This window comes from Hyphomicrobium sp. (genome assembly GCF_019744875.1).
Lineage (GTDB): Bacteria > Pseudomonadota > Alphaproteobacteria > Rhizobiales > Hyphomicrobiaceae > Hyphomicrobium_C.
Genome location: NZ_JAIETU010000002.1, coordinates 1,185,787 through 1,242,162, shown reverse-complemented (window position 1 = coordinate 1,242,162; position 56,376 = coordinate 1,185,787). Strand labels below are relative to the sequence as shown.

At 65.3% G+C, this 56,376-nt stretch carries 50 protein-coding genes (2 of these 50 cut by a window edge); 19 read left to right on the top strand and 31 right to left on the bottom strand.

What is annotated here, in order from left to right:
- The 4 genes from dnaE to K2Y42_RS05850 form a co-directional block, all read left to right on the top strand.
- Positions 1-3,345: the 3' portion of a DNA polymerase III subunit alpha gene (dnaE, locus tag K2Y42_RS05865; RefSeq protein WP_291149649.1), read on the top strand. The gene continues 183 nt to the left of window position 1, outside the view; the window shows 3,345 of its 3,528 coding nt (coding positions 184-3,528); its start codon lies beyond the left edge, outside the window; the stop codon is at positions 3,343-3,345.
- A gap of 61 nt (positions 3,346-3,406) precedes the next feature.
- Entirely contained in the window at positions 3,407-4,138 is a 732-nt protein-coding gene (locus tag K2Y42_RS05860; RefSeq protein ID WP_291149646.1) for a hypothetical protein, read from the top strand.
- Positions 4,139-4,435: 297 nt separating this feature from the next.
- On the top strand, positions 4,436-5,092 hold the full coding sequence (locus K2Y42_RS05855; RefSeq protein WP_291149643.1) for a rhomboid family intramembrane serine protease: 657 nt from the start codon (positions 4,436-4,438) through the stop codon (positions 5,090-5,092).
- A 174-nt stretch (positions 5,093-5,266) separates the two neighbouring features.
- On the top strand, positions 5,267-5,674 hold the full coding sequence (locus K2Y42_RS05850) for a hypothetical protein (protein WP_291149640.1): 408 nt from the start codon (positions 5,267-5,269) through the stop codon (positions 5,672-5,674).
- Positions 5,675-5,785: 111 nt separating this feature from the next.
- Here K2Y42_RS05850 and K2Y42_RS05845 read toward each other — a convergent pair whose 3' ends face one another.
- From K2Y42_RS05845 to rplU, 5 genes are all read right to left on the bottom strand, one after another.
- Positions 5,786-7,645: a L,D-transpeptidase family protein gene (locus K2Y42_RS05845; protein ID WP_291149638.1), complete on the bottom strand. Its 1,860-nt coding sequence runs from the start codon at positions 7,643-7,645 to the stop codon at positions 5,786-5,788.
- A gap of 358 nt (positions 7,646-8,003) precedes the next feature.
- On the bottom strand, positions 8,004-9,047 hold the full coding sequence (gene obgE, locus K2Y42_RS05840) for a GTPase ObgE (RefSeq protein WP_291149635.1): 1,044 nt from the start codon (positions 9,045-9,047) through the stop codon (positions 8,004-8,006).
- Positions 9,044-9,577 (bottom strand): GNAT family N-acetyltransferase, encoded by a 534-nt coding sequence (locus K2Y42_RS05835; RefSeq protein WP_291149632.1) that lies wholly within the window; start codon positions 9,575-9,577, stop codon positions 9,044-9,046. Before K2Y42_RS05835 ends, obgE begins: the two co-directional genes overlap by 4 nt.
- Before the next feature lie 102 nt (positions 9,578-9,679).
- Positions 9,680-9,952 (bottom strand): 50S ribosomal protein L27, encoded by a 273-nt coding sequence (rpmA, locus tag K2Y42_RS05830; RefSeq protein WP_291149629.1) that lies wholly within the window; start codon positions 9,950-9,952, stop codon positions 9,680-9,682.
- Positions 9,953-10,003: 51 nt separating this feature from the next.
- On the bottom strand, positions 10,004-10,315 hold the full coding sequence (rplU, locus tag K2Y42_RS05825; protein ID WP_291149626.1) for a 50S ribosomal protein L21: 312 nt from the start codon (positions 10,313-10,315) through the stop codon (positions 10,004-10,006).
- 302 nt (positions 10,316-10,617) lie between these two features.
- Between rplU and K2Y42_RS05820 the strand changes: the two genes are divergently transcribed.
- From K2Y42_RS05820 to K2Y42_RS05810, 3 genes are all read left to right on the top strand, one after another.
- A complete protein-coding gene (locus tag K2Y42_RS05820) occupies positions 10,618-10,869 on the top strand; it encodes a type II toxin-antitoxin system ParD family antitoxin (protein WP_291149623.1) in 252 nt (83 codons plus the stop codon).
- Complete coding sequence (locus K2Y42_RS05815; RefSeq protein ID WP_291149620.1) at positions 10,853-11,155, top strand: type II toxin-antitoxin system RelE/ParE family toxin; 303 nt, start codon at positions 10,853-10,855, stop codon at positions 11,153-11,155. Before K2Y42_RS05820 ends, K2Y42_RS05815 begins: the two co-directional genes overlap by 17 nt.
- A 122-nt stretch (positions 11,156-11,277) precedes the next feature.
- Positions 11,278-13,008, top strand: a complete 1,731-nt coding sequence (locus tag K2Y42_RS05810; protein WP_291149618.1) for a right-handed parallel beta-helix repeat-containing protein — start codon at positions 11,278-11,280, stop codon at positions 13,006-13,008.
- Between the two features lie 90 nt (positions 13,009-13,098).
- Here K2Y42_RS05810 and K2Y42_RS05805 read toward each other — a convergent pair whose 3' ends face one another.
- From K2Y42_RS05805 to K2Y42_RS05790, 4 genes are all read right to left on the bottom strand, one after another.
- Complete coding sequence (locus K2Y42_RS05805) at positions 13,099-13,326, bottom strand: hypothetical protein (RefSeq protein WP_291149616.1); 228 nt, start codon at positions 13,324-13,326, stop codon at positions 13,099-13,101.
- A 139-nt stretch (positions 13,327-13,465) separates the two neighbouring features.
- Positions 13,466-15,088, bottom strand: a complete 1,623-nt coding sequence (locus K2Y42_RS05800) for an ABC-F family ATP-binding cassette domain-containing protein (RefSeq protein WP_291149613.1) — start codon at positions 15,086-15,088, stop codon at positions 13,466-13,468.
- An 88-nt stretch (positions 15,089-15,176) separates the two neighbouring features.
- A complete protein-coding gene (locus K2Y42_RS05795; RefSeq protein WP_291149610.1) occupies positions 15,177-17,102 on the bottom strand; it encodes a hypothetical protein in 1,926 nt (641 codons plus the stop codon).
- Between the two features lie 342 nt (positions 17,103-17,444).
- Entirely contained in the window at positions 17,445-17,942 is a 498-nt protein-coding gene (locus K2Y42_RS05790; RefSeq protein ID WP_291149607.1) for a septal ring lytic transglycosylase RlpA family protein, read from the bottom strand.
- 318 nt (positions 17,943-18,260) lie between these two features.
- Between K2Y42_RS05790 and K2Y42_RS05785 the strand changes: the two genes are divergently transcribed.
- The gene (locus tag K2Y42_RS05785) at positions 18,261-19,997 is read left to right on the top strand and encodes a sulfatase-like hydrolase/transferase (protein ID WP_291149604.1); all 1,737 of its coding nucleotides are present in this window, start codon (positions 18,261-18,263) and stop codon (positions 19,995-19,997) included.
- Here the strand turns inward: K2Y42_RS05785 and K2Y42_RS05780 are convergent.
- A complete protein-coding gene (locus tag K2Y42_RS05780) occupies positions 19,994-20,893 on the bottom strand; it encodes a diacylglycerol kinase family protein (RefSeq protein WP_291149600.1) in 900 nt (299 codons plus the stop codon). The two genes, K2Y42_RS05785 and K2Y42_RS05780, sit on opposite strands and share 4 nt — an antisense overlap.
- A gap of 165 nt (positions 20,894-21,058) precedes the next feature.
- Here K2Y42_RS05780 and K2Y42_RS05775 point away from each other — a divergent pair, with 165 nt between their 5' ends.
- The gene (locus K2Y42_RS05775; RefSeq protein ID WP_291149597.1) at positions 21,059-21,253 is read left to right on the top strand and encodes a PspC domain-containing protein; all 195 of its coding nucleotides are present in this window, start codon (positions 21,059-21,061) and stop codon (positions 21,251-21,253) included.
- Positions 21,254-21,279: 26 nt separating this feature from the next.
- On the opposite strand, the gene K2Y42_RS05770 is transcribed toward K2Y42_RS05775, so the two are convergent.
- The gene (locus tag K2Y42_RS05770) at positions 21,280-23,127 is read right to left on the bottom strand and encodes a PQQ-binding-like beta-propeller repeat protein (protein WP_291149595.1); all 1,848 of its coding nucleotides are present in this window, start codon (positions 23,125-23,127) and stop codon (positions 21,280-21,282) included.
- A 251-nt stretch (positions 23,128-23,378) separates the two neighbouring features.
- Here K2Y42_RS05770 and K2Y42_RS05765 point away from each other — a divergent pair, with 251 nt between their 5' ends.
- Together K2Y42_RS05765 and K2Y42_RS05760 are read left to right on the top strand one after the other, a co-directional pair.
- Positions 23,379-24,383, top strand: a complete 1,005-nt coding sequence (locus K2Y42_RS05765; RefSeq protein WP_291149592.1) for a hypothetical protein — start codon at positions 23,379-23,381, stop codon at positions 24,381-24,383.
- Positions 24,384-24,475: 92 nt separating this feature from the next.
- Positions 24,476-24,838, top strand: coding sequence for a 2TM domain-containing protein (locus K2Y42_RS05760; protein WP_291149589.1), 363 nt, complete (start codon positions 24,476-24,478; stop codon positions 24,836-24,838).
- 100 nt (positions 24,839-24,938) lie between these two features.
- Here the strand turns inward: K2Y42_RS05760 and K2Y42_RS05755 are convergent, their stop codons facing one another.
- Entirely contained in the window at positions 24,939-26,615 is a 1,677-nt protein-coding gene (locus tag K2Y42_RS05755; protein ID WP_291149588.1) for a formate--tetrahydrofolate ligase, read from the bottom strand.
- A gap of 312 nt (positions 26,616-26,927) precedes the next feature.
- Between K2Y42_RS05755 and prmB the strand changes: the two genes are divergently transcribed.
- Genes prmB through K2Y42_RS05740 form a run of 3 tightly spaced genes read left to right on the top strand, consistent with a single transcriptional unit; the run spans position 26,928 to position 29,148 of the window.
- Complete coding sequence (gene prmB / locus K2Y42_RS05750; protein WP_291149585.1) at positions 26,928-27,863, top strand: 50S ribosomal protein L3 N(5)-glutamine methyltransferase; 936 nt, start codon at positions 26,928-26,930, stop codon at positions 27,861-27,863.
- Positions 27,860-28,099, top strand: coding sequence for a hypothetical protein (locus tag K2Y42_RS05745; RefSeq protein ID WP_291149583.1), 240 nt, complete (start codon positions 27,860-27,862; stop codon positions 28,097-28,099). The genes prmB and K2Y42_RS05745 overlap by 4 nt, the downstream gene beginning before the upstream one ends.
- 32 nt (positions 28,100-28,131) lie before the next feature.
- Complete coding sequence (locus K2Y42_RS05740; protein ID WP_291149580.1) at positions 28,132-29,148, top strand: TRAP transporter substrate-binding protein; 1,017 nt, start codon at positions 28,132-28,134, stop codon at positions 29,146-29,148.
- A gap of 25 nt (positions 29,149-29,173) precedes the next feature.
- Here K2Y42_RS05740 and K2Y42_RS05735 read toward each other — a convergent pair whose 3' ends face one another.
- Positions 29,174-29,530: a DUF1428 domain-containing protein gene (locus tag K2Y42_RS05735; RefSeq protein ID WP_291149576.1), complete on the bottom strand. Its 357-nt coding sequence runs from the start codon at positions 29,528-29,530 to the stop codon at positions 29,174-29,176.
- 150 nt (positions 29,531-29,680) lie between these two features.
- Here K2Y42_RS05735 and K2Y42_RS05730 point away from each other — a divergent pair, with 150 nt between their 5' ends.
- Complete coding sequence (locus K2Y42_RS05730) at positions 29,681-30,325, top strand: TRAP transporter small permease (protein ID WP_291149567.1); 645 nt, start codon at positions 29,681-29,683, stop codon at positions 30,323-30,325.
- Complete coding sequence (locus tag K2Y42_RS05725) at positions 30,322-31,647, top strand: TRAP transporter large permease subunit (RefSeq protein ID WP_291149565.1); 1,326 nt, start codon at positions 30,322-30,324, stop codon at positions 31,645-31,647. The genes K2Y42_RS05730 and K2Y42_RS05725 overlap by 4 nt, the downstream gene beginning before the upstream one ends.
- 172 nt (positions 31,648-31,819) lie before the next feature.
- Here the strand turns inward: K2Y42_RS05725 and K2Y42_RS05720 are convergent, their stop codons facing one another.
- From K2Y42_RS05720 to K2Y42_RS05680, 9 genes are all read right to left on the bottom strand, one after another.
- The gene (locus K2Y42_RS05720) at positions 31,820-34,675 is read right to left on the bottom strand and encodes a phosphoenolpyruvate carboxylase (RefSeq protein ID WP_291149562.1); all 2,856 of its coding nucleotides are present in this window, start codon (positions 34,673-34,675) and stop codon (positions 31,820-31,822) included.
- Between the two features lie 203 nt (positions 34,676-34,878).
- Positions 34,879-35,775 (bottom strand): succinate--CoA ligase subunit alpha, encoded by an 897-nt coding sequence (gene sucD, locus K2Y42_RS05715; protein WP_291149560.1) that lies wholly within the window; start codon positions 35,773-35,775, stop codon positions 34,879-34,881.
- Positions 35,776-35,787: 12 nt separating this feature from the next.
- Positions 35,788-36,957: a malate--CoA ligase subunit beta gene (locus K2Y42_RS05710; protein ID WP_291149557.1), complete on the bottom strand. Its 1,170-nt coding sequence runs from the start codon at positions 36,955-36,957 to the stop codon at positions 35,788-35,790.
- A 36-nt stretch (positions 36,958-36,993) separates the two neighbouring features.
- Positions 36,994-37,950 carry a CoA ester lyase gene (locus tag K2Y42_RS05705; RefSeq protein WP_291149555.1) on the bottom strand — a complete coding sequence of 319 codons (957 nt, stop codon included), beginning with the start codon at positions 37,948-37,950 and terminating at the stop codon, positions 36,994-36,996.
- A 131-nt stretch (positions 37,951-38,081) separates the two neighbouring features.
- Positions 38,082-39,287: an aminotransferase class V-fold PLP-dependent enzyme gene (locus K2Y42_RS05700; RefSeq protein WP_291149551.1), complete on the bottom strand. Its 1,206-nt coding sequence runs from the start codon at positions 39,285-39,287 to the stop codon at positions 38,082-38,084.
- A gap of 393 nt (positions 39,288-39,680) precedes the next feature.
- Positions 39,681-40,313 carry a response regulator transcription factor gene (locus K2Y42_RS05695; RefSeq protein WP_291149548.1) on the bottom strand — a complete coding sequence of 211 codons (633 nt, stop codon included), beginning with the start codon at positions 40,311-40,313 and terminating at the stop codon, positions 39,681-39,683.
- Between the two features lie 109 nt (positions 40,314-40,422).
- Positions 40,423-41,460 carry a prolyl aminopeptidase gene (gene pip / locus K2Y42_RS05690; protein WP_291149546.1) on the bottom strand — a complete coding sequence of 346 codons (1,038 nt, stop codon included), beginning with the start codon at positions 41,458-41,460 and terminating at the stop codon, positions 40,423-40,425.
- Positions 41,457-43,289, bottom strand: a complete 1,833-nt coding sequence (locus K2Y42_RS05685) for a sodium:solute symporter (protein ID WP_291149543.1) — start codon at positions 43,287-43,289, stop codon at positions 41,457-41,459. The genes pip and K2Y42_RS05685 overlap by 4 nt, the downstream gene beginning before the upstream one ends.
- A gap of 73 nt (positions 43,290-43,362) precedes the next feature.
- Positions 43,363-43,623, bottom strand: a complete 261-nt coding sequence (locus K2Y42_RS05680) for a DUF4212 domain-containing protein (protein WP_291149540.1) — start codon at positions 43,621-43,623, stop codon at positions 43,363-43,365.
- A 190-nt stretch (positions 43,624-43,813) separates the two neighbouring features.
- Between K2Y42_RS05680 and mscL the strand changes: the two genes are divergently transcribed.
- Positions 43,814-44,203, top strand: a complete 390-nt coding sequence (gene mscL / locus K2Y42_RS05675; protein ID WP_291149537.1) for a large-conductance mechanosensitive channel protein MscL — start codon at positions 43,814-43,816, stop codon at positions 44,201-44,203.
- 70 nt (positions 44,204-44,273) lie between these two features.
- Here mscL and K2Y42_RS05670 read toward each other — a convergent pair whose 3' ends face one another.
- Entirely contained in the window at positions 44,274-45,374 is a 1,101-nt protein-coding gene (locus tag K2Y42_RS05670; RefSeq protein WP_291149535.1) for a hypothetical protein, read from the bottom strand.
- A gap of 213 nt (positions 45,375-45,587) precedes the next feature.
- On the opposite strand from K2Y42_RS05670, the gene K2Y42_RS05665 reads away from it, so the two are divergent.
- Both K2Y42_RS05665 and K2Y42_RS05660 read left to right on the top strand, forming a co-directional pair.
- Complete coding sequence (locus tag K2Y42_RS05665) at positions 45,588-46,430, top strand: HAMP domain-containing sensor histidine kinase (RefSeq protein WP_291149533.1); 843 nt, start codon at positions 45,588-45,590, stop codon at positions 46,428-46,430.
- A gap of 14 nt (positions 46,431-46,444) precedes the next feature.
- Positions 46,445-48,547 carry a DUF87 domain-containing protein gene (locus K2Y42_RS05660; protein ID WP_291149530.1) on the top strand — a complete coding sequence of 701 codons (2,103 nt, stop codon included), beginning with the start codon at positions 46,445-46,447 and terminating at the stop codon, positions 48,545-48,547.
- Between the two features lie 17 nt (positions 48,548-48,564).
- Here the strand turns inward: K2Y42_RS05660 and K2Y42_RS05655 are convergent, their stop codons facing one another.
- The 8 genes from K2Y42_RS05655 to hflK all read right to left on the bottom strand — a co-directional run.
- Positions 48,565-50,373 carry a hypothetical protein gene (locus K2Y42_RS05655; protein WP_291149527.1) on the bottom strand — a complete coding sequence of 603 codons (1,809 nt, stop codon included), beginning with the start codon at positions 50,371-50,373 and terminating at the stop codon, positions 48,565-48,567.
- 167 nt (positions 50,374-50,540) lie between these two features.
- Positions 50,541-51,515 carry a phosphatidylcholine/phosphatidylserine synthase gene (locus K2Y42_RS05650; protein ID WP_291149523.1) on the bottom strand — a complete coding sequence of 325 codons (975 nt, stop codon included), beginning with the start codon at positions 51,513-51,515 and terminating at the stop codon, positions 50,541-50,543.
- Between the two features lie 26 nt (positions 51,516-51,541).
- Positions 51,542-52,252, bottom strand: a complete 711-nt coding sequence (locus K2Y42_RS05645) for a phosphatidylserine decarboxylase (RefSeq protein WP_291149520.1) — start codon at positions 52,250-52,252, stop codon at positions 51,542-51,544.
- Between the two features lie 35 nt (positions 52,253-52,287).
- On the bottom strand, positions 52,288-52,548 hold the full coding sequence (locus K2Y42_RS05640) for a hypothetical protein (protein WP_291149517.1): 261 nt from the start codon (positions 52,546-52,548) through the stop codon (positions 52,288-52,290).
- A gap of 11 nt (positions 52,549-52,559) precedes the next feature.
- On the bottom strand, positions 52,560-54,017 hold the full coding sequence (locus K2Y42_RS05635) for a Do family serine endopeptidase (protein ID WP_291150196.1): 1,458 nt from the start codon (positions 54,015-54,017) through the stop codon (positions 52,560-52,562).
- 235 nt (positions 54,018-54,252) lie between these two features.
- Entirely contained in the window at positions 54,253-54,438 is a 186-nt protein-coding gene (locus K2Y42_RS05630; RefSeq protein WP_291149514.1) for a DUF2065 family protein, read from the bottom strand.
- Positions 54,435-55,340: a protease modulator HflC gene (gene hflC, locus K2Y42_RS05625; protein ID WP_291149511.1), complete on the bottom strand. Its 906-nt coding sequence runs from the start codon at positions 55,338-55,340 to the stop codon at positions 54,435-54,437. The genes K2Y42_RS05630 and hflC overlap by 4 nt, the downstream gene beginning before the upstream one ends.
- A gap of 2 nt (positions 55,341-55,342) precedes the next feature.
- Positions 55,343-56,376 carry the 3' portion of an FtsH protease activity modulator HflK gene (gene hflK, locus K2Y42_RS05620; protein ID WP_291149508.1) on the bottom strand. Its footprint extends 94 nt past the window's final position, so only the last 1,034 of its 1,128 coding nucleotides appear in the window; the start codon falls outside the window, past its right edge; its stop codon occupies positions 55,343-55,345.

The following is a 56,376-nucleotide window of genomic DNA, read 5'->3' as shown; positions in this document are numbered from 1 at the left end:
GGCATTCAGCCCATCTGCGGGGCCACCTACGAGATCGACTTCCGCGACGCCGTCGCGCCCGCCAACGCCCTCATGCGGCCGGGGCAGAACGAGCCGGCCGTGCGCCTTGCCGGGCCAGTCGCGCTGTTGGCAGCCAATCCGGACGGCTACGCCAATCTGATCAAGCTCGCGAGCCAGGCCTTCCTGCTGCCGGACCCGGCCGAGCCGCCGCACATCAAGATCGAAGCCCTCGAAGCGCACCGCGAGGGTCTGATCTTGCTCACGGGCGGCCCGCTCGGCCCCATTGGCCGCGCACTGACCGACGGCCAGCTCGCGCTCGCCCGCGAACGCCTGACGCGTCTTGCCCGCATTTTCGACGGCCAGCTTTACGTCGAGCTGCAACGCCACGGCCTCAAGTTCGAAGAGGAGATCGAGCCGCAGCTCATCTCGCTCGCCTATGAGCTGGGCATCCCGCTCGTCGCCACCAACGAGGTCTACTTCGCGAGCCCCGACGACTACGAGGCCCACGACGCGCTGCTCTGTATCTCCGACGGCCGCATGGTGACGGAGGACGAACGCCGCCGCGTTTCGCGCGAGCACTACTTCAAGAGCGCCGAAGACATGGCCGCTCTCTTCGCCGATCTCCCGGAAGCTCTCGAAAGCACCATCGAGATCGCGCAGCGATGCGCTTACCGCCCGCTGCCGCGCAAGCCTATTCTGCCGCGCTTCGTCTCCGCCGAGGATGCGCCGAACGGCGACCAGTCGGCCGCCGAAGAGCAGGAGCTCACGCGCCAGGCCGAGGAGGGGCTGCGCCAGCGCCTTGCCGTCCAGGGCCTGGCGGAGGGCTTCACCGCCGACGACTACGCCAAGCGACTGGAGTTCGAGCTGGGCGTCATCGCGCGCATGAAGTTTCCGGGCTACTTCCTGATCGTTGCCGACTTCATCAAATGGGCCAAGGCGCATGGAATCCCGGTGGGTCCCGGTCGCGGCTCGGGTGCGGGCTCGGTCGTCGCCTGGGCGCTTACCATCACGGACTTGGATCCGCTGCAGTTCGGCTTGCTGTTCGAGCGCTTCCTCAATCCCGAACGCGTCTCGATGCCGGACTTCGACATCGACTTCTGCCAGGACCGGCGCGACGAGGTGATCCGCTACGTCCAGCAGAAGTACGGCGTCGACCGCGTGGCGCAGATCATCACGCACGGCAAGCTGCAGGCGCGCGCCGTGCTGCGCGACGTGGGCCGCGTGCTGCAAATGCCCTATGGGCAGGTCGACCGCCTCTGCAAGCTCGTGCCGAACAACCCGGCCAATCCGGTGACGTTGCCGGAGGCGATCGAAGGCGAGCCCAAGCTGCAGGAGGAACGCGACGCCGATCCGATGGTCGCGCGCCTGCTCGAAGTCGCCCAGAAGCTCGAAGGCCTCTATCGCCACGCGTCCACGCACGCCGCCGGCATGGTGATCGGCGACCGCCCGCTCGACGAACTCGTGCCGCTCTACCGCGATCCGAAGTCGAACATGCCCGTCACCCAGTTCAACTGGAAGATGGTCGAAGCGGCCGGCCTCGTGAAGTTCGACTTCCTCGGCCTGAAGACGCTCACCGTGCTCACGAAAGCGGTTGAGCTCGTCAAGCGCGGCCGGGGCATCGACATCGATCTGCTCGCCCTCCCGCTCGACGACAAGAAATCCTACGAGCTGCTGGCGAAGGCCGACACGGCCGGCGTGTTCCAGCTCGAAAGCACGGGCATGCGCGAAAGCTTGAAGCGTCTCAAGCCCGACCGCTTCGAAGACATCATCGCAATGGTGGCGCTCTATCGCCCCGGCCCCATGGACAACATCCCGACCTACATCAACCGCAAACACGGCGAGGAGCCGGTCGATTGCCTCCATGCCACGCTGGAAGGCATCCTGAGCGAGACATATGGCGTCATCATCTACCAGGAGCAGGTGATGCAGATCGCCCAGGTGATGGCGGGCTATTCGCTCGGCCAAGCCGATCTCTTGCGTCGCGCCATGGGCAAAAAAGACAAGAACGAGATGGCCAAGCAGCAGGCGCTGTTCGTCGAGGGCGCCATGAAGAACGGCGTCAAAAAGGACGATGCCGCCTACATCTTCGAGCTGGTCGACAAGTTCGCGGGCTACGGCTTCAACAAATCCCACGCCGCCGCGTACGCGCTCGTCAGCTACCACACGGCCTACATGAAGGCGAACTTCCGCGAGGAATTTCTCGCCGCCTCCATGACGCTCGACACCGGCAACACCGACAAGCTGGCCATGTTCGCGGCGGAAGCAAAAAAGAGCGGCATCCGCGTGCTGCCGCCCTGCGTCAACGCCTCCGCCGTCGAGTTCCTGGCCGAGGCTCCCACGAAGACCGAGCCACACGGCGCCATCCGCTACGCGCTCGCCGCCCTGAAGAACATCGGCGCCAGCGCCGTCGAGACCATCGTCGAGAGCCGCAACAAGAAGGGCGCCTATACCTCGCTCGCCGACTTTGCATCTCGCCTCGACACCAAGGCGCTCAACAAGCGTGCGCTCGAAACGCTCTCCGCCGCCGGCGCATTCGACATTTTCGAAAAGAACCGCGCCCTCGTGCACGGCAACGTCGAGCAGGTCATGGCGGAGGCCGGCAAAAAGGCCGACGAGGAGCACACGGGGCAGGGAAGCTTGCTCGGCGGCATGGAGACGAACGCCGCGCCCGTCGTGCTCAAGCTCAAGCCCGTCGAAGCCTGGACGCCGATGGAAAAGCTCCAGAAGGAGTTCGAGGCCGTCGGCTTCTTCCTGTCCGGCCATCCGCTCGATCAGTATGAGCGCGCGCTTGCCAAGCTCGGCGTCCATCGCTACATCGACTTCGAGGCCGCGGCCGCCCGCGGCGGCGCGACGGCCGGACGCCTCGCCGGCATCGTCATTTCCGCACGCGAACGGCGCTCGCAGAAGGGCAACAAGTTCGCCTTCGCGATGTTTTCCGACACGAGCGGCCAGTTCGAGGCCGTCATTTTCTCCGAGACGCTCGCCAACTCGCGTCAGCTCCTCGAATCCGGCAAGGCGGTGCTGCTCTCCGTCGAAGGCGAGCGCGACGGCGAAGCGTTGAAAATGCGCGTTCAGGATGTGTCGTCGCTCGATGACGCGATGGAGCAGCTTCCGCGCACCGTGAAGGCCGTAATCGACGGCAACGTCATGGTCAAAAATCCCGCCATCATCGAACAGCTCAAGGGTCTGCTGCGTCCCGGCAAGGCGGAATTGAAATTTGAGCTGCAATTAGAAGGGTATCAGGAGCCCGTGCCGATTTCCCCTAGGGGAAAATACGACCTCTCTGCAAGGACGATCGGCCGCATGACGACTGTGCCCGGCGTCATATCTGTGCTCGAAATCTGATTGATAAGTCCCCCTCCCCGGACACCGGAACTATTGCGGTGCGTAATGCGTTGTGAGGGCCATGCTGCATTTAGTGAGCGACGGCGAGTTGAGGGAACGTTCGGCCGGCGACGCGTGCACGGCGTTCCAGCGTATCGAAGGCGATCCGGGCGCGACCACGATCGTCTTTTTGCCGTGGTGCATGCCCTATCGGCTCGCAATGGCGCGTCGTATCGTCCCTGAAAACTATCTCGCCTGCTATGAGATGCCCCGCGCAATCGTGAGCTCCGAGCCCGAGATGTGCATCCGCGCGCTTCATGCGGTGGTGGACGACGCCACGCGCAGCTTCGAGCGCTCGCACCTCACGTCCGATCAGCTTCAGGTGGTGGGTCTCAGCATCGGCAATGCCGCCGCGACCATGTTCGCCAACCGCATCGGCGCTAGGCTGTGCTCCGTGGCCTCGGCAGACCGCGGCGATCTCACGTTGTGGGAAAGCCCGGCCTCGCGCCACGTCAGGGCGCACGCCGAGGAAAAGGGCTACCGCGTCTCCGATTTCACGCGTGCGCTCGAGGGCCATCACACGATCGATCACCTCGACAATCTCGCCCCCGGCAGCCGGTTCGTGATCGGCCTTCAGGACGAGTTGCTGCCCGAGGCGCGCCGCGAAGGGCTTATCGCGGCCGTGACCAAACGCGTTCCGGACGCGGAGGTCATTCGCATCGACGCGACACACTTCGGTACCATGCGCGAAACCATCCGCCGCGGTCTCTGCGAGCCGGCACGCCTCCCCCGTGCGCGCGCCTGCCGGGCCTAGATACCCACACCCTCGACGCTGCCCGAAGTTGCCGCATGTCGATTTGCTGCACGAAGATCGTGCAGGAAAATAATTGTGGCCTAAAAACAACGGCCTATGCGCCTTCTTTCCGCATGCTGGAATTCAGCCTGCAACGGTTTTGCGCGCGGAATGTGCCGCGCGGGCCGCACCGGGCCTCATAACGTCCGAACGTCCCTTATTTCTCGTCGTGAATCGTGATTCATTTGCGCGCTGGCCGGGAAACTTCTCCCGGATGCACGCTGCCGCAGCCATCGACCAGATTTGCGAGGAGCGCCCATGTTTCCGATTGGTGACGACAACAGCGCGCGACGCGGTACGCCCGTCGTCACCTTTGCGTTGATCGCGATCAACGTCGCTGTGTTCCTGATCGAGCTGCAGCGAGGCGACGCGTTCGTCACCAAGTGGGCCTTCATACCGGCGCGCTTCTCGAACGATCCTGGAGCCGATGTCTCGACCCTCATCACCGCCATGTTCATGCACGGCGGATGGATGCACCTCGGCGGCAATATGCTCTATCTCTGGATTTTCGGAGACAACGTCGAAGACAGGTTCGGCTCCGTCCGCTTCCTGCTGTTTTACCTCGTGGCTGGCCTCGCTGCGACATTCGCCCAGTTCGCCGTAAACCCCGAGTCCGCCATTCCGAACGTCGGGGCCTCCGGCGCCATCGCGGGCGTGCTGGGCGCCTACCTCCTGATGTTCCCCAAGGCGCGCGTCAACGTCCTGCTTGGCAGGCAGGTGGTCGCCATGCCGGCATTCATCGTGCTCGGCCTTTGGGTCGCGCTGCAGCTCGTCAGTGGCGTGGGATCCATCGCCGACACGGCGCAAACGGAGCAAGGCGGGGTGGCTTACATGGCCCACGTCGGCGGCTTCATCGCCGGTCTGTTTCTCGCCGTCGCCATGGGCGGTCTACGCAAGTCGAACGATATTGCCTGACGACGCATTGCCAATAGTGCCCGGGTAAATCCCAGATAAATGTCTTGTGACATTGCAACTCTTCACTTAGCCTATCGGGAAAAATAAGAACACGCGGACTTAAGGGACGGATTCGTTCGGTTGGGCACACGCGGCGACGCGCGCGCCGTCCGTCTCGAACCCTTGGAGGTCCTCATGCCCGAAGGCGACGGTTCTGTTGGTTTCTCTCTGAAGAAGGTGGCGCTTGCGGCGGTCATCGTCGCGCTGGGCGCGGCTCATGGCGCGTCTGCCGCCAGCGATCAGGCCGAGACGGTTCGCGGATACTTCTGCGATGCCAAGGCCGATCAGATTGCATTTCTGAACTTCAAGGCGCGCGGCGAGAACGAAATCATGGCTGCGAACGCCGTGAACAAGCAGATCGCCAAGGCGTCCTGCGCACCCTATCTGCCGGTGCAAGCGATCCCGGGAAGTGAGCAGACCGTGATGAAGGACGGGCTGGTCTACAAGCTCCAGAGCTTCGTGTTCCTGCCCGAGAAGGTCGAGCGCTGGAGCGGCACGGTGCTCGGGTCGCTGCAGACGACGGCGCAAGACCAGGACATCTGAAGCCCTCGCGTCGCCGGCGAAGCCAAGGCCTTCAAACCAAATCGAAAGCCCGGCCACGCAGTGCGTGGCCGGGCTTTTTGTTTAGTGCCAGAGAGCGTCCTGAGTGATGTCCTACCAGACGGTCGACTTGGACGAGTTGCCCCGCTGCTTGGCCCGCTTCGCGGCCTTGCTCGACGACGAGGACGAAGACGACGAGCCGCAGAAGAAGAAGCAGCCGCCGCTGCTGCTGTCATCCTCGACCACCTGCACAGGCGGCCGCGGCGTCGGCTTCGAAATCTTGGCGACGACCTCAGGCATCTGAACCACGAAGTCGGTGCCGGCGTAACGCGTTTCGCTGCGCGCCATGTCGTAGCTCGAAACGATCAGCGTCGAGCCGGGCTTCACGACTTCCGCGATGAGGTCGCTGACCTCCTTCGGGAACTTGATGCGGTCCAGCGTGCGCTTGGCCTTCTCGGCGTCGGAAGCGGGCGGCGCGGCAACTTCCTGCGGCGCAGCCTTGCGCTTCTTGCGGCCCGGCTCATCGCCCGCATCGAGGCTGCTCATGCGCGTCGAGTACTCGTTGACTTCCGTTGCGGCCCACTTGAGGCCGGTCTTGCTCGGATCCTGCCAGTCGAGCGCAGTGTAAACAAACGTGTCCAGCGGCACGCTCGGATTGTCGATCGTGACCTGCGCGTCGATGATGCGCTCGAAGCCCTGGCGGATGTGCACCATGCCGGTCGCCGAGCTGACGAACACCGAGACAGGATACGAACGGGTGGCTTCACGGCGATCGAAAGCTGCGACGGCCTTCTTGGCAGCCGCTTCCGCATTGGCGGTGGTCTTGACCTCGGCCTTCGCGGTTTTGAGGGCGTCCTGCGCGGCGTCGGCGGCAGCGTCGGCGACCTTCGCGGCGTTGGCGGCAGCGTCGGCGGCTTCTGCTGCGCGATTGGCCTCTTCGGTCTGCGGGGCGATACGCGCGCGCTCTGTGGCTTCCTCGGCCTGCAGCTCTGCGAGCCTGTCGGCGCGCATCTTGGAGGAGTTCTTCGAAAGGCTGGCCACGATCCGCTTCAGCTTGCGTTCCTGAGCCTCGAGCGCGCCCTTTGCCTTGCTGGCTTCGCGCGCGGTCTTGTTGGCGACGCCGCGCGCGTCCTTGGCAGCGGTGCGCGCATCGGCGAGCGCGACCTTGGCCGACTTCTCAGCATCGATCGCGGCCGTGTAGGTGCCGGCAGCGAGCGGGATCGCGTCGACGAGGGCCTGCCGCTCCACGCGGCGGGCTTCAGCGGCGGATTCGATCGTCCGGTCGGCCGGTCCGGTCGCCGCATGAGCGGACGTGGACCCGAGCAGCACGTCGGCAACCTTGAGCGCGGTTGCGCCCGCGCCGTCTGCACGACGTTCGGGAGCCGCGGTCTGGGCAGCGGACGGAAGCGCGGAGAAGAGCGCAGCATGCTCGAACGAGATGGGAGCCTGCACATCCGGCGCGATCACGACGCGCTGGTTGAGGTCCGTGACGTTGAAGAAGCGGCGCGCGAAATCGAAAGGCAGGCGCACGCAGCCGCCGGACGCGGCATAACCCGGAATGACGCCGCCGTGCAGCGCAATGCCGGTCATCGTCAGGCGCTGCATGTGAGGCATCTTCGCGCCGAGATAGATGTTCGACTCGTGGAATTCTTTCTTCTCGATGATGCTGTAGATGCCCTTCGGCGTCTCGTGCCCAGGCTTGCCCGTCGACACGCGCGTCTGCACCACCATGCCGTTCGCGTCATAGACGAACATGCGCTGCTGATTGAGCGACACGAGCAGCGTCAGCGGACCCTGCGTCGTGATCGCAGCGGGTTTCGCGGTCTTTTCGGCAGCGCGCTGCTTGGACTTCGTGCGCTCCTGAGCGGCGGCCTCGGGCGCGGAAAACTGTGTGACGGCGACAATCGCCAGTGATGCGCACGCAAGGCGCAGAATGGATTTTCCAATGCGATTGGAAGGAAGTTGGAAAAGCACGAAAAGTCCCCCTGAAGGCCCGAAAACCGTACGCGGGGCAACGCCTAAGTGCCCTCTGCAACAGTTAATTAGTGGATCATGACGAGTTCGACTTCAATAGGTTACAGTGCAGGAGTTATCGAATTATCTCCACTTGTGCCGGAATTTTCGCTCGAGTGCGGGTTGCCTCATCAAGCCTCTCCGCGAGTACAACAATGAGGTGCCGCACCCGCAGGCAACGGCGCCCAGGCACGCTCCTATCGTGCGCGCGATGAGCAGCAAAAATGGGATCGAACGCGCTGTGCCGCAAATCCGGGTCCCCTCGTAAGGGCGAACCCTTACTCGGCGTGCACGCACAAGGATTTCGACGTTGTGAGGCCTAGGGCCGCCAGGGCTTCCGCTCGTCGCTGTCGGCCGCATCCAGCTCGGCCGCCGTTGCGCGATTGATTTCGCGCGTCAGCGCAAACAGCGCATCCTTGACGCCGGCGCCCGACACGGCCGAAAGCGCGATGGGCTTTTTGCGCGCGGCCTTCTGCAGCTCTGCCAGGCGCTCGGCCAGTGTCTCGGCGTCGAGCGAGTCGATCTTCGACAGCGCCACGATCTCTTTCTTCTTGGCGAGGTCCAGATCGTACGCCTTGAGCTCGCGGCGAACGGTGCGATAGGCCTCGCCCACGTCCTCCTGCGTGGCATCGACGAGATGCAGCAGAACCTGCGTGCGCTCTACGTGCCCGAGAAAACGCGTGCCAAGGCCTGCACCCTCATGCGCGCCTTCGATGAGGCCAGGGATGTCGGCCAGCACGAAATCCTTGTCGCCGGCCCGCACGACGCCGAGGTTCGGATGCAGCGTTGTGAAGGGGTAGTCGGCAATCTTCGGCTTGGCGGCCGAGACCGTCGCGAGGAACGTGGATTTGCCCGCATTGGGAAGCCCCACGAGACCGGCGTCGGCAATCAGCTTCAGGCGCAGCCAGATCGTCAACTCTTCGCCCGGCCGGCCGGGGTTGGCATGGCGCGGCGCCTGGTTGGTCGCGCTCTTGAAGTGCGCGTTGCCGAAGCCGCCGTTGCCGCCGTGCGCGGCCACGTAGCTTTGCCCCACCTCGGTCATCTCGGCGAGAACGGTCTCCTGGTCCTCGGCGAGCACCACCGTGCCCGGCGGAACCTTGACGATGAAGTCCTCGCCGTTGGCGCCGGCCCTGTTCTTGCCTGCGCCGTCGATGCCGCGCTCTGCCTTGAAGTGCTGCTGATAGCGGTAGTCGATCAGCGTGTTGAGGTTCTCCACGCACTGGATGATCACGTCGCCGCCGTTGCCGCCGTCGCCGCCGTCGGGACCGCCGAACTCGATGAACTTCTCGCGGCGGAAGCCGATGCAGCCGTTACCGCCGTCTCCGGCTTTGATGTAGATCTTGGCGAGATCGAGAAACTTCATGCCGAACGCCTCCAGAAGACGGCCGTCATTGGTCGGCTGAGCTGATAAGTCAGGGCGGAAAATTCAGCGCGGCGCGCATCGCACCAAGCCGTGGTCGTCCCGGCCGCCGTGAACCCGAGCTTGCGGATCACGCGCGCCGAGGCGGGATTGTCGTCGAAATGGCAGCAGGTGAGCCGCTTGAAGCCCGCACGCGTAAAGCAGTGGCGCACGAGAGCCGACGCGGCCTCCGTGGCGAAGCCCTGGCCCCACCAGGGCTTGCCTATCCAATAGCCGATCTCGGCCGACCTGTCCGGGCCCGCGACGTAGCCGACGGCGCCGATCAGCGCGCCTTGAAACTCCACCACGCGCACGAACTCGTCTTCGCCGAGCGAGTCCATCCACTCGCGCGCGAGCGCGACCGAATACGGATACGGAATCCGGGCCGTCATGCGCGCGACGTCCCAGTCGCCCGCGAGCCGCGCAAGCTCCGGCGCATCGCTGTCGCGCAGCGCGCGCAGCGTGAGACGTCGGGTTGTGATCGGCTTGGTCATCGAGCCCCGTGTTAGCGCAAGGGTCAGCTTACGTTGGTCGCGAGAAAGAAAAAGGGGGGATGGTGCCCATCCCCCCTCGTCTCATGGAAGAATCCGGTGAGCCTATTCGGCTGCCGTGAGCTTCTCGGGCAGTACCGAGATATAGATGCGGCCGTTGCGCTTGGCCTCGAACTTCACCTTGCCCTCTTCGACGGCAAAAATGGTGTGATCGGTGCCGATGCCGACGCCCGTGCCGGGGTGCCACTGCGTGCCGCGCTGACGGCAGAGGATGTTGCCCGGGATGACGTGCTCGCCGCCGTAGCGCTTGATGCCGAGGCGCTTCGAATGTGAGTCGCGGCCGTTCTTGGTTGAACCGCCAGCTTTCTTTTGTGCCATGACGTTAAGTTCCTTCTCGTTGGAGCAGCGATTGACGCGCTCACAAATGCCTTAGCCCGTGATGCCGACGATGCGGATCTTGGAGAGATCCTGGCGATGACCGCGCTTGCGGCGCGAGTTCTTGCGGCGGCGCTTCTTGAAGGCGATGAGCTTCGGCCCGCGGGTCTGCTCGACCAGCTCAGCCGTCACTTTCGCGCCCGAACCAAGGGCCGAACCGACCTTGATGTCGGCGCCGCTGCCAACAAGCAGCACTTCGGTGAATTCGATCTTCTTTCCGTCTTCGACGGTGAGCCGCTCGACAGTGATGACGTCGTCTTTGGCGACGCGATACTGTTTGCCGCCCGTCTTGATGACAGCGTACATGGATGCCTCTTTCCGCGCGCTTTGGCGCTTTGGGTCTCTCCGCGCCCTGTGGCGGTGCGAATTTAATCGCACACTTTCAAGGGGTTGCTTGAAATTGCAACCTGAGCCTCGGGCAGCGCTCTTAACGCCGCGAACCCTTCGGCCCGCCGCGCTGGTGGTCTTATGCTGGAGATCTCCTTCGAAGTCAATCTGTTGGCCCAAAGCGCCGCGGCCAGCTCCGCGTCTAAGGTTCGACGAGCTAAGCCGTTTGATTACTACCAATATATACGATATATTGGTACATACCGGGAGGAGCTGCGAAGATGAGCAAGACGACGTCCATCGCCCTTGGCGAGCATTTCAATCAGTTCATCGCCGCGCAGGTTTCGCGCGGACGCTATGGCTCGGCCAGCGAAGTCGTGCGGGCAGGCCTTCGGCTGCTGGAGGAGCGGGAGATCCAACTCAAGTCGCTGCGGGACGCCCTGATCGAAGGCGAAGAGAGCGGGCGCGCGGAGCCGTTCGACAACAAAGCGTTCCTCGCCGACATGCACGCTCGCCATGCCGAAAAGGGGTAGGGAATTCAGGCTCAGGCCAAAGGCACGCGCCGACCTTGAAGGTATCTGGCTTTACACCGCCGAGCACTGGTCACCGGCGCAGGCTGACATCTACCATTCCAAGATCGTCGATGTGATGGCGGCGCTGGCGAGCGGCAGTTTGAGGGGGCGCTCCGCCGGGCATGTCCGTGCCGGCTATCTCAAATATGCCGCCGGATCGCATCTCGTGTTTTTCAAGGAAACCGACTTCGGCATCGACGTCATCCGAATCCTGCACCAGCGGATGGATGTCGAAACGCATCTGTAAGACGGCTTTGGGACCAGCGGCGCAGGACCTAACCCATCGGAACGGTCGTCAGCCAGCGAACGTTGTTCGATCGGGCCATTCCCGGTAAAACGTCGAGCGTGCGCCGAACCGATAGGATGAACATGAGCCGCCTTGCTGCCACGGGCCTCGCTGTCGCCGTCTCGCTCCTGGCGCCGCCGCTTCTGGGCGTGCCCGCTCTTGGGACGGAGGCACTCGCCCAGCAAACCGAGGTTCCCGCCAAGGAGGCCTTCGACGCCGCCAAGGAGCTCGGCACCATCGAGGGCTGGAATGCGTTTCTAGAAAGCTATCCCGAGGGCTTCCTGTCCAATCTGGCGCGCGCCTATGTGAAGAAGCTCGAGGAAGGTGGGCCCGAGCCCACGCCAGCGCCCACGGCCGCACAGCCGAAGGCAAAAAAAGAAACACCCGCAACGCCCGCGAATTCGGAAGACGAAGCAGTCGGCGCGCCCGCCGTCGTCCCGGGCAAGCCTGCCGTCGCGCGCGGGGCCAAGTTCATGGGCTTCACCGAGCAGTTCAATCGCTACTATACCGACCCCTCGTGGAAACCCGCAAAGACGGTCTTCGTGAGCCCGGACGGACGGGGCGACGGCGCGAGCCGCGAAACGCCGTCGGCCGCGAAAGACGCCGTACTGGCCGCCGCGCCCGGCACCAAGATCCACTTTCTGCGCGGCAAGTACGATGCGTGCTTCAACTTCACCAAGGAAACCGGCGGCACCTACGATGAGCCCGTCGTGCTCTATGCGGAGCGCAACGACGACAAATCCATCGGCGTCTCGATGACGTGCTGCAAGAGCGGACGTGCGAGCTGCTTCAACCTCGAAGCCGCCGACTACGTCGCCATCGATGGATTCCACATGACGGGCGGAAAGTACGGCGTCCGCATTGTCGGCGAAGGCTACGACGCCAGCCAGCACTCACGCGGCATCGCGGTTCTCCGCTCCACCGGCAACGACCAGGATCGCGACCCGTTCTTCTCCGGCCAGTCGGACTGGAACGTCTGGGAAGCCAATCTCGGGTTCGGCGCCAAAAAGGACGACGGTCACGGGATCTACATCTCCAACGGCAGCGACTGGAACATCGTCCGCTTCAACGAGACGTACGGCAACGTGTCGAGCGATTTTCAGATCAACGCCGATCCGGCCTCCACATGCGCCGACGAAGGCATCCCCTACGACGACGCCCGCTGTGACGCGTATGCGGGCGAAGGCGAGGGAGGGCGCGGCGCGAGCGACTACTTCCTGGTCGAAGGCAACTACTTCCACGATGGTGCGTCGGCCGGTCCGAACTTCACCAGCGTTCGCCGCAGCGTCGTGCGCAACAACGTGTTCGGTCCGCAAGCGCGCCACAACGTGAGCTTCTGGCAGGAGACGGACAATCCCAAGCTCGGATCGAGCGACAACAAGGTGCTGCACAATCTGTTCATCACCACGGGCAAGCATGGCGTGCAGTTTTCCGTGCATTCCACCCGCAATCTGTTCGCCAACAACGTGCTGGTGGGCGTCACGATCGACGGCGGCACTGTCGCGGCCAATCCCGAGGCGTTGTTGATGGAGGTCGATGAGACCGCCGGCGACAATGTCTATCGCGGCAATCTCTATGTCTCGGGCAAGATTGAAGGGCGCGAGCCGGGGAGCGAGGAGGCGGCGCGCGACGATTTCAGCGCCGGCTGGTTCGCCAAGTTTCCGTCCGCAGTCGGCGGCAGCCCGAACGACTTCACGCCGACCGGAGACTCGCCCACTGTCGGAGCCGGCAAGATCCTCGCGGACGCGCCTGCCGACCGCAACGGCGTCGCACGCGCCGGCGACGTCGATCTCGGCCCGATCGAAGTCAAGTAACCCGCCCCCGCATGCACGCAGACGAACCTTTCCGGAGATCCGGAAAGGCCCATCGGGACGTTGCGAAGTCTCGTGGAGACGGCGTCGGCACTACTTGCTGGATTCGCCCTTGTGCCAGTTCGCCGGACCCTCGACCACCGGCTTGCCCTGGAACGTTCCATTCGCGCCCGGCTCGCGGTTCTGGCCCTTGGAATTGATCATATCGCTCTGCTCCTTCGTGAGAGAGCTCTTCATATGCGCGGCGTCCTTCGCCATCGCCGGCGCGGTGATGAGCGCGGCGGAAAGGATGAGACCCATTGCGAATGCGTGCTTGGTCATGACGTGATGCTCCGTGTTCGGTGTCGCGCCTCATGCGCGTGCGCCGAAAAAACGGCGACCGGCACACGGAGTTCCGGCCCGCTGGTTTACTTCGCTGTAAGCTAAATCGCGGCGCGGCCGGCCAGGATCAAAAGCCGGATCAGCTTCTGAGTCCCGGGGCTTCATAGCCCGTGCGCTCGACATACTCGGTGTAACCACCGCCGTAGGTGTGCACGCCGTCCGGGGTCAGCTCGAGCACGCGGTTGGACAGTTTCGCGAGGAAGTGCCGGTCGTGCGACACGAACAGCATGGAGCCCTCGTACTCCGAGAGCGCCGTGATGAGCATTTCCTTCGTCGCCATGTCGAGATGGTTCGTCGGCTCGTCGAGAACCAGGAAGTTCGGCGGATCGTAGAGCATCTTGGCCATCACGAGGCGCGCCTTCTCGCCGCCCGAGAGCACGCGACACTTCTTCTCGACGTCATCTCCCGAGAATCCGAAGCAGCCCGCGAGCGATTTGAGCGAACCGTGCCCCGCCTGCGGATGCGCGTCTTCGAGCGTTTCGAACACGGTGCGGTCGCCGTCCAGAAGATCCATCGCGTGCTGGGCGAAGTAGCCCATCTTCACGCTGCCGCCGACGTTGACCGTGCCGGCATCGGGCGTCGTCGATCCCGCGATCAGCTTGAGCAGCGTGGACTTGCCCGCGCCGTTCACGCCCATCACGCACCACCGCTCCTTGCGTCGCACGTGGAAATCGAGCCCGTCGTAGATGCGCTTGCTTCCGTAGCCCTTGTGCACCTGCTTGATGCTCACGACGTCTTCGCCCGAGCGCGGCGGCACGGGGAAATCGAACATGATCGTCTGGCGGCGCTTCGGCGGCTCCACCCGATCGATCTTGGCGAGCTGCTTGACGCGGCTCTGCACCTGCGCGGCGTGGGAGGCGCGTGCCTTGAAGCGCTCGATGAAGCGGATTTCCTTCGCCAGCATCGCCTGCTGGCGATCGAACTGGGCCTGCTGCTGCTTCTCGGCGAGCGCGCGCTGCTGCTCGTAGAAATCGTGGTTTCCCGAATACGTGGTGAGCGCGCCGCCGTCGATCTCGACGATCTTGCCCACGATGCGGTTCATGAACTCGCGATCGTGCGAGGTCATCAGCAGCAGCCCTTCGTAGCTCTTCAGGAAGTGCTCGAGCCAGATGAGGCTTTCGAGATCGAGATGGTTACTCGGCTCGTCGAGCAGCATCGCGTCGGGGCGCATCAGCAGCACGCGGGCGAGCGCGACGCGCATCTTCCAGCCGCCCGAAAGCGCGCCGACATCGCCGTCCATCATCTCCTGGCTGAACGAGAGCCCCGCCAGCACCTCACGCGCGCGCCCGTCGAGCGCATAGCCGTCCAACTCCTCGAAGCGCGCCTGCACTTCTCCATAGCGCGCGACGATCTCGTCCATCTCGTCGGCCCGGTCCGGATCGGCCATGGCCGCTTCCAGGTCTTTGAGTTCGGCAGCCACTTCGCTGACGGGCCCCGCGCCATCCATCACTTCGGCAACCGCGCTGCGCCCCGACATTTCGCCGACGTCCTGGCTGAAATAGCCGATCGTCACGCCGCGGTCGGTGGAGACCTGGCCTTCGTCCGGCTGCTCGCGCCCGATGATCATGCGAAAGAGCGTGGTCTTGCCCGCGCCGTTCGGCCCGACGAGGCCCACCTTTTCGCCCCGGTGAAGGGCGGCGGAGGCTTCGATGAAGACGATCTGATGGCCGTTCTGTTTGCCGATATTGTCGAGACGGATCATAGGCGCGCTGGTCCTGAAGAAAATTCAGGCGCCCTTATGCCATACGTCGGAGCCGGAGGAAGGGGCGTTTGCGCCTCGAGCGCCGGACTTATCCGCGCGGTGGCCGGCGGCGCTCGGTAAACCAGGCGCGATATTCGGTCATCTTGGTCCGCTGCGTGCCGGAGGCGCGCCGCTTGCAGGTGAGCACCTCCTCGCTGGTATCGGGAGCCCCCCACCGCGCCTCGACGCAGTCGTTGACGTTGTAGGCCATTTCGAGCGCGCCGGTCCGGTCGAGCACATCCTTGAGGGTCAGCGGCCAGGGCGTTCCGTCGGTACGGGTATACGAGAACTTGCGCTGGGCAAGTTCCGTCGCGAGCACGGTGTCCAGCTCCACCTTGACGTCGGCGGCGGTTTTTCCCACCGGCATCGCATACCGCTCCGGACGGCGCGAGACGCGTTCGGGGAAGCCGCGCACCACGTCGATGGCGATCAGGAGGCGCAGGTCGCGGGAGGGCGTCGCGAAATCCTCCCAGGCGCCCGTGGTCTCGAAAATCGAGGCGCCGTCCGGCATCGCCACTTCCGCGCCGCCGCCGGTCTGGTACTTGCGCCCGTTCTCGACCGACGTGACACGCGCATTCACCTGCTCTTCGAGCGCCGTGATCGCCTCCTTCATGGCGCGCATGGGGTCGAGCGGCGCGGGCGACATGACGTCTTCCATGCGGTCGTAGAAGTCTTCGACCGCAAGCTGCGTCTGGTCGAGCGAGAAGTCGCCGTAGTCGGCGTTCTTGGTGATTTCCGCGTTGGTCAGGCGGCGCTGGGCGCCCTTCTCGCGCACGACGGGGCGGAACCGTTTGAAGCCGGGATTGCCGAGCGCCGGATCCTGCGCGAACAGGAAGTTTCCGCGCCAGAAGCGCTTGCGCGCAACCGTGCCGTCGGGCTGGCCGTCGACGGCGAGAAACACGCCCGCCCCATCGCCCGTTTGCGCCACGCGCTTGGTCAGCACGAGAATATGGCCGTATGGGTCGGCGTAGATCGCGCCCGGCCGAAGCGTCTCCTGCTTCAGGGAAACGGGATAGTAGTCGGTGCTGTTGTCGGCCGCGAGCGTGCGTCCCGAGCCCGAATGAACGCCATTGGCGACCGTCGTGCGGAGATAGTAGCCGAAGCCCGGCACGAGCCCTTGCGGCTTCGGCGGCAGCTTGAGGGTGGATGCGGGCTCGGGCGCCGCGCCGAACATGCCGAAGAAATCGCCGCCATCCGAAGCGACCTTCTGGCCGGGGGGCGGCGCGGGCGGCGGCTCTTCCTTCTCGATGTTCCACCATTGCGCGCACCTGGGCGGCTGTCCGGCCCCGCCGCGGGTGCATTTCGCGTAGCCGAAAGGCAGGCCCATCTTGAACGCGAAATAGGCGCGCAGGAAATAGGGAAGGTCGGCGCAATCCGGACGGATGATCTGCCCCTTCTCGTCCTCTCCAAGGCCGAGGTGATTGAACAGCACGTTGCGCGAGCGGTCGCGCAGCACCTCATGCAGGGCAGGCCACGAGGGCGCTTCGTCGAGCGGCGCGTCAAACAGCTTTTCGATCCACGCCGAATAGAGATTTTCCGTGCCGCGGTTCCACGTGTCGCGAACGGGCCAGATGCTCTTCTCGCTGCCGCGCGGCCGCGCCGGGGCTTTGGCCTGCACGCCGATCTCTCGCGTCACGACACTGCACTCGGGCGTCGCGCCTTCGCGCTTCAGGATGGCTTTCCAGGCGCCGGCCGCGGGCTTTTGCACTTCGGCAAACCAGAAGTAGGGTGGCCCGCCGTGACGGTCGCGGGAGGTGACGGCAACGCTGCCGTCCGGTGCCACGAGCGAGAGTTCACCCGCGAGCGCCTGTTCGGATGTGAGCACGACGCGCAGCGGCGCGCCTTTCCAGGGCGCAATCGGCGAAGACAGCACGGCGAGGTTGCCCGCTTCCTTGCACGCGGCGGCGGCGCTCTTGTCTTGAGATTGTGTCTCTTGAGATTTTGTCTGCGCCGCACCCGCATGTGCACCGCCCATAAGACACGCGCTCGCGATCAGCGCGGCGACTGCTGTGGGCCGGACACGTGGGCGTACATGAAACAATCGAGCCCCCAGGTCGCTATTTGTATCGACCGGAAAAACAGTAATTCAAAAGTGTCGGCCGCAAAAATGGCAAAATTTATCGCGCGCGCCGGAAGCAACTCCCGAGGGGGCGGAGTTAATCCCGGTCGGCGGCTTTCCAAAACGGCGCCCATTCGCCTTTTGCTGGTGTCTTTCGGGAGCTTCGAGTTTTTGGGGAGGGGGCTTCGAGCCGTGTCTGGTCCGGGCCGGCCGTTGGAGGCTTGCCGCTGCGTGCCCGGGACGGGTCGTGCCGCGTGTTTAGCTTAACGGCCCGCTGATCACGGTCACCTTGAGCTTGGCGATGCCGAACTTCGCAAATCCGAGCTGTTCGGCCGCCGCGCGAGACACGTCCAGCAGCCGCCCTTTTTTGTAGGGCCCCGAGTTGTTGACCCGCACCAGCACGGACGCGTTCGTCTTGGGGTTCAGCAAAATCAGAATGGTGCCGTTGGGGTAGACCGGGCTCGCGGCATTGTCCGGCAGGTCCGGTCGGAAGTCCTCGCCGGACGACAGCGTGGTGCACGGGTTGTTCTTGTCGACCTTGCAGTCATCATAGAACGAGGCTGTCACGATCTCTTCGAAACCGACGAGTTTGTCCATTTCGGCGAGCGTCTTAACCCTATGACAGATGGTGTTGTAGCAATAGGTCTTGCCGGGCGACTTGGCCGATGCCGAGGAGGGAAAAGCGCCCGATCCGGCAGCGCCGGCGATGGCAACAAGCAGAAGCGAGCCGAGAAAACGGCAGACGGCAGACGTCATTGCGTGTCCATGAGAGGCTTCGGATTTGTGCCAGATCGTAATTGATTCTGAGCTTTAGTATGGCCGCCGCTGCCTTTGTTCGGCACCGGTGCGCAACCGCAACGCAACCTGCCCGCCGCCGCGGACCTCGGGGAACAAAATAGCCGGGGATGAAGGGGCGGATGCCCGCCCCGAGCGCCGCAATAAAGTCCACGAAAGCGGGGAACGTCGCCCCGCGTGCAGGTGTTGCCGTACTGTCGTATATCTGAAGTTTGACTTCGTGACGGTCTTCCACAAAGACTGCGCGATCCTCCGTCCCAAAAGGTCCAAAAACACAACATGACGACGGACCTGCTTGATCCCAAGCGCCACGGGTTCATGAGTTTGGTTCGCGCCGTCGCTCGCGACCGCCTGGCGAATAGGCATGCCGCCGCCTGGATCCTCTCGGCCGTGCTGGCCGCCGCGATGTGGGCCTACTTCGTGGGCCACGAGTGGCCCTGGCTGAACATCGCATTCACCGCCGGCGTAACGGTGACGCTCGTGTCATCGGCGCTGCTCGTCTCGCGCCGCGTGCTCTTCTCGACGGCCGCCGTGGCCAGCCTCGTCGCCCTCATCGTCGCCGTCTCGGAGGTCAAGCGCCACTATCTCGGCATGACGCTCCACGCCTACGACATCGTTTTCTATTTGATGTCGTTCGACACGCTGTCGTTTCTCTGGAGCGGCTTCCGCACCGAGGTGATCGGCCTGTTCGCCGCCATGGCTGCGCTGGCCGCACTCGGCTGGGCCGTGTACCGCTTCGATCCCACGCGCGTCTCCCGCCCGGCCGCCGCAGGCGTGCTCGTACTCGCCCTCGCCACGACCGCCTACACGGTGGCGAACAAGGGCGGGCGCCATCACACGCTCTACTATTGGGACCACCACTACGTTTCGTCGTTCTACCTCTCCTGGGCAGAGACGATCGAGACCTTGTGGCAAGGGCAGCTCATCGAGGCCGCGCCGCAGAACGGCGGCGCGAGCATGCTCGCCGCGCCCGCATCCTGCCGTCCGCAGGAGCGGCCGCCGAACATCATTCTCATCCACCAGGAAAGCGTCTTCCCGCCGAGCCTCTTCCCGGGCATCCGCTACCACAGCGGCCTCGACCCGTTCTTCCGCTCCGCTGACGGCGGCCTGCACAAGCTGCGCGTGGAGACCTACGGCGGCGCGTCCTGGCTGACGGAGTTCTCCGTCCTCGCCGGCGTATCGACGCTGTCGTTCGGCGGCATGCGCCCGTTCGTGCAGTCGCTGATGCAGGGCAAGGTGCACGACACCATCCCTGAGACGCTGGCCCGCTGCGGCTATCGCAACATTCTCTACTATCCGATGCAGAAGGACTTCGTTTCGAGCGGCAAGTTTTACAGCGCTATCGGCTTTTCAGAGATCCTGGACCGCAAGGCGCAAGGCGCCACCAAGTACAACGAGCGCGACCGCTTCTATTACGACAACGCGCTGCGCAACATGCAGGACCACTTCCGCCATTCGCAGGCGCCGATGTTCAACTTCATCATCACGGCCGCGACGCACCTGCCGTACGAGCCGGCGTTCATGCCGGAAATCGAAGTTCCCGGCGGCGGCCCCTCGCCGAAAATGCATGAATACCTGCGCCGCGTCGGCATCGCGAAGATGGACTACGACTACTTCCGCGCCGAGCTGGTCCGCCGCTTTCCGAACGAGCGCTTCCTGATCGTCCAGTACGGCGACCACCAGCCCGTCGTGACGCGCCCGTTCCTCGGCTTCAACGCCACCACCGCCACCGAGGACATGACGATGGGGCCGGAGTCACCCGGCTACCTGACCTACTACACGGTCGACGGCATCAATTTCGATCCGGGTCCGCTGCCGGACGTCGAGGTGCTGGACGTGCCGTATCTCGGAGCGCTGCTGCTCAACGCGGCCCGCCTGCCGCTGTCGGATGCACAACACGAACGGCTGCGTCTGCTCAATGCCTGCCACGGCCGCTACTTCACCTGCGCCAAGCGCGATGAAATTCTGACCTTCCATCGCCGGCTCATCGATTCCGGATTGCTGCTCGCGCGCTAGTTGCGGGGCGTAGCGAGCGGAGAGCCCTGCGGAACGATCAGCATCAGGCGATCCGGACCGACGGAAATCTCGCGCGGAACTTCAAAAAGACGCTCGCCGTCGATCTGCGCCGCGATCTCGCCACTCGTCCGCACGCCAAGCCGCGAGCAGGGAAGCACCGCGACGTCGGTCCGCCCTTCGAGACGCCCCCGGGCGATGGCGATCAACAGCCCCGCGAGTGCGCGCCGTGTGGTCGCGTTCGCGATCACCGCATGGAAGCCCTCGCCAACCAGGCTTTGGGTCTCGGCGATCACGAACGACCCGCCATAGCGCGCCGCGCGCGTCACAATCAGCCACGTCGCGGGATAAGTGCGCTCCTCCACGACGACCTCGAAAGGCCGCGGCTTGTGCACGAGCGCGCGCACGATGGGCCAGGCATAGGCCGCGCGCCCCACCGTGCGCTTCCACGGCATGTTGAGCCGGAGCAGCACGTCCGCGTCGAACCCCACGCCCGCCATCGCCAGAAACGGCGTGCCGTCGGCGAGCCCGCAGCGGATCGGCACGCCCGGGCCGTGCAGCAGCGTTTGCGCCAGCACATTGGCCCGGCAGCGAACGCCGATCTCGCGCGCGAGCACGTTGCCGGTGCCGATCGGAATAATGCCGAGCGGAACGCCGCTGCCGAGAAGCCCCGAAGCCACGCCGCGGATCGTGCTGTCGCCGCCCGCTGCGATGATGGCGTCGAAGTGCCCGGCCGCGACCGCGGACCGCGCGATGTCCTCGTCTGCGGCCAGCGTGTCGGCATGCTCGATGCTGAGCTCGGCGCCGCCCGCTTCGAGCGCGCCGCACACCGCGCGCAGGTAGTGCCGGCCGCGCGTTCCGGCATGGGCGTTGTGGATGATCAGGAGGCGGCGGCGCATCGAGGTCTCGGCAATGACACGGGCGTTCGATCGCCGCGGAGGGGCTGGCCTGAGCCCGGCGGAGCGGCCAGCGTGGAACGAAGCGCCCCTAAAGACCGTTACGCAGATTGATTGTCAACAAAATGGGCAGAAGCCATGCCGGACCCAACGTCAGACCCAAGGCTCTTGAACACGTCAGCTCCGCTCCGGCGCGTCAGCAAGGGCGCGCTGATCGGTGGCGTGTGCGGAGGCTTGGCGCGGTGGCTCGGATGGGACCCCACACTCACGCGCTTCCTCTACGTTGTCGCGACCGTCGCCTCGATCGGCTTTCCGGGCATTCTGACGTACCTCGTGCTGTGGTTCATCATGCCGAGCGACTGACGCCGATGCCCGTCTGCTAAGCTCGTCTACGGATCCACGAGACCGAACGAGATCACGGCCCCTCCCTGGCGGAAGCCCCAGATCTGGCTGCCGCCGGCTGCCACCGCCACATACTGCTTGCCCCCGACCGCGTAGCTGACCGGCGGCGCGTTTACGCCTGCGCCGCAGTTGAATTGCCAGAGCCGGTCGCCCTTCGCGGCGTCGAATGCGGAGAGATTGCCGTTGCCTTCTCCCGTAAAAACAAGCCCGCCCGCCGTGGCAAGCACGCCGCCGACCAGCGGCTCGTTCGTTTTCTGCTGCCAGAGAAGCTTGCCGCCCTTTGCAAGGTCGATCGCGGTCAGCGTGCCCCACCAGGGCACATCCTTCTGCGGCTCGATCGTGTAGTAAGTCACGGCCGGCTTGCCTTCGAACGCGGGCAGCGTTTCGGTGCGGTAGCGCGTCGGCATATGCATGGCGGCAATGAACGCCACGCCCTTGCGCGCGTCGACGGCCGCGGGCGACCAGTTGGCGCCCCCGCCCACGCCTGGCGAGATCGTCACGCCTTCCTTGGTCGGCGACTGGAACATGTTGGCCTGCGGCACGAACGCTTCGGACTTGAACAGGAGACGCCCGTCCCGCCGGTCGATCACGTAGTACCATCCGAGCTTCGATGCCTGCCCGAGCGCCGGCACCGTCTTGCCGTCGACGACCACGTCGAACAGCGACGGCGGGCTCGCCACGTCATAGCCCCACACGTCGTGCGGCACCTGCTGGAAGTACCAGCGCAGCTTGCCCGTCGCAGCCTCGAGCGCGACGATGGACACGGTGTAGAGGTTGTCGCCCGGGCGGCTCTCGCTCGCCGCCTGTGGAGAGGGGTTGCCGACCCCGAGATAGATGAGGCCGAGGGCCGGATCCGCGGCGGGCGCGTGCCACACAGATCCGCCGCCGAACTTCCAGGCATCGCGATGCTCGGGCATTGCTGCCTTTTCCGCTGCAATGTCACGCGGCAGCTTGATGCCGTCGGCCGTCACGGCAGTGAAGGCGCCTTCCCATCCCTCCTGCGTGGTGTCGAACTGCCAGACCTTCTTGCCGGTCGCCGCATCGTATGCGCCGAGAAACCCGGGGCGGCCGTATCGCCCGGCAATCCCGACGACCGCGCCCAGCGGCGTACCAGGCCGGTCGCTTTCCACGTGCAGGCCGTAGCCGACGCCCGTCACGCCGATGAACACCTTCCCGTCATAGACGAGCGGCGCCGAGGACGCGCCAATGCCGGTCGAGCCCGTCACCTTGCCTTTGATGGCCGGGTCGGCGTTGCCGAGCGCGGCCCGGTCCTCCGTGTTTCCGCCGCCCTCTTCGGCCAGTGCGATGTCCCACAGCACCTTGCCGCTGTCCTGCGCCAGCGCGATCAGGCGAGCATCGACCGTCGCCACGAAAACCTTGCCGTACCCGAGCGACACGCCTCGGTTTGCCGGCCCGCAGCACAGCTTGGCGGCGCGTGATTTATGGTCGTAACGCCAGCGTTCCTGTCCGGTCGCAGCGTCGACCGCCATCACGCTCGACCCCGGTGCGGAAACATACATGACGCCATCGGCGACGAGCGGCGTGGTTTGAAACGTCGACGCCGTGCCGGGCTGATAGATCCACTTGGGCACCAGCCCCTTGATCGACTTGGGATTGATCGCATCGAGGGGCGAGAATCTTAGGTTGGCGTAATCGCGGCCATGGATCAGCCAATTGTCCCGGTCGGCATCGGCGCCGAGGAGACGAGCGTCGTCGACATCGCCCGCATGAGCGGGTGGAGAGAGGGCGGGCAGGGGGACGGGGAGAGCGATCGCAACAAGGGCGGCGATGGCGCCGAGACGTGAGACGGCTTGGAGAGGGTGGCGAAGGCGCATGATCGTTTCCCGCGAGTGAAGACCGGAGACCGTAGTGGTAACAGCGCATAACTGATGCGCGTGCTACACAAAGGTCGATATCGTCAATCACAACCTCGCGATCTGGGCGCGGGACGTCGCGCGACGGCCGCGCCGTCGGTGATGGTGTCCGCCCCGTCGGTGGGTGCCGTGCTTGACGCCGCCGCGTGAAAGTCTACGTCTTGGGTTCGCCTCCGAGACAGGCGCCGTCGCGGCAGGAGGCCGCCGCTTCCATGCTGTCCCCCGCCCACGCCTTCGATCCGCTGGAGCCCATTCCGGTTCTCGACACCGGGCCTGAGTTTCCGATGGAAACGCTGGTGGCCCATGAGGCGCGCGCGCATGCCTTGCTCGATCTCGCGACCGGCCCTCTGCCGTCGGCGGCCCTCCGCCAGCTCGACAGCGTCTCTCGCCGATGGCTTGCAAAGTGGGAGAATGCCCACCTCCCTGAAATCGACGCCATCGCCGAGCGGTTGAAACGTCCGGGCGCCTACTTTCTGTCCGTCAACTATGAATGGGCGTGCACCTGCCGCGTCGCACCCGGCCCGGGCCGCAAAAGCGCGCGCCTGATCCGCGTGCTGGACTGGCGCACGCCGGGCCTCGGCCGCCACGTCATCGCCGCGCGCGTGGCGAGCCGCCATGGCCCGTTCGTGACCCTGACCTGGCCGGGCTACACCGGCGTGCTGACGGGCATGGCGCCGGGGCGCTTTTCGGCAGCCCTCAATCAGGCCCCGATGCGCAAGGCCGTGGGGTTCTATGTGCTTGATTGGGCCCTGAGCCGCCGTCGCGTCTGGACCATGCCGCACCCCACGCCGGCCCATCTGCTGCGATCCGTGTTCGAGGAGGCCGCCGATTTCGCCGAGGCCCGGGAGCGGCTGGCGCGTGAGCCCATTTCCACCCCCGCCATCTTCTCGCTGGCAGGCGTCCGGCCGAGCGAAACGATCGTGATCGAGCGCACGGAGACGGATGCCCGCCTTCACGTTGGCCCCAACGTGGCCGCCAATCACTGGGAAGCGCCGGGCTGGCGCGGCCGCTCGCGTGGCATCGCGAGTGCCGAACGGGCCTCGATGATGCACTGCATTGTGCCCGACCTGGAGACCGACTTTACCTGGCTTAAGCCGCCGATCCTGAACGCGACGACCCGCCTCGCCATGGTCGCAGATGCGGCCGAAGGCCGGCTCGTCGCCCAGGGCTTTGAATACATGCGCCCGGCCACGCAGTTACTTCATCTTGTTGCTTAACTGCAAAGTGTTCCGTAGGAGGCATTTCCCTGCGCTCCAATGGGTGTAAGGTGGGTCCGCATCGGAGCAATTTAGGACCAGGAGGCTTCGCGATGGATGACCTCTTCGAGCACGCCATGGAAAGTGAGCGTGATAAGGCAATCAATGGGTTCTACACCCATTTCATCATGTTCCTGGCGGTCATAGCCGGCCTGGCGATCATCAACCTGATCGAGGGCGAGCACTTCTGGGTGCAGTGGGTCGTGCTGGGCTGGGGCGCGGGCATCGCGCTGCACGCCTACAAGGTCTTCGTTGTCCGCGCGCGCGAAGAGCACGCCAAGCACGAGGCGTTCCGGGCGCGCGAGCAGCGCCGCATGGCGGCGGCCTCGGCGGCCGATGCCGCGGCACTTGCCGAGGCGGGTACGGGGCAGGCCCCGGCAGACGCGGCCGATGACGATCAGACACGGCGCCTCTGAAGCACGACGCCTCTGAAGCATCGACGCGCTTCAAACCATCGACAAAAAAACCGGCCGGTGCAGTGCACCGGCCGGTTTCGCATTGAGCGGTGATCGAAGTCTAGAACAGACCCTCGATCAGGCCTTCGGAGTTGAGCCGGATCGAATCCGCCGAGGGCACGCGCGGCAGACCCGGCATGGTCATGATCTCGCCCGTGACGACGACCACGAACTCGGCGCCCGCCGAAAGCCGAAGCTCGCGCACCGGCACCACATGGCCCGTCGGCGCGCCGCGCTTGGTCGGGTCGGTGGAGAACGAGTACTGCGTCTTGGCCATGCAGACCGGCAGATGGCCGAAGCCCATCGCCTCCAGGTCCTTGAACTTCGTCTCGACAGAGCTGTCGCAGGCGATGTCGGAGGCGCGGTAGATCTCGGTCGCGATCTTGCGGACCTTGTCGCGCAGCGGCAGGTCATCCGGATAGAGCGGCTTGAAATCCGCTTTGCCCGAGTTCGCGATCTCGACGACGTGCTGCGCCAGCGCTTCAGTGCCCGCGCCGCCATCGGCCCAGTGCGTGCACATGAAGGCGCGCGTGCCCATGCTTTCGGCAGCGCGCATGACTTCCTGGATTTCCGCGTCGGTGTCCGTGATGAAGCGGTTGATGGCGACGATTGCCGGCACGCCGAACTTGTTCACGTTCTCGATGTGGCGCTTGAGGTTGTCGCAGCCCTTGGCAACGGCGGCGACGTCCTCGTTCTTGAGGTTGTCCTTGGCCACGCCGCCATGCATCTTCAGCGCGCGCACGGTCGCGACGATCACCGTAGCGGCCGGCTTGAGGCCCGCCTTGCGGCACTTGATGTCGAAGAACTTCTCGGCCCCGAGATCGGCGCCGAAGCCCGCTTCCGTCACGACGTAGTCGGAAACCTTGAGCGCGCTCTTGGTCGCCAGCACCGAGTTGCAGCCATGCGCGATATTCGCGAACGGCCCGCCGTGAATGAAGGCGGGGTTGTTTTCGAGCGTCTGCACCATGTTCGGCATCAGCGCGTCCTTGAGCAGCACGGTCATGGCGCCGTCTGCCTTGAGATCACGCGCACGCACCGGCTTCTTCTCGCGCGTGTAGCCGATGATGATGTTGCCGAGGCGGTTTTCGAGATCCTTGAGGTCGCTCGCAAGACAGAGGATGGCCATCACCTCGGACGCCACCGTGATGTCGAAGCCGTCCTCGCGCGGGTATCCGTTCGAGACGCCGCCGAGCGAGTTCGTGATCGAGCGCAGCGCGCGATCGTTCATGTCGAGAACGCGCTTCCACTCGACGCGGCGGCTGTCGATGCCGAGGCTGTTGCCCCAGTAGATGTGATTGTCGATCAGGGCCGAGAGCAGGTTGTGCGCGCTCGTGATGGCGTGGAAGTCGCCGGTGAAGTGCAGGTTGATGTCTTCCATCGGAACGACCTGCGCATAGCCGCCGCCGGCCGCGCCGCCCTTGACGCCGAAGCAGGGGCCGAGCGAAGGCTCGCGCAGGCAGCACATGGCCTTCTTGCCGATGCGGTTGAGGCCATCCGTGAGACCGACCGTCGTCGTGGTCTTGCCTTCGCCGGCCGGCGTCGGACTGATGGCCGTGACGAGGATCAGCTTGCCGTCGGGGCGGGTGTTCAGCGCGTTGATGAAGTCGAACGAGAGCTTCGCCTTCGTGGTGCCGTAGGGGATGATCGCGTCGGCAGGGATTCCGAGTTTCGCCGCAACTTCCGTGATCGGCCGCATCTTGGCTTCGCGCGCGATCTCGATATCTGATTTCACCGTCACGGTGTTCCCTCCGAATGGTCGTTTCTGTATGTGCACCCCGCCGCCGCACAGGTGGGGCCGAAGCTGGCGATATTGGCGTTTTGCGTGCGCTTCGCCAAGCGGCACGATAGCGCTTGGACACGATGACGCGACGTGCAAATTCTTTCGCAGTTGCGAATGCTGCGAATACCCATTGTGAAATTTTTTGCACGCCATGATCACGCGCAGCGGCGTCTCCGGGCGGTTTTCGGCGCACCCTCGGTCGAACTGTCGGTTGGCACCGCCCGCCCCATCGGCTAGGGACACTGGAGACGAGCAACCGCGCACGGGTCCATGAGCACATCAGCCGACTTCAGCCACCTCGACGACCTGGTCACGATCCGGGACTGGTTGCGCTACGCGGTCAGCCGCTTCACGGCGGCCAATCTGTCGTTCGGCCATGGCACTGAGACAGCCCTCGACGAGGCCGCCTACCTCATTCTGTCGGCGCTGAGCCTGCCCATCGATCAGCTTGAGCCCTGGATGGAGGCACGCCTGACGCGTGACGAGCGCGCCAGGGTGGCGGACCTGATCCAGCAGCGCGTCGCGACCCGCAAGCCCGCCGCATATCTGGTTAACGCGGCCTGGATCCGCGGTCGCCCGTTCTACGTCGACGAGCGTGTGATCGTGCCGCGCTCCTACATCGGCGAGCTCCTGGACGACGGGCTCTCGGCCGTGGTGCCCGACCCCGATGGCGTCGAAAGCATCCTCGACCTCTGCACCGGCTCGGGCTGCCTCGCCATCCTGGCCGCCCTCACGTTCCCGAACGCGGCCGTCGACGCCATCGACATCTCGGTCGGCGCGCTCGAGGTCGCGGCCCGCAACGTCGAGGACTACGGCCTCGGCGACCGGGTCGCCCTCCACCGGTCCGACCTCTTTGCCGGCCTCGAAGGCCGGACCTACGACCTCATTATCGCCAATCCGCCCTACGTCACCGCCGAAGCCGTCGCGGCCTTCCCGCCCGAGTACAGGGCCGAGCCCGAGCTGGCCCATCTCGGCGGCGACGACGGGCTGGACATCGTGCGCCGCATCCTGGCCGAGGCCGCTGTTCATCTGAATACTGAGGGGATGCTGGTGGTCGAAGTCGGCATGGCGCGCGAGGCGCTTGAAACCGAATACCCGTCGTTGCCGTTCCTTTGGCTCGATACCGAGCAAAGCGAGGGCGAGCTGTTTGCGCTGTCCGCCGACGCTTTGAGGCGCCAGGGAGGCGATAGGAGACGCAAGGCATGACCGGCAGCGTTTCGAACGACACGGCCTGGAAGCATCGCGAGTTGATGCTCACCATCGCGCGCAGGCCCTTCTTCTGCTGTTGTTGCGTCTGCCTGCCGAGGGACGACCGCCGCCGCGCGCGCCGCGTGTTCCGCCTCACGCGCCGCATCCTGCGCGACTGGCGCCGGGCAGAGGAGCGAGCAGAGGAGGAGGCCCGCCTGGCCTCAAATGAGCCGCGCGAGACGCCGAAGAGCTGACGAAGCCGGTTGGACGCGGGGGGACACGGGCAATGCGCAGCGCCGGGATGGCCATCGTGCTTGCGGGAATTGGGCTCGCGGGCGTCTGGCCCCTAGCGGCCCTCGCGGCAGACCCCGCGCCGCTCGTCATCAAGTTCAGCCACGTGGCCGCGCCCCAATCGCACAAGAGCCGCGCCGCCGAGCACTTCAAGGCGCTTGCCGAGCGCTACACGAACGGCCGCGTCCGCATTGAGCTCTACCCGAACTCGCAACTCTACAAGGACAAGGAGGAGCTGGAGGCCCTGCAACTCGGAGCCGTGCAGATGCTCGCGCCGTCCGTGTCGAAGTTCGGCCCGCTCGGCATCAAGGCCTTCGAGGCGTTCGACCTGCCCTACATCTTCCCCGACTACGAGGCCCTGGAGAAAGTCACGCACGGCGACATCGGCCGCGATCTCTTGGGCAGGCTGGAGGCGAAAGGCCTCATCGGACTCGCCTACTGGAACAACGGCTTCAAAATCCTGTCGGCCAACACCCCGCTCCGCGAACCGGACGACGTGCTCGGTCTCAAGATGCGCATCCAGGCGTCGAAAGTCATCGAGGCGCAGATGTGGGCGATGGGCGGCGTGCCGCAGGTGATGGCCTTTTCGGAGGCCTATCAGGCGCTCTCGTCGGGCGTGGTCGACGGCACGGAAAACACGCCGGCCAACATGTACACGCAGAAAATGTACGAGGTGCAGACCCACGCCACGATGACGAACCATGGCTATCTGGGCTACGCGGTGATCTCTAATCACGCGTTCTGGACCGGCCTTCCGCCCGACATTCGCGCCGCCCTCGAACGCGCCGTGGCCGAGACGACGCCGGTCGCCAACGCGTATGCCGGCCAGGAAAACGACGACGCGCTGGCTGAGATGAAGGCCTCCGGCCGCACCACGTTCCACGAGCCGACGGAGGCCGAGCGCGCGGCCTGGATCGCCGCGCTCTTGCCTGTCCACGACGAGATGGCGGGCCGTGTTGGCCGCGACCTCATCGATCGCATCTATGCCGTCACGGGCCGCAAGCCTCACTAACCCCGTTCCGCGGGGCAGGAGCCTGTCAGACGTCCACCAGCACGGTGAACCCGCCCATCGACATCTTCTTCATGTCGAACGGCATCGACTTGGGATCCATGTCGTTGAGGCGCGGGTCTTTCATGACCTTGGCGTTCACCTGGTTCCGCTGCGCCTTCGATTTGTAGACGATCCAGGAGAACACCGCCGTCTCGGTCGGCTTGAGCTTCAGGAGCTTGGGAAACGGGCGCCCGAACGGCATGTCGAGGTCGTCACCGACACATTCGCGATATTCGAGCGCGCCGTATTCGCGCCAGACCTTGCCGGCCTTCTTTGAGATCTTCTTGTAGTCGTCGATCTTGTCGGTCGGCACAATCAGCAGAAATCCATCAACGTAGGCCATTCTTCAGTCCTTCTGCGGGTGTGGTCAGATACAAACTAGGTCCGTCACGGCAAAATGGCCAGCGTGGCAAGTGGATCGTGACGGCGCTCCGTTCCCGTGCGATAGCGGCAGGACGAGACTGAACCGCGCGTCCGCGACTGGGAGGGAGCGATGGCCGCCGACAGCACGAGCCGCGCCCTGCGCGCGCTGGATCGCCTGGAGGAGATCGTCATCGCGACGCTGCTCGGCGCGGCGACGCTTCTGATCTTCGTCGCCGTGGCGCAGCGCTATGGCCTCTCGGGGATCGCCTCCCTCTACCGATGGTCCCGTGCGGAGGGACTGGAAGGCCTGAGCGCCGTCAGCAAGAACCTGTTCTTCGCCGTCGCCTATGTCCGCCTGACGTGGGCTCAGGAGCTGTGCATCTTCATGGTCGTGTGGATGGCCAAGTTTGGCGCCGCCTACGGCGTGCGCACGGGCATCCACGTCGGTGTCGACATCCTCGTCGAGCGCCTGACCGGCAACGCGCAACGCGTTCTCATCATTGCCGGGTTGCTGTCAGGCGCGTTCTTCACCGCCGTCATCGGCACGCTGGGGGCCAGCCTCGTCTGGCACATCTACGACACGGGCCAGACGTCGGCCGTGCTCGAGCTGCCGATGTGGATCGTCTATCTCGCCGTGCCGCTTGGCTCCTATCTGATGTGCTTCCGCTTCCTCCAGGTGGCCTGGCACTTCTGGCGCACGGGAGAACGTCCCCACCACGACCCCGGCGCCGTCGAAGGCGTGGGCTCCGACACTGGCGCCGAGGTGCCCCGGTGACGACCGCCTTCATCTTTCTGGTTCTCGTCGGGCTCCTGCTGGTCGGCATGCCGGTCTCCATCGCGCTCGGCCTCACCGTTCTCACGGTGCTGTTCACGCTGACGGACGCGCCCCTCAGCGCTGTTGCCCTCAAGCTGTTCACCGGCATCGAGCACTTCGAATTGATGTGCGTGCCGTTTTTCATCGTTGCCGGCAACTTCATGACGCACGGCGGCGTCGCCCGCCGCATGATCCGTTTCGCAACGTCCATGGTGGGCCATTGGCCGGGCGGGCTTGGCCTCGCCGCCGTCGTGGCGTGCGCCATTTTTGCGGCCCTGTCCGGATCGTCACCGGCAACCGTCGTCGCCATCGGCTCGATCATGATCCCGGCCATGGTCGCGCGCGGCTACCCGAAGAGCTTCAGCGCGGGCGTCGTCGCCTCGTCCGGCGCGCTCGGCATTCTCATTCCCCCATCGATCGTCATGGTGCTCTACAGCGTCGCGACGTCCGGCATGGCGGTGGTCGGAGCCGACGGAAAACGCATCCACGCGGCCTCCGTGGACGACCTCTTCATGGCCGGGGTCGTGCCGGGCCTCGTGCTCGCCGCGTTGCTCGCGCTCACGACCGTGTGGCTGGCGTGGCGGCGCGGCTATCCCGCCACGGCGCGCCAGCCGTGGAGCGAGCGCCTCGCGGCGTTCGTCGATTGCTTCTGGGGCCTGGCGCTGATCGTGATCGTCATGGGCGGCATCTACGGCGGCGTGTTCACGCCCACGGAGGCGGCCGCGGTGAGTGCCGTCTATGCGTTTGTGGTCGCGGTCTTCATCTATCGCGATCTGCCGCTCAGCGCGGTGCCGCGCGTGCTGCTGCAATCGGCCAGCATGAGCGCCATGCTGCTCTACATCATCACCAACGCCGTGCTGTTCACGTTCCTGCTCACCCACGAGCAGATCCCGCAGGCCATGGCGGACTGGCTCATTCATCAGGGCTTCGGCCCCATAACGTTCCTGCTGGTGGTGAACGTCATCCTGCTCGCGGCGGGCTGCATCATGGAGCCGGCGTCGGTGACGCTGATCCTCGCGCCGATCCTGTTCCCGGTGGCCGCGAGACTCGGCATCGACCCCGTTCACTTCGGCATCATCATGGTGGTCAACATGGAGATCGGCATGATCACGCCGCCCGTGGGGCTCAATCTCTATGTCGCGAGTGGCATCTCACGGCTCGGCCTGATGACCATGTCTCACGCAGTCGTGCCGTGGCTCTGTACGATGGTGGCGTTCCTGATGGTCGTCACGTTCTGGCCGGACTTGTCCCTGGCCCTGCCGCGCTGGCTCGGCATGCTCTGACCCAAACAAAAATCCCCCCTCTCCGTGTGGAGAGGGGGGAAGAATTAGCGCGAAGCCAAGCTTCACTTAGCCCGAAGGGCCGGGAGCAAGGCGACCCGGCGGGAGCGCCGCCCCCGCGGAGCGCCGTCCACGCGAAGCGTGGCTTCGCAAGGACAAGCGCGTGAGCGAAAAATCAACCGAAGGCGCCCCAGTGGTGCGAGATACCCGTTCCGATTTCGCGCACGAGCTCGTAGGCGCGCTCCATCGGCTCCAGGATTTCCGTTTCGATGCGGCCGTAGTCGTCGATGCCCTTGGGCAGGTAGCTGGCCTTCTCGGTGAACTGGCCGTCGTCGTGCGGATCGTCGACACGGCGCGGGAACGCCTGCCGCACCACGCTGACCACTTCGGGGATCTCGAGCGAAAGCGCCTTGCCGATGATCTCCTCATGCGTCACCTCGTTCGTCGGCGTGAAGCGGGGAAGCTGCGCCGTGAGGATGAAGATGCGCATGATCAGCGCCGCGCGGATCGCCTGCAGGAGATCGAGCTCCATGCGGTGATCGTCCGGAATCTTGCCGCCCTCGACACCAATTTCTTCGAGGATGCCGTGCAGCTCGATGGCGTCGAGCCGCAGGTAGTGCGCAAGCCCGTTGATCTTCTGCGCGCGGTCGTCGTCGAGCAGGCGCTCGGCCAGGAACTTGAACGCGCCGTCGAGATGCGCCTCGCGCGCCCACGAAGCACGCTGCGCCCAGAAGCCCGCATCGAACACGATCGCGTTGACGCCCACAGCGTTGAGGCTCGAAAGCCGCTTGCCGCGCGCGATCATCTCGATCAGCGGCCGGAGTCGCGACGACTTCTTCGCCATTTCGACGAACCGCTCACGCTCGCTGCCGACGGCCGAGCCGAGGCCGGCCACCACGTTCGCCACATAGCCGAACTGCTGCAGGATGGCGTTGTTCGGAATGGCGCGCATGCGAGCCGGATCGCCGCGATCGGAATGGTGATCGCCCTGCCGCTTGACGGGCCGGGAGCCGGTCTTGAACAGCAGGTTGGCGCCGAACGCACCGAGCAGAGCGCGATAGCCGGGGTGGGCGAACAGCTCCTGCTGGTAGTCGCGCAGGCGGATCTGGAAGTCGAGCGCGAGGTTGGTGTCCGTATAGAACGGATCCTCTCCCGAGCCCGGATCCTTGCCGCTCATGATGATGGTTGCGAGCGCGCGTTGTGCAAATGCGCGGTTGGCGAAGTAGAGATAGCCGTCGCCGCCCTGGAAGCTCGTCTCGTGCTTCACCGGCAGTCCGTCGCGGAAGAAGCGCCAGCGCGACTCGCCCGGGAACACGTAGCGCAGGCGCCGCCGCAGCGTGCCGGGGTGCGCACCGCGTCCCATGCTCTCGCCGTGCGTCGAGAAGATCAGCGTCTCGACGTTCTTGATGCCGGACTTGCGGACAACCTCGGCAAGGCCGTGATGCAGGCGCTCGTGCGCGAGGCCCGCCGCGATCTGGCCGATAAAGCGGCCAGCGTCGGAGTAGCCCGTCTGCACCGCGAGGCGCCCGCGCTTGGTCACGTAGTCGCGGTAAGCTTCTTCGGCGAGCAGCCGCTCGACGAGGCGCTGGCCGGTTTCGAGCGCGGCCGGCGTTTCGAACAGCGGCGAGATGTCGACGATCTCGGAAACGCCGAACAGCTTGGCGAAGTAGAGCGCGATCAGGATCGTGCCCGGCGTCTCGCATTCCGCGATGAGGTAGCGGATCGGCGTTTCGCTATCGATGTGCTTCGAGATCTGCGACACGAGCGCGAACTGGCGGATAGCGGTCGCGTTCTCGAGGTCGAGCGTTTCGAAGTTGACCTTCTCCGGCTTCACCGTGCGGATCATTTCGACGATGCGCGCGAGCGCTTGCCGCTCGGTCAGGTCACGCGTCCAGCTCTCGTGCACGAAAGCGCGGAACGCGTTGTTGATCTGCACGGCGTTGACGCGCACGTGGATGTGGCTCATGCCGAGCCCGGTGGCGCGCAGCAGGCCGGCGATGGAGGCCACGGCAACCTTGCTCTCGAGCGAGCTGGTCGCCTGCGTGATCTGCTCGAGCAGCGCCAGAAGCGGCTCGGTGCTGGTCAGGTTATGACCGTCGCCCTGCGTGATGACGTTCGCCGCGTGCGCAAGCGTGAAGCCGTTCTTGCCGACAGCTTCCAGCGCCTTGAGATGGCTTTCGGAGGCCGCGACAGCGAGGTCGAGCTTGCCGGTGATCTGGCGCACGAGCCGGACCATCTCCGCTTCTTCGCCGAGCTGCGGGCGCAACGCCTGCACGCGCTCGCGGATGTCGGAAAGGGCCGCGATCTTTTCCCGAAGGCGCAGGAGGAACGAGAACGTCCACTTGATGTCCGTGCGCCCGTCGAGGTCGTAGCCGACCCACGAGGCGAACGTCGCGAGCTGGGGATTAGAGTACAGCGCCTTGTCGCCGAATGTCTCGTGCGCCGTGTGGAAAAAATCGCTGAGAATATCGCAGTAGGCATCGCGCAGGTTGCGGACCGCGGACTGGGCGCGCGCGTGCTCGTACTCGAGCGTCAGCGGCGCGTCGGGCCGGTGCGGAAGCCCGATCGTCTGGCCTTCGGCGCTGCCGGACACGGCGATTTCAGCCATGCGGTTGGAGAGCGCTTCCGAAATGCCGAACGTGGGATGAGCGGTGAAAACGATGCCATTGCGCGCACGCGAGAACCGCGACTTGAAGGCGTCGAAGGCCCGGTCGTCCTTGCCGGCGCAGTACGTTTTGATGAAGTCGGAGAATTCCTTGCGCGTCGCCGCTTCGTTGTCGACGCCGATCTGGTCCTTGAGCAGCACGGCGCGATGCACGCAGGCGCTGTCCATCAGGCGCGTCGACAGCTCCGAGATGTCGTCGATGCTGATCTCACCGTTCTCGAGACGTCGCGAAAGGTTGAACGCGACGGAGACAATCGGATTGAGCGTCGGCTGGTCGGGGATCTGGGCCCGAAGCCCTTTCAGTTCGGCGCGCAGCGACATTTCGTCGAGCTTGCTTCCGCCGGAGGTCTGGTTCTTGGACGACATCTGATCTCCTCAACGCCCCGGTTGATGCGGGGCTCGCGCAACGAGAGTCCCAAAAGGCAGAGAAGGGCCCGGCGGCCCTGAGACCGCCGGGTCGTCGAGCCGCCTCTGCCATCGGGAGCAGAGACAGCTCGGACCTGAGAGAGGACGCGCGCCGGGCCGAATGGGAACTCGGTTGCCGGAAAGTCGGCGCGTCCGCCGGGCGATCAGGCCGCCTTGCGTCCAGCAAGCACGCGCTGAACCGTGGCGCCCATTTCGGACGGTGTCGGTGCAATCGCAACGCCGCAGTTGGCCAGGATTTCGACCTTCTCCGCCGCGGCTTCGCCGAATGCGGAAACGATCGCGCCGGCATGACCCATGCGGCGGCCCTTCGGTGCCGAAAGGCCTGCGATGTAGGCAACGACCGGCTTCTTGAAGTGGTCGCGGATGTATTCGCCGGCTTCCGCTTCCTGCGGGCCGCCGATTTCACCGATCATCATCACGGCGTCCGTGTCCGGATCCTGCGCGAAGTGTTCGAGCACGTCCTTGAACGAGGAGCCGTTGATCGGGTCGCCGCCGATGCCGACCGAGGTCGAGACGCCGATGCCGAGCGCCATGAGCTGCGAAGCAGCCTCATAGCCGAGCGTGCCCGAGCGGCCGACGATGCCGACGCGGCCCGGCATGTAGATGTGTCCCGGCATGATGCCGAGCATTGCCTTGCCGGGCGAGATGGTGCCAGCGCAGTTCGGACCCGTGAGAACCATGCGGTTCTCTTTCTTGTAGCGCCGCATGTAGCGCTTCACGCGGATCATGTCCTGCGTCGGGATGCCGTCCGTGATGCAGACGCAGTACTTGATGCCCGCGTCTGCCGCTTCCATGATCGCATCCGCCGCGAACGGCGGCGGAACGAACACGATCGAAGCTTCAGCCTTGGTCTCGTCGACCGCGCCCTTCATGGTGTTGAACACCGGACGGCCGAGATGCGAGGTGCCGCCCTTGCCGGGCGTGACGCCGCCGACCACGTTGGTGCCGTAGTCGATCATTTCCTGCGCGTGGAACGTGCCGATGCGGCCGGTGAAGCCCTGCACGAGGATCGGCGTATTTTCGTTGATGAAGATGGCCATGTTCGCTCCTCCTTACGCGGCGTTCTTGGCGGCCGCGACGGCCTTGTTCGCAGCGTCAGCCAGCGTCTCGGCGCTGATCATGGTGAGACCGCTTTGATCGATGATCTTGCGGCCTTCCTCGACGTTGGTGCCGGCCAGGCGCACGACGATCGGAACTTTGATTTCAAGTTCCTTGATCGCGTCCACCACGCCCTTCGCAACCCAGTCGCAGCGATTGATGCCTGCGAACACGTTGACGAGGATGGCCTTCACGTTCTTGTCGCGCAGCACGGCCTTGAACGACTTCGTCACGCGTTCGGGCGAAGCGCCGCCGCCGATGTCGAGGAAGTTCGCAGGCTCGCCGCCGGCCAGCTTGATCATGTCGAGCGTGGCCATGGCGAGGCCGGCGCCGTTCACGATGCAGCCGATGTCGCCATCGAGGCCGACGTAGGAGAGGCCGCGATCGTTGGCGTAGGTCTCGCGGCTGTCTTCCTGGCTCTTGTCGCGCAGTTCAGCGATCTGCGGACGGCGGAACAGAGCGTTTTCGTCGAAGCTCATCTTGGCGTCGAGCGCCACGACCTGCTTCTGCTTGGTGATCACGAGCGGGTTGATTTCGAGCATCGATGCGTCGAGATCGCGGAACGCGCGGTAGCAGCCGAGGATCACGCGCTCGAGCTTGCCCACGATTTCAGGCTCGACACCGAGGCCGAACGCGACTTCACGAGCCTGGAAGCCCTGCATGCCGACAGCCGGATCGACAGCCACCTTGATGATGGTGTCGGGCTGGCTATGCGAGATTTCCTCGATGTCCATGCCGCCGGCAGCCGACGACACGACGACGATCTTCTCGGCCGCGCGGTCCATGACGAAGGAGAGATAGATCTCCTTGTCGATGTCGGTCGCTTCCTCGACGTAGAGGCGCGAGACGAGCTTGCCGGAGGGGCCGGTCTGGATCGTGACGAGCTTCTTGCCGAGCAGCCCTTCGGCTGCCGCCTCGATCTCGTCGTCCGACTTGCAGACCTTGATGCCGCCAGCCTTGCCGCGGGCGCCCGAGTGGATCTGTGCCTTGACGACACAGCGTGTGCCGCCGATCTCGTGCGCACGGTAGACTGCCTGCTCAGGGCTGTAGGCAAGACCGCCGCGCGGGACCGGCACGCCGAACTTCGCGAGAAGCTCTTTGGCTTGGTACTCGTGAATGTCCATTCTGGACCTCCTTGGGGGGTGTTTCCTCGATTTTTCTTATTTTGCGCGTGCGGCCTCGCCGGCCTTGATCGCGGCTGCCGTGGCGAGCAGGTTGTTCGCCATCTTTTCCGACGCAGCGTCGATCATCTTGCCGTCGAGCGAGGCAGCGCCCTTACCCTGGGCTTCAGCTTCCTTGAGCGCCACGAGAATGCGCTCGGCGCGTTCCACTTCCTTGGCGGTCGGCGAGTAGATCTCGTTGGCGAGCTCGATCTGCGAAGGATGGATCGCCCACTTGCCTTCCATGCCGAGCGCGGCGCCGCGGCGTGCAGCGGCCTTGTAGCCTTCCGGATCGTCGATGCCGCCGAACGGGCCGTCGATCGGACGCAGGCCGAATGCGCGGCAGGCGACCGTCATGCGCGACAGCGGGAAGTGCCACTGGTCGCCCGGATAGTCGGGGTTGAGGCCGCCGATGACGACGGTGCGGGCCTTGTTGAAGGCCGAGTAGTCGGCAACGCCGAAGTGCATCGACTCGAGGCGGCTGTTGGCCGAAGCGATGGCTTCGACGTTGGCCATGCCGAGCGGGGTCTCGATCAGCGCTTCAGTGCCGATCTGGTGGGGAAGGCCCTTGGCGACTTCGATCTGGCTGACGAAGCTCTCGATGGCGTAGACGTCGGCGGGAACGCCGACCTTCGGGATCAGGATCGTGTCGAGCTTCGCGCCGGCCTGCTCGCAGATGTCGACGACGTCGCGATAGCAGTAGTGCGTGTCGAGGCCGTTGATGCGGACGGAGACGCTCTTGCCAGCGCCCTTCCAGTCGAGATCGTTGAGGGCCTGAATGATGTTCTTGCGGGCCTGCTCCTTCTCGGGCGGCGCGACGGCGTCTTCACAGTCGAGGAACACGTAGTCGGCGGCACTCTTGATGGCGCGGTCGATCATCGTCGGGTTCGAACCCGGAACGGCGAGATACGAACGCTGCAGGCGCTGCTTACGGAGCGGATAAAGAGTGTAGCTCATCTGGCATTTCCTCGATCAGGATTGTTTTTGAAGACACGTCCGGCGAAATCCGTTGCCGAGGGCATAGGACGGGACGCGGAGGGATCAAAGTGGAAAAAAGGCGACGCCCGGAACCGAGCGCCGCCCTGAAATCAAGCGGCGCTCTGCAGAGCGGGCTTGGTTGCCGTCTTGCTGAAGTACTCGGCTGCGGCACCCGTGCCCGAGCCGAACTTGACCGGCACGCCGCAATCCTTGAGCGCCATTTCGACGTTGAACAGCACGCCGCCGATCATGCCCTCGTCGAGAGCGCCGAGGTGGCCGATGCGGAACACCTTGCCGGCGACCTTGTTGAGGCCGGTTCCGAGCGAGGTGTTGTAGCGGTAGTAGGCCGTCTTCAGAACGTTGACCGCATCGATGCCTTCCGGCACCAGGATGGCCGACACCGTGTCCGAGTGCCACTTGGGCTCCTTGGCGCAGAGCTTGAGGCCCCAGGCGTCGACAGCGGCGCGCACGCCGTTGGCGAGGCGCGTGTGGCGCGCGATGACGTTGTCGAGGCCTTCAGCGAAGATGAGGTCGAGCGAAGCGCGCAGGCCGCGGATAAGCTGCGTGGCCGGCGTGTAGGGGAAGTAGCCAAGATCGTTGGTCTTGATCATGTCTTCCCACGAGAAGAAGCAGCGGTTCATGCGGCCGTTGAGGCTCTTGTTCGCATCGAGCGCCTTCTGCGACACAGCCAGGATGCCGAGGCCCGTCGGCAGCATGAAGCCCTTCTGCGAGCCGGAGACGCAAGCGTCAACGCCCCACTCGCCCATGCGCATGTCGAGCGAGCCGACCGACGACACGCCGTCGACGAACAGCAGCGCCGGGTGCTTGGCGGCATCGAGAGCCTTGCGCACGCCTGCGATGTCGGACGAGACGCCCGTTGCGGTTTCGTTGTGCGTGGCGAACACGGCCTTGATTTCGTGTGCGGTGTCCTTGGCGAGAATGTCGGCATACTTCTCGAGCGGAACGCCCGTGCCCCACTCTTCGTCGCAAAGCTCCACCTTGAGGCCGAGACGCTCGGCCATGTCGACCCAGAGCAGCGAGAACTGACCGAAGCGGCTCATCAGAACCTTGTCACCGACGGCGAGCGTGTTCGTGATGGCCGATTCCCAGGCGCCGGTGCCCGACGACGGGAAAATGAAAACGCGGCCGTCCTTCATCTTGAAGACCTTCTTCAGGTCCTCGAATACGGGAAGCGTGAGCTTCGGGTAGTCGGCGCTGCGCATGTCTTCCATGGGAATGTTCATGGCCATGCGAACGGCATCGGGAACGTTGGTCGGGCCTGGAATGAAAAGGTGCGGCTTCACCATATTGGTCATGTGCGTCTCCTCGCGAGTAAAGCTTCCGTCTTTTTGCCCAACCTTAGCGTTGTGACTGATTTGAACGTCAGCCATATCGCTCGCTGATCCGCGCAACCGTGGACGTTGCCGTTGCGGTGTCAGCGTTGAGTTTTCGCAAAATCTAGGGTGATCCCCGGAGGCGATTTGATAGCTGCTCGACGATTGCCTCGGAGGCAGTTCGTAAGCGGCCGTCGCATCGTGCACAACACCCGCAAGGAGAGTTGCCGGAAATCTCTTGAGTAGGTTTATCGTTGGTCCGGGTGGCCTTGGGAATGCCCCATGTGGGTAGTTTTCGTCCTACCCACCTGCGGCGTAAGCGCTCTTGGAATGCGCGATGTGAAAATGAGCGACGCGAAGACTGCGCGAAGCCGCTCAGCGTTGTTCGCGCGTGCCCGTCTGCGTCATGAACAACGCAACCGCCATGGCGCGGTTGTTGACGTTGAGTTTGTCGTAGAGATTCTTGAGATGATACTTGACCGTGTTGCGCGAAATACCGATACGCGCCGCGATTTGCAAGTTCGACCATCCATCCGCGAGTGCCGCCAGCAACTCGCGCTCGCGCACCGTGAGCGCGCCGAGCGGATCGTTCTCGTCGGCTTCCATGTCGACATAGGGAAACGAGACGCGCCCGTGTGAAACCGTCGAGATCGTCTCGAGCAGAACCTCCGGCTCATCCGATTTCGACATGAAGCCCCAGCCGCCTGCGCGAATGGTGCGTCGCACAATCTCGTCGCCCGGCTCGCCGGTGTAGACGATCGTCCGCGTCTGGCTCTTGCGCTTCTTCAATTCGGCGAGCACGTCGCCGCCCGTCATGTCCGGCAGCGCCCATCCGATGATCGCGATATCGACCGTTTGCGCCGCGACGAGATCGAGCAGCGCCGCGCCCGTCGAAACCGCGGCCGTCATCACGAAGCGTCCATCGCGCGCCACGATATCAGCGAGCCCGGTGCGGATGACCGGGTTCTTGTCGGCGATCGCGATCGATCGATGTGTCTCGGACGGCATTGGCGGCGGCGCTTTCAAAACTCAGGGACGTAGCAGTAGCAGGCCATTGCTTGAGAGCGACTTTACGCGCCTCGGTCGCGAAGTGGCCAGCCCGATCAGGCCCTCTCAGTCAAGCTCCGGCGATCGCCACGTCGCGAAAATGCGCGGTTGCGCGCACCAGCTCGTCGATCGTACCGGGCTCGGTCATCGCATGGCCCGCGTCGGGGACGATACGCAACTCGGCAGATGGCCACAGCGCCGAGAGGTCCCAGGCGCTTCTGACCGGGGTTACCACGTCGTAGCGCCCGTGGACGATGATGCCCGGAATGGAGGCCAGCGCGCCCACATGCTTGAGCAGCGCGCCGTCCTCCGCAAAGAAGCCGTGGTTAACGAAGTAGTGGCACTCGATCCGCGCGAAGGCGAGCGCATAGGCGGGGTTCGCAAACGACCGGACGCGGGTCTTGTCCTCGATCAGCGACAGCGTCGTGCCTTCCCAGACGCTCCAGGCCTCCGCGGCCGGCAGGTGGACGCGGGGATCGGGATCGATCAGGCGCTTGTAGTAGGCGCCGATCATGTCGCCGCGCTCGGCCGGCGGGATGATGCGCTCGAACGCCTCCCAGGCATCCGGAAAGAGGTTGCTGCAACCCGACTGGTAGAACCACGCCAGCTCGAACTGCCTGAGCAGGAAGATGCCGCGAAGCACCAGCGCCGTGACGCGCTCGGGGTAGGTCTCCGCATAGGCCAGCGCCAGCGTCGACCCCCACGATCCGCCGAACAGTTGCCAGCGCCCGATGCCGAGATGGCGGCGCAGCCGCTCGATGTCCTCGACCAGGTGCCACGTCGTGTTGTTCTCGATCGAGGCGTTCGGCCGCGAGCGCCCGCATCCGCGCTGGTCGAGCAGGATGATGCGGTAGTGCGACGGGTCGTGGAAACGCCGCATCGCCGGATTGCAGCCGCCGCCCGGGCCGCCGTGCACGATCAGCACCGGCGCTCCGGTGCGCTTGCCGCATTCCGCGAAATAGAGCGTGTGTCCGTCGCCCGTTTCGAGGAAGCCTTCGTTGAAGGGCTCGAGCGCGGGATAAAGCGTCACGCGATCACGGCCCGGCGAGAGGCGCGCCGCGCCCCCGCGGGCTGTCGCATCTCCGCGTGTCTGCCCGTGGGCCGTCATGAGCGCTGGGCCTTGGCGCGCCGCTCATAGCGCATCTCGCGATCGTAGAGCACTTCGCCTCCGGGAACGCGAATGTCGCGCAGCAGCTCCATGATGTGCTTCTGCGGACCCGGCGTCGCCAGCGCAACCGCGATCGTTGCGACCACGCTCGCCGGAAGCCCGATCGCCGCCGCAAGCGCGCCGTCCGTGCCCGTCAGCCCCGCTTCGCCCGCAATGATCGCAAGCACCGTCACGCCGAAGCCTGTGAGCATGCCGGCCACCGCGCCGAACACGTTGAGCCGCTTCCACCAGATCGAGAGAACGAGCACGGGAAAGATCGAGGCGCCCGTGAGTGCGATCGCCCACAGCATGAGTTCGAGCGGATCAGTCGGCGTCACCAGAGCGAGCAGCACCGCCAGCGCCGCGGCCGTGCCGAGCGCAAGCCGCGCGACCGTGAGGCGCGTCCCCGGTTGCGGCGGAGACCACGAGAGGCCGAACACGATGTCCTCGGAGAGGATGTTGCCGAGCGCCAGCGCCACCGCCCCGCCGGTCGCGAGCGCTGCCGCGACCACGCCTGCCGCCGCAAGATACGTGAACACCGCCGGCATCCCGGAGGCCATGGGCAGACTGATCAGCACATCGTCGCGGCTGACGTTGAAACTCGAAAGCGTGGGCCGCCCGTCGCCCGCAACCGCGACATAACCCTGCGCCTTGAGCAGATCGAACCACTCCGGAAACCGTACCGGGCCGATGGCCGTCACGATGTCCGTCAGGTAGTCGCGCATGAACACGGCGATCGACGCGATCGTCAGCATGGCGATGCCGAACAGCAGCGTCGCCCAGCCGAGCGACTTGCGGGCCTCGTAGACGCCGGGCGTGCTGGCCACGCGCTGCAGAAGCCAGGGCGAACTCGCGATGCCCGCCAGAAGCGAGAGCGTCATGATGACGAAGGCGAGGGGGCCGATGCTGCCGAACGCATCGGAATAGCGCTTGGCGATGGGCCCGAGCCCTTCGCCGGGAATGTCGAATGCGAGCGCGGGCGGCAGAATGATGGGCAGCCCCTGGGCGGCTTCCGCGCGTCCCACCGCGCGCAGCACCGGGCCCGCCGAAAACTGCGGCAACGGCAGGTTGGTGACGATCACGGCCACGATGGCGACGGGCACGAGCAGCGCCAGCAGCGAGGCAATGCTCTGCCCGGCCGACGACCACGCCAGCGAGCGCATGCCCCCGCCTGCCACCGAGATGACGATGAGCCCGGCCAGCAGCAGCACGCACAGCGTGTGAGACACGGGGAAGAACCAGCTCACTGCGTGCGCGCCCATGCGCAGCTCCGCCGCCAGCACCAGCATCATCGGCACGATCAGAATGCCCCCGGCCACCAGTCGCAGCGTGGTGCTGTCGAGCCTCCGGCCGAGATAGCTCGGGATCGTGAACGCGCCGAACTTGCGAATGAACGGGGCCAGCAGAACCGCCATCACGACGAAGCCCGCAAGGCCCCCGATGACGAAGCACAGGGCGTCGAACCCGATCATGAAGAACACGCCCGTGAGCGCCACCAGTCCCGTTGCGCCGAGTGCGGTCTGCGCGATGACGAGGCCGGTGTAGAAGGCGGGGACGCGGCGGCCGGAGGCGAAATAGTCGATCGGCGTGCGCGTCGAGGCGGTGCCCCCGATGATCGAGTAGAGGGCGGCGGGGCCGAACAGCATGGCGTACCGCAGCATGTCGTCGTCGACGCCGAGGCCCTCGAGAATGAGCGTCATCAGCGTGATCGCAATGAACGCGCTGATGAAGATGCCGAAGTAGTTCCCGAGGCGCGGGTTGACGTAGCCTGTCCGGTGCGACAGCGCCATGAGCTCAGGTCTCCCCCATGCAGCCGAAGGCACGGCCGCCCGCCCGCCGTTCGGAGCGCGTTCCCGTGATCACTCAGCTATCCTCATGCGCGCCGTGCCAGTGGTCGATTGCGTCCTGGCGATTGACGAAGCTCGCAACCGTGATCACGGCGATCAGCACCAGGCCATGCAGGCACAGGAAGTAGCCGAGCGGAAAGCCCATGAACTTGCTGGAGTTCAGCCGGTCCGCATAGAGCGGCAGCACGATGATCACGGTGAGAAAGGGCGCGAGGCTGGCGATCATCTGCCATTTGGTATGCCGCCAGTAGGGCTTTCGTTCGCGCCGTTCGATCATGGCTAGGCAAGGCCTCCCTGGTCTGGTGGTCCACCTCGTGCGGGCGAGATGTGGTTGCTTTGAGGCAAACGGCCTGTCCTTGGTGCCCGACCGGTCCGATTGGCGGGTTTGATCCCGCAGGCAGATATCTTAGCATCGAACCGTCGGCCGCAAGCGAGTCGGCCTTGGCGCTGCATTAGGGATATCACCAATGTCGATCCTGTCGGAATTCAAAGAATTTGCAATGCGGGGCAACGTCATCGACCTCGCCGTGGGCGTCATCATCGGCGCGGCCTTCGCGCCCATCGTCACGACGCTGGTTGAGAACATCATCATGCCGCCGATCGGCTATGCGCTGGCGGGCATTGATTTCAGCGCCCTCGCGATCACCCTGCCGACCCCCACCGGCGACGGCGTTCTGATCAGGTACGGCCTGTTCATGAACGCGGTCTTCAAGTTCCTGATCACGGCGCTGGCGATTTTCCTGCTGATCCGCGCGATCAACAAGTTCCAGAAGCCGAAGGCCGCTGAAGCGCCGGCTGCCCCGCCGCAGTCGGAGGTTTACCTGCGCGAAATTCGCGACGCGCTCGTGAAGAAGTAGACCGGAAACGTCGCCTGCTGGCAGCCGGCCGCGCTTGGCCGGCTGTCGCAGCGCTTCGAACCCGAGCGGACTAGGCCAGGGGCATCGTCCTGCGCTGGACCGCCGCCACACCCGACAGCATGTTGCGGAATCCGAAGTAGCTGCGGTCGATACGCTCGGCACGATCGTCCGTTCCCGCTACGTGCGCGATGGTCGCCTCCGCCACCCGGTCGATGGCGTCGGCGGTATCGGATGGCCAGGCGGCGAAGCGCACCCCGAACGATCCTTCCAGCACCTGGCGCGCCATGCGTTCGTGCACGAGGCCTTCCGCCAGGTCGGATTGATAGCTCTCGGCTGCCGCGGCCGCCAGAACGGCCCGGTCGCCCTCGCTGAATTGCGACCAGACGGAGAGGCGGACATGAAGCGCCAGCGCCGTGCCATGGCCGTTGAGCCCGAGCCCCGGACCGCTGCCCTCGGCTGCCGATCCCGTCGCATGCGAGGCAGTCCGCGCGACGCCGTTCGCGAGGCTTGCGACCGCGCCGCCATGTTCCACGGCGTCCACCAGCCTATCGGTCAGCGCAGACGCGCCGCCAGATGCCCCGAGAGCGACCGGCTCTGCGCCGAGCGCGCGGACGACATCCGCACCCAGGCCATCCGCCGCAATCCGCTGCCCGGCGAAGCTGCCGAGGCCGGTGATCGGCGTCCGCGACCAGAGGAGCGGCGCTCCGCCGGTATGCCCGGCCAGCAGCGGCTTCCATCCGAGGGTGGCGGCAAGGTCGTCCCAAAGCATCTGCCCGCCGCCGACTGCGACCCACTGCGCCAGGGCGCTGGGCGCGAGGCCTGACCCGCCCGGAAGCCCGGCGAAGTAAGCGAAGGCCGGGTGGTGGGCTGCGAAAGCGTGCGCGCTGCCGAAGAACAGGTCGGCGTCGCTGTCCGGGCCGCAATCAGCCGCGATTTCGATTTTGAAGCGCCCGCCGGTCATGGTCTCGACCTGCCGCGCCAGACGGTGGGCCGTGTCCGATGGTCCGTGCGGCGCGTAAGGGAACGCCATCCCCAGCCTGAGAACGGATGCGCCGTGGGCTGACGGGGTCGCCGCGCCCCCAGTTCCTTCCGCCGCGGCGTCCGGAACCGCAGCCGACGTAGCTGCTACAACGGCGCCCCCCGTCGTGAGCAGGAAATCTCGGCGATCCATCGGCTGGCCTCCCCCAGTTTAATCGGCTGCATCAAAGCCCAACCCCCGGCGGAAAACAACATCCCACCGGGTGCCTCCGGCTGGCTTGCCGGAAGACCAATCAGTTAACTAGCTCTTATCCAATCGATATTACGGTAACTTACGCAAAAGGAAGGTTTTGGCGTCACGAGCATGCGCCCAGGCAGTTTAGGCACAAGCAAAGCGAATCTCTTCATGCAGGAGTATTCGGCTTTGATCAGCGAGGCGGTGCTGCGTCAGCGCACGCGTACGGCTGAGCGCCAGGCCCGCATCGAAGCCGAGCTCGCCAACCGCGTAAAATCCGAATTCATCTCCAACATGAGCCATGAGCTGCGCACGCCGCTCAACACCGTGCTCGGCTTTTCCAAGCTCTTGAAAGAGCACGGAGAACGCAAACTCTCGGATGCCGATATCGTCCAGTACGCGACGCTCGTGCATGACTCGGCCGATCGCCTTCTCGCGATCATCAACGACATTCTCGACATCTCGAAAATGCGCAGCGGCACCTATGCCCTCGACGCTTTCGAAATCGATGTCGGAGACGTGCTGCGCGACTGCGTCGACCGCGCCCAGGCTGCCGCGGCTGAAGCCGCCGTGGACATTCAACTCCGCCTGATGTTCCAGCTTCCCCCCGTCCGCGCCGACGACACCAAGCTCGCCCAGATTTTCGGCAACCTGATCTCGAACGCGCTCAAGTTCACGCCCGCCGGTGGCAGCGTGAAGGTCGAGGCGCGCGAGCAGGGCAGCGGCGGCGTGGTGGTGTCGATCAGCGATACCGGCGTCGGCATGACGACGGAGGAAATCCGCGTAGCCCTCGAGCCCTTCGGCCAGGTCGATGGCGCCAGGACGCGTTGGCGCGAAGGCGCCGGACTTGGCTTGCCCATCGCCAAGTCGCTCGTCGAGCTGCACGGCGGCGAGCTGGCGGTAACGAGCATCAAGGGTAAGGGAACGGACGTCACGGTATCGCTGCCGGCCGCCCACCAGATGTCTCTCAACGAAGCTCGCGATGCCATGTTCGGCAACGGCGCAACGGTTTAGATCGGATAGCGCTGATGCCAAACGGACAGAGAGAGACCCAGCACCACGTCGTACCGCGATCGATCGGGCGCATTGCGTCCGTCACGGGTTCGAAGGCCATCCTGCTGCTCGACGCCACGCACGAGAACGATCCGAAGAACAAGGCCGATCGCCCCGAAATGGGCATGCTGCTCGCGATCGACACCGGCAATTCCACCGTGCTCGCCACCGTAGCCGGCTTGAGCGTGCCCGTGCCCGCCCACGGCGCAGAGCAGGAAATCCGCATCGCCGAGCTGGGTCTCGTCGGCGAGCTGCTGCGCGACCAGGACGGCCGTCCGGTCCACTTCCAGCGCGGCGCGTCGAACTATCCGTCGCTCGGCGATCGCGTGCGCTTCGCCACCAAATACGAGCTGCAGCTCACCTACACCGGCAACAGCGGCGGCGCTGTCCGCATCGGCTCGATCCGCCAGGACAGCTCTATTCCGGCGATGATCCGCATCGACGAACTGCTGGGCAAGCACTTCGCCATTCTCGGCACCACCGGCACTGGCAAGTCGTGCACGACCGCGCTGATCCTGCGCGCCATTCTCGAAAAGAGCCCGAACGCCCACATCGTCCTGCTCGACCCGCACAACGAGTACGCGACCGCCTTCGGCGAGCGCGCGGAGGTCATCTCGCCGCGCACGCTTCAATTGCCGTTGTGGCTCCTGAATTTCGAGGAAGCCGTCGAGGTCCTCGTCGGCGACACCGAACGCAAGGGCGAGATCGAAATCCTCCAGGACCTGATCCCGCTCGCCAAGGCGCGCTACAGCGCCGGGCGTGCACAGGACCCGCAGAAAATCCGCCGGTCCTCGCTGGACGGCTCGCGCTTCACGGTCGACACGCCGGTCCCCTATCGCATTTCCGACCTGACGAGCCTGATCGACGAGCGCATGGGCAAGCTCGAGAACCGCAAGGATCTCGCGCCCTACCGCCAGCTCAAGACGCGCATCGAGACCTTCTCGCAGGACGGCCGCTACGCCTTCATGTTCGGCTCCGTCACGGTCTACGACGGCATGACGCAGGTGCTGTCGCGCATCTTCCGCGTGCCGGTCAACGGCAAGCCGATCACGATTCTGGAGCTGACCGGCCTTCCCCCCGAGGTCGTCAACGTGGTCGTGTCGGTGCTCTGCCGCATGGCCTTCGATTTCGCGCTCTGGGGTGAAGGCAAGGTGCCCGTCACCGTGGTTTGCGAGGAAGCCCACCGCTACGTGCCGCTCAACCCGCAGATGGGCTTCGAGCCGTGCAAGCGCGCTATTGCCAAGATCGCCAAGGAAGGCCGCAAGTATGGCGCGTCTCTGTGCATCGTCACGCAGCGCCCGGCCGAGATCGATCCCACCATTCTCTCCCAGTGCAACACCGTCTTCGCGCTCCGCATGTCGAACGATCGCGACCAGGCGATCGTGCAGGCGGCCGTGGCGGACACGGGCACGGGGCTGATCGAGTTTCTGCCCGCACTCGGCGCGCGCGAAGCCATCGCCTTCGGCGACGGCGTGTCGATCCCGGTGCGCATCAAGTTCGACGAGCTGCCCACGAACGTGCTGCCGCGCTCGACCACCGCCCGCTTCTCGGAGAAGTGGCAGGAGTCGCTCGGCGACGAAGGCTTCCTGGATGCCGTCGTGGAGCGCTGGCGCGCCGCCGGCGTTTGCGGCCAGCTCGACAACGGCGTGCAGGCTCAGATGTTTGCTGACGCCGTGAGTTTCCCGGCACCGGCTGGCATGCCGCGTCCTGCCGTCGAAAGGTCGCCCCTGGAGCGCACCCCGCTCTTGGATCGCGCGAGCGCAGATCGTGCCCCGGCCGGCTATGAAACCGAACGCCGCCGCTCGCCGCTGATGCCGGATCTGCCGTCGGCTTCGAGAAGCCTCCTGCGCGAGGAGCCGCCGCCGCCGCGCCGCTACGGCGCGTCCGACATTCCCCGCAGCGCGCCGTTCAACCAGCGCGCGACCGACCCCACCTCGGCCCAGCAGGGCAGCGAGCCGCCGCCGTACGCGCCGCAGCCGGCGTCTCAGTATTCCCAGCCTCCGGCTGGAGAGACGAGCCAGTCGAACTCTCGCCTCGCGCTTCGCGAACGCCTGCTGAAGCCGCTCGCGCCGCGCTGATCGTCGGCCGCGGCGCCTTACGCCTCGTCTTTCTTGTCCGCCGAAGAAGCGGCCGGCCCGGTTCCGCCGTCGTTGAGCACGTCCAGGATGGGCGTCAGCCCTTCCGTGTCCACGAGACGGTAGACTTCGACGTCGCGGCGCGCCTGTTCGCTCCACCCCGCAATCGTCAACGCGCGCTCGGCTTTCGAGAACAGGCCGTGGTTGCGTAGCGGCGCGGCGTTTCGCACTTGCTCGTCGCGCGCTTCGGCATCCGGACCGTCCGTGTGCCCGGCCGTCTCCAGCCACTTCTTGCGAATGTCGGTGAGGTCGGTGTCGCTGCCCTGGGCTTCCTCGTCCTTGAGCTTCTGCAATTCGCTCTTGATGAGCTTCGTCTTGGCATTCTTCGGCCAGCCGGGCTTTGGCCAGGCGACGAGGTCCAGGTCGTCCAGCACGCCCGCGAGCTGGTTCATGGCCAGCGCCTTGGCGCCCTCCTTCTCGGAGTCCGTGCTGTAGAGGTTCGGAATGACGAGATAGGACGCAGAGCGGTGATAGATGAAATGACGGCGCACCCATTCGAGATCCGCGTCCGGCGCCCGTGCGATGGCGGTGGCGATGGCCGCCTGGATTTCCCGGCGCTTGTCGCCCGCCATCTCCGGGCGTCTCGCAGGCGGATTGAGGATCGCGAGCACGAGCAGTCCGAAGTCGATGCCGATGGACGCCAGGAGCGCGATCAGGTCGCGCCCGGTGATGGGGTCGCCCGAATGCGTCTGCCCGGCCGGCTCGGCGCCGCCGCTGAAAATGTAGGTGACCATGCTGCCCGTGTAGGCGCCGATGTTCTTCCAGAGGTTCTTTACAGCGTTGGCGACGCCGGCCGGGCCTTCGCTGAATGCGGCGTCGCGCAGCGTCACCTCGGCGGGCTGATCGGCCTGAGCCGCCGCCTGCGTGAGCCTCTGGGCGAGGGTGGGGTCGTAGCACGAGAAGCCGGGCTGCCCCGGCGCCACCGAGACCGTCTCGGCGAGCGCGCGCATCTCGGCCGCCGTGGACTTACCGAGCTCGTTCGAGCGCGCGGCGATGTTGCGCGCCGAGCCTCTGATCTGCGAGGCGGTGTTTTCGAAGTTGCGCTGGCGCTCCTCCACGGTGCCGCCCGCGAGCGACTGCGCGCTCTGGCGCAACTGCTCCACCTCGGCCTGCACGGGTTCGAGCCAGCTTCGCACCATGCCGTCGCGCAGCGTGGCCACTGAATCCTTCACACCGCGCCGTGCGTTATAGAGCGGCCCGCGCCCCGCGCCGGAGGACGTGCCGCAGCTTCCCCCGCTCGTCTCCTCGCGCGCCATCTGCCCTTCCGACCACGAGACGACGTTGTCGAGCTGCGAGCGCACCGCATCGAGCCGCGCGGCCACCACGGCGCTCGCGTCGCGCGCATCCTCCTGCAATCCAGAGAGACCGGTTCGCGTCGCTTCCTCTCCCGAGATCAGGCTCCACCAGAACCCGTAGCCGAAGCCGATCGACCAGATCGCGAGGAAAACGTAGAGCACGAACATGATGATGCGGTCGCCGAAGTCGCGGCCCGCGCCGAATGTCTCGCGCAGCGCGAGCCACATGAGGAAGGTGAGCGCGACGACGACGCCGATGACGAGGATGTCGTTCGGGATCGACATCGTGCCGGGTGCGGGCCCCGCCGCCGTCGATGACGCGCCGAGAATGAAGTCGCGCATGCCGTGCCAGGTCGCGTACCCGGAGAGGAACAGCAGCATCAGCGAAGCGACGCCGATCAGCGTATTGCGGCCGAAGATGTAGTCGAGGCGGCGCCGCCAGATCTTTGACGGCTTCGTTGCGGCTTCGGCCATACGCGATACCCCCGGCGAATTGTGACGCAATCCCAGCGGGCCGGAGCTTAGGGCAAATAAATGGGGCTGTCGCCGCGCAAGCGGCGGCGTTCAGGCAACGGACAGCCTCAGCGGTGCATGCGCGCAACGCTTGCACCGCGCGCTTGCGTGGGCGCGAAGCCGTTGTTCTACCGCTTGTGCTCGCCAGGGCGGATTTCGACGACCCGGGAAGTCTCGGACGGCGAGATCGGCTTCGGGTCCGGGGCGGCAGGTGAGGCGGGTGCCGTGGAGGCGGGTGCCGGAGCGCTCTCCGCGGCCATCGCCGCAGCCGTGGCGCTTTCGGGTGCCGGCCCGCCTGCGGCATGCATCTGCTCGAGCCGCCGGTAGCGCCGCCAGGTCGGCGGGATCGCGGCCAGATAGAGCACCGTCGCAATCGACAGCGTCGCATAAGGGTAGGTCAGCAGGCACGCGACCGCCAGCATCACCAGAATGAAGATCGGCAGCACCCACTCGCGCTCGATGCGCTCGCCGAGCAGCTTGCCCGAATAGGTCGGCAGCATCGACACCATCATGACGCCGATGACCATCGTGTAGGCGAGCACGAGATTGAGCAGCAGCGGCGAGGAGCGAAGGTCGATGCCGAGATGCCAGAGATAGATCGGCAGCAGCACCACGATTGCCGCGGCAGGCGTCGGCACGCCCATGAAGAAATCCGATTGCCACTTCGGCCGGTCGTCATCGAGCACGGCGTTGAAGCGCGCGAGCCTGAGTGCGGAGGCGAGCGCGAACAGCATCACGGCGATCCAGCCGAGGCTCTTGTGCGACCCGAGCCCCCACGTGAAGATCATGATGGCCGGCGCCACGCCGAAGTTGACGAAATCCGCCAGGCTGTCGAGCTCCGCCCCGAACCGCGACGAGGCCTTGAGCAGCCGCGCGATGCGCCCGTCAAGCCCGTCGAGCAAGGCGGCGAACACGATCGCCGCCAGCGCGAAGTCGTAACGCCCCTCGATCGACATGCGGATCGACGTCAGGCCTGCGCACAGGCCGAGCAGCGTGAAGAAGTTCGGCACCATCATGCGCACGGGGATGCGCGCATGACTGAACATGGGCCGCCTGCGCCGCCGGCGCGTTTCCTTCTCGAGTTGCGGTACGACCGGATCCATGGGGCCTCTCAGGGGGGCTTGTTGGCTCAGTGCTGCCGGGCTTCGCGCTCGGGCTCCGTCGATCTCAGATCCGAAAGCACGGTCTCGCCGCCGATCGCGCGCTGTCCGACAGCCACCGCGGGGAATGCGCCCGGCGGCAGGTAGGTATCGACGCGCGACCCGAAGCGGATGAGGCCGAAGCGTTCGCCGACCCCGATGTTATCGCCTTCGTCCGCGAACGTCACGATCCGGCGTGCCACGAGGCCCGCGATCTGCACCACGGCGACCTTGAGACCGGCCGACGTCTCGACGACGATCGTGCGCCGCTCGTTCTCTTCCGACGCCTTGTCGAGCGCCGCGTTGAGGAACGCGCCCGGCACGTAAAGCGAGCGGATGATGCGCCCGGCCAGCGGCGAGCGCTGGATGTGCACGTCGAACACCGAAAGGAAGATCGAGATCCGCACCCGCTCGTCGTCGCCGAGTTCGAGCTCGGCCGGCGGGCGCACCTTTTCGATCAGCGAAACCTTGCCGTCGGCCGGCGCCACGATCAGTCCGTCGCGCAGCGGCGTCACCCGATCGGGATCGCGGAAAAAGTAGATGACCCAGGCGGTGATGATCGCCGCGATCCACCCCAGCGTCGGCACGAGCCAGAGCAGCAGCAGCGTGACCGCGAGCCCGATGGCCACGAATTTGTGCCCGTCGCGATGAACGGGTGCGAGGCTGTCGGTGATCGTCTCAAGCAGTGAATGGCCGGCCAATCCGTCCTCCTGGTGTGTGTGCCGCCGTGGTGCGCTCAGCTCGCGGCGCCGAATGGCGTGCCCGTGCTTCGCATCGTTTCGGCAAGCTGGTCGAAATGTACTTGTGCGGCCTCGAGGTCGTCGAAAACATAGAACTTATAGGTATCCGTGGCGTCGCAGCTTGCGCCCAAAACAAAGCGCGAGGGAAACTTTCTCAACACGACGGAGGAGTCCGTCTCGTCGTTCATCTCCTCCGCCACGATGTCGCCCTCGGCGTCTCCCGCGATCTCGATGGCTTCCGCTTCGGTGATTTCCATGGGCACCGGGCCTAGAACGGGATAGCGACGAAACGAGTATCGCCCTTCGCATCCTCGACCAGCAGAAGCACGCTCTTGCCGCCGGTCTTTTTCACCTTTTCGATGGCCGTTTCGAGGTCTTTCGCGGTCGCCACGGGCTCCTGCTGGGCTTCCGTTATTACGTCGCCCTGCCGGATGTTCTTGGAGGCGGCCGCGCTCGACGGGTCGATGTCGCCCACGATCAGGCCCTTGACCTTGGCGTCGAAGCCGAAGCGGCTGCGCATTTCGTCGTTGAGCGGCAGCAGCGACAGACCGAGGACGGTGCTCGACGCGGGTGGCGCCTCGTCCTTCTTTTCCTCGGCGGCGGGCGTCGGATTGCCTTCTTCGTCGTCCAGCATCCCGACCGTCACCGACAGCGTCTTCTTCTGGCCCTGCCGCTGGATCTCGATATCGACAGCCTTGCCGATCTGAGACTGGGCGACCAGCTTGGGCAGCCCGCGCATGGTTGTCACGTCCTTGCCGTCGAACTTGAGGATCACGTCGCCCGCTTCGACGCCCGCCTTCGCGGCAGGCGAATCCGGGGTCACCCCGGCCACGAGCGCGCCGGTGTTCTCGGGCACGCCGAGGCTTTCGCCGATGTCTTCGCTGATCGACTGGATCTTGACGCCGAGCCAGCCGCGCTTGACCTGCCCGAACTCCTTGAGCTGCGAAATCACCGCCGTGACGGTATCGGCGGGCACGGCGAAGCCGATGCCGATCGAGCCGCCCGTGGGCGAGATGATGGCCGTGTTCACACCGACGACTTCGCCTTGCATGTTGAACAGCGGCCCGCCCGAGTTGCCCTTGTTGATGGCAGCGTCCGTCTGCAGGAAGTCGTCATAGGGGCCCGCATTGATGTCGCGCTGCTTGGCCGAAATGATACCGACGGTCAACGTTCCGCCGAGGCCGAACGGATTGCCGATCGCCATCACCCAGTCGCCGACTTTGACGTTGGCCGACGAGCCGAACTTGACCGACACGAGCGGCTTCTTCGGCGTCACCTTGAGCAGCGCGAGGTCCGCCTTGGTGTCGCGGCCCAGCACCTTGTCGACCTTGAGCTTCGATCCGTCGTGGAAATTGACGATGATCTCGTCCGCGCCTTCGATGACGTGGTTGTTCGTCACCACCAGACCTTCCGCGCCGTCGATCACGAAGCCGGAGCCGAGCGAGGACACCTTGCGGTCCTGTGGCGGCACGCGCCCGCCGCCACCTTTTTTGTTGAAGAAGTCCTCGAAGAAGTCTTCGAACGGCGAACCCTTCGGAACCTGCGGCAGGGGCACGCCCTCAGGCCCCTTGGCCACCTGGCTCGTCGAAATGTTCACGACCGCATCGATGAGCTTCTCGGCGATTGGCGCCACCGACTCCGGCCCGCGCTGGGCATGGGCTGGCGAGCCGGCGAGAGCGGTCGCGAGAACGGGGGCCAGAACGAGAGACGCCATCGCGGCCCGCATCTGCCGCGGAGCGGCCAAGGCCTTCAACTGCCGCGGTGCGGCCGAGACCCGGTCTCTCAAGTTCGTCCAACGCATCGATTGCTCCTTCATCGCCGGCAAGCCACGCGTCGCCTCGCGACCGCACCGTGACCGGAGGCCGGCAGCTCCGTGGGGGCCGCACAGCAGCCCGATCGAAGACAAAGTGTGAGATCGCAGGGAGGCTGTCAACGCGCCAGCCTTGATGGGCCGGGGCCCCTTAGCCCCGAACAGCCCAAACCACGAGCGCCCCGACCGCCACGGCCACCCAGCCCGCCTTGCGAAGGCTAGCCTCGGGCGTGGCCGCCGCAGTCGCGAGCAGGTGGCGTCCGAGCTCAGGAGAGAGGGCCCAAAGCAGGCCCTCAATCACAAGCACAAGTCCGAGCGCCACCAAGAGATCGGTCATTGAGGCGTCCGGGATGTGGTCCCCTGGCCAGGCTTGCTCGTCCCAAGGGGATTGTTGAAGTACTCGAAGAACTCGGAGTCAGGCGAGATCACGAACTTCGTCCCGTTCGGCTGCAGGCCCTGTTCGTAGGCCTGCATCGAGCGGTAGAAGCCGAAGAAGTCGGGATCCTGTCCGAAGGCGGCCGCGAAGATGCTGTTGCGTTGCGCTTCGCCTTCGCCCCGAAGTTCTTCGCCCTTGCGGGTGGCTTCGGCCTTGATGATGGTCACGTCGCGATCGGCGGTGCCGCGGATGCGGCTCGCTTCGCCCGTGCCCTGGGCGCGGAACTCTGCGGCCTCGCGCTGGCGCTCGGCGCGCATGCGGTCGAACACGCTCTTCTGGTTCTGCTCGGGAAGGTCGGCGCGCTTGATGCGCACGTCGACGACCTGCAGGCCGAAGTCCTCGCCTTCGTCGTTCACGTTCTTGAGGATCTGCTTCATCAGCAGCTCACGCTTGTCGCGCACGACGTCCTGGAACGTGGACGAGCCGAGCGCGCGGCGCATGGCGGATTCGACGATCGGACCGAGGCGCGAACGCACCTGCCGTTCGTCACGCAGCGTCTGGTAGAACTTCAGCGGATCGACGATCTTGTAGCGTGCGAACACGTCGACGAGCAGGCGCTTCTGGTCGGAAGCCGTGACTTCCTGCGTCTGCGTGTCGATGTCGAGTATGCGCTTGTCGAAGATGTCGACCGTCTCGACCAGCGGCAGCTTCCAATGCAGGCCGGGCTGCTGCACGACGCGCTTGGGCTTGCCGAATTCGAGCACGAGCGCCTGCTCGTTCTGGTGCACGATGAACGCCGAGGCGTAAACTGCAACGCCGGCGGCTGCGATCAGGAAAACGAGAAAACCGAGAAATGCTCGCATGATCAGTTGCCCCCCTCGGTCGGCTGGCGGCGCTGGAGCTGGTCGAGCGGCAGGTAAGGCACGACGCCCTGGCCGCTCTTGCTGTCGATAATCACCTTGTCAGTGCCGCCCATCACGCGTTCCATCGTCTCGAGGAAGATGCGCTTGCGCGTCACCTCCGGCGCTTTCTTGTATTCGTCGAAAACCTTGAGGAAGCGCGCCGTCTGGCCTTGCGCTTCGGCAACCGTTCCCTGCTTGAAGCCTTCGGCGGCCTGCAGGATGCGTTCGGCCTCGCCGCGCGCCTCCGGCACCACCTTGTTGGCGTAGGCGAAGGCTTCGTTCTGGAGGCGCTCCTTGTCGGCGCGTGCTGCCTGAACGTCGCGGAAGGCGTCGATCACGTCGCCCGGCGGGTCGACCTTCTGCAGCGTCACCTGATCGATCTGGATGCCGGCCTGGTAGCTGTCGAGCGTCTGCTGGATCAGCGTCAGCACGGCCTGCTCCGTCTTCTGGCGGGCCTGGGTCAGGATCGGCTGGATGTCCGACTGCCCGACGACCTCGCGCATGGCGCTTTCGGCCACTTCCTTCACGGTGTTGTCAGGGTTTGCGATATTGAACAGATACTGTTCCGCATTCTTGATGCGCCAGTAGACGACGAAGTCGATGTCGACCGTGTTCTCGTCACCGGTCAGCATCAGGCTCTCTTCCTTGACGTCCTGGATGCCGCCGCCGCCGAAACCGCGATCGATCGACGCCGAGCGCATGCCGACCTCGATGATGTTCTGGCGCGTGACCTTCGGCTTGACGACCTCTTCGACCGGGTAGGGCCAGCGGAAGTGCAGGCCCGGCGGTTCCTGGCGCACGTACTCGCCGAAGCGCATCACGACGCCGAGCTCATCCGGATCGACGCGGAAGAAGAAGGCATACCAGCCGACGACGGCCGCCGCGGCCACCGCCGCGAGGAACGCGAGCGGTCCCGGCACGCCGCCGCCATGCATGACCTGCTTCATGCGGTCCTGGCTGCGCTTCAGCATTTCTTCGAGATCTGGAGGCTGGTTCC

Excerpts from the sequence above, each read along its gene's own strand:
- pip (WP_291149546.1), bottom strand. The coding sequence starts at position 41,460 with ATGACGGCCCACGGGCAGACACGCGGAGATGCGACAGCCCGCGGGGGC.
- K2Y42_RS05710 (WP_291149557.1), bottom strand. The coding sequence starts at position 36,957 with ATGGACATTCACGAGTACCAAGCCAAAGAGCTTCTCGCGAAGTTCGGC.
- K2Y42_RS05720 (WP_291149562.1), bottom strand. The coding sequence starts at position 34,675 with ATGTCGTCCAAGAACCAGACCTCCGGCGGAAGCAAGCTCGACGAAATG.
- K2Y42_RS05795 (WP_291149610.1), bottom strand. The coding sequence starts at position 17,102 with ATGGGCGGTGCACATGCGGGTGCGGCGCAGACAAAATCTCAAGAGACA.
- rplU (WP_291149626.1), bottom strand. The coding sequence starts at position 10,315 with ATGTACGCTGTCATCAAGACGGGCGGCAAACAGTATCGCGTCGCCAAA.
- K2Y42_RS05805 (WP_291149616.1), bottom strand. The coding sequence starts at position 13,326 with ATGACCAAGCACGCATTCGCAATGGGTCTCATCCTTTCCGCCGCGCTC.
- K2Y42_RS05705 (WP_291149555.1), bottom strand. The coding sequence starts at position 37,950 with ATGAGCTACACTCTTTATCCGCTCCGTAAGCAGCGCCTGCAGCGTTCG.
- mscL (WP_291149537.1), top strand. The coding sequence starts at position 43,814 with ATGTCGATCCTGTCGGAATTCAAAGAATTTGCAATGCGGGGCAACGTC.
- K2Y42_RS05850 (WP_291149640.1), top strand. The coding sequence starts at position 5,267 with ATGCCCGAAGGCGACGGTTCTGTTGGTTTCTCTCTGAAGAAGGTGGCG.
- K2Y42_RS05820 (WP_291149623.1), top strand. The coding sequence starts at position 10,618 with ATGAGCAAGACGACGTCCATCGCCCTTGGCGAGCATTTCAATCAGTTC.
- K2Y42_RS05800 (WP_291149613.1), bottom strand. The coding sequence starts at position 15,088 with ATGATCCGTCTCGACAATATCGGCAAACAGAACGGCCATCAGATCGTC.
- K2Y42_RS05735 (WP_291149576.1), bottom strand. The coding sequence starts at position 29,530 with ATGGCCTACGTTGATGGATTTCTGCTGATTGTGCCGACCGACAAGATC.
- K2Y42_RS05855 (WP_291149643.1), top strand. The coding sequence starts at position 4,436 with ATGTTTCCGATTGGTGACGACAACAGCGCGCGACGCGGTACGCCCGTC.
- K2Y42_RS05765 (WP_291149592.1), top strand. The coding sequence starts at position 23,379 with ATGCTGTCCCCCGCCCACGCCTTCGATCCGCTGGAGCCCATTCCGGTT.
- K2Y42_RS05745 (WP_291149583.1), top strand. The coding sequence starts at position 27,860 with ATGACCGGCAGCGTTTCGAACGACACGGCCTGGAAGCATCGCGAGTTG.
- K2Y42_RS05770 (WP_291149595.1), bottom strand. The coding sequence starts at position 23,127 with ATGCGCCTTCGCCACCCTCTCCAAGCCGTCTCACGTCTCGGCGCCATC.
- K2Y42_RS05660 (WP_291149530.1), top strand. The coding sequence starts at position 46,445 with ATGCCAAACGGACAGAGAGAGACCCAGCACCACGTCGTACCGCGATCG.
- hflC (WP_291149511.1), bottom strand. The coding sequence starts at position 55,340 with ATGCGAGCATTTCTCGGTTTTCTCGTTTTCCTGATCGCAGCCGCCGGC.
- K2Y42_RS05650 (WP_291149523.1), bottom strand. The coding sequence starts at position 51,515 with ATGGATCCGGTCGTACCGCAACTCGAGAAGGAAACGCGCCGGCGGCGC.
- K2Y42_RS05860 (WP_291149646.1), top strand. The coding sequence starts at position 3,407 with ATGCTGCATTTAGTGAGCGACGGCGAGTTGAGGGAACGTTCGGCCGGC.
- K2Y42_RS05790 (WP_291149607.1), bottom strand. The coding sequence starts at position 17,942 with ATGACGTCTGCCGTCTGCCGTTTTCTCGGCTCGCTTCTGCTTGTTGCC.
- K2Y42_RS05680 (WP_291149540.1), bottom strand. The coding sequence starts at position 43,623 with ATGATCGAACGGCGCGAACGAAAGCCCTACTGGCGGCATACCAAATGG.
- K2Y42_RS05760 (WP_291149589.1), top strand. The coding sequence starts at position 24,476 with ATGGATGACCTCTTCGAGCACGCCATGGAAAGTGAGCGTGATAAGGCA.
- K2Y42_RS05810 (WP_291149618.1), top strand. The coding sequence starts at position 11,278 with ATGAGCCGCCTTGCTGCCACGGGCCTCGCTGTCGCCGTCTCGCTCCTG.
- K2Y42_RS05815 (WP_291149620.1), top strand. The coding sequence starts at position 10,853 with ATGCCGAAAAGGGGTAGGGAATTCAGGCTCAGGCCAAAGGCACGCGCC.
- K2Y42_RS05730 (WP_291149567.1), top strand. The coding sequence starts at position 29,681 with ATGGCCGCCGACAGCACGAGCCGCGCCCTGCGCGCGCTGGATCGCCTG.
- obgE (WP_291149635.1), bottom strand. The coding sequence starts at position 9,047 with ATGAAGTTTCTCGATCTCGCCAAGATCTACATCAAAGCCGGAGACGGC.
- K2Y42_RS05785 (WP_291149604.1), top strand. The coding sequence starts at position 18,261 with ATGACGACGGACCTGCTTGATCCCAAGCGCCACGGGTTCATGAGTTTG.
- K2Y42_RS05780 (WP_291149600.1), bottom strand. The coding sequence starts at position 20,893 with ATGCGCCGCCGCCTCCTGATCATCCACAACGCCCATGCCGGAACGCGC.
- K2Y42_RS05835 (WP_291149632.1), bottom strand. The coding sequence starts at position 9,577 with ATGACCAAGCCGATCACAACCCGACGTCTCACGCTGCGCGCGCTGCGC.
- K2Y42_RS05630 (WP_291149514.1), bottom strand. The coding sequence starts at position 54,438 with ATGACCGATCTCTTGGTGGCGCTCGGACTTGTGCTTGTGATTGAGGGC.
- K2Y42_RS05740 (WP_291149580.1), top strand. The coding sequence starts at position 28,132 with ATGCGCAGCGCCGGGATGGCCATCGTGCTTGCGGGAATTGGGCTCGCG.
- K2Y42_RS05685 (WP_291149543.1), bottom strand. The coding sequence starts at position 43,289 with ATGGCGCTGTCGCACCGGACAGGCTACGTCAACCCGCGCCTCGGGAAC.
- K2Y42_RS05700 (WP_291149551.1), bottom strand. The coding sequence starts at position 39,287 with ATGACCAATATGGTGAAGCCGCACCTTTTCATTCCAGGCCCGACCAAC.
- K2Y42_RS05640 (WP_291149517.1), bottom strand. The coding sequence starts at position 52,548 with ATGGAAATCACCGAAGCGGAAGCCATCGAGATCGCGGGAGACGCCGAG.
- K2Y42_RS05655 (WP_291149527.1), bottom strand. The coding sequence starts at position 50,373 with ATGGCCGAAGCCGCAACGAAGCCGTCAAAGATCTGGCGGCGCCGCCTC.
- K2Y42_RS05635 (WP_291150196.1), bottom strand. The coding sequence starts at position 54,017 with ATGCGGGCCGCGATGGCGTCTCTCGTTCTGGCCCCCGTTCTCGCGACC.
- K2Y42_RS05670 (WP_291149535.1), bottom strand. The coding sequence starts at position 45,374 with ATGGATCGCCGAGATTTCCTGCTCACGACGGGGGGCGCCGTTGTAGCA.
- prmB (WP_291149585.1), top strand. The coding sequence starts at position 26,928 with ATGAGCACATCAGCCGACTTCAGCCACCTCGACGACCTGGTCACGATC.
- K2Y42_RS05695 (WP_291149548.1), bottom strand. The coding sequence starts at position 40,313 with ATGCCGTCCGAGACACATCGATCGATCGCGATCGCCGACAAGAACCCG.
- K2Y42_RS05665 (WP_291149533.1), top strand. The coding sequence starts at position 45,588 with ATGCAGGAGTATTCGGCTTTGATCAGCGAGGCGGTGCTGCGTCAGCGC.
- rpmA (WP_291149629.1), bottom strand. The coding sequence starts at position 9,952 with ATGGCACAAAAGAAAGCTGGCGGTTCAACCAAGAACGGCCGCGACTCA.
- sucD (WP_291149560.1), bottom strand. The coding sequence starts at position 35,775 with ATGGCCATCTTCATCAACGAAAATACGCCGATCCTCGTGCAGGGCTTC.